This window comes from Streptomyces roseus (assembly GCF_001044425.1).
GTDB classification, from domain to species: Bacteria; Actinomycetota; Actinomycetes; order Streptomycetales; family Streptomycetaceae; genus Streptomyces; species Streptomyces roseus.
Window position 1 is genome coordinate 54,677 of record NZ_LFML01000060.1, and the last position, 45,911, is coordinate 100,587.

48 protein-coding genes (1 of these 48 cut by a window edge) are annotated in these 45,911 nt (G+C 72.8%); 18 read left to right on the top strand and 30 right to left on the bottom strand.

Going from position 1 to position 45,911, the window contains the following annotated elements:
• From ACS04_RS15790 to ACS04_RS15805, 4 genes are all read left to right on the top strand, one after another.
• Window positions 1-634 carry the 3' portion of a xanthine dehydrogenase small subunit gene (locus ACS04_RS15790; RefSeq protein WP_048477235.1) on the top strand. Its footprint begins 869 nt before the window's first position, so the window shows 634 of its 1,503 coding nt (coding positions 870-1,503); the start codon falls outside the window, past its left edge; the stop codon is at window positions 632-634.
• Complete coding sequence (gene xdhB / locus ACS04_RS15795; protein ID WP_048477236.1) at window positions 631-3,030, top strand: xanthine dehydrogenase molybdopterin binding subunit; 2,400 nt, start codon at window positions 631-633, stop codon at window positions 3,028-3,030. The genes ACS04_RS15790 and xdhB overlap by 4 nt, the downstream gene beginning before the upstream one ends.
• Before the next feature lies 1 nt (window position 3,031).
• Window positions 3,032-3,841, top strand: a complete 810-nt coding sequence (gene xdhC, locus ACS04_RS15800) for a xanthine dehydrogenase accessory protein XdhC (protein WP_107438617.1) — start codon at window positions 3,032-3,034, stop codon at window positions 3,839-3,841.
• A gap of 119 nt (window positions 3,842-3,960) precedes the next feature.
• Window positions 3,961-5,388: an amidase gene (locus tag ACS04_RS15805; RefSeq protein WP_048477279.1), complete on the top strand. Its 1,428-nt coding sequence runs from the start codon at window positions 3,961-3,963 to the stop codon at window positions 5,386-5,388.
• A 345-nt stretch (window positions 5,389-5,733) separates the two neighbouring features.
• On the opposite strand, the gene ACS04_RS15810 is transcribed toward ACS04_RS15805, so the two are convergent.
• Entirely contained in the window at window positions 5,734-6,822 is a 1,089-nt protein-coding gene (locus ACS04_RS15810) for a cobalamin B12-binding domain-containing protein (RefSeq protein WP_048477238.1), read from the bottom strand.
• On the bottom strand, window positions 6,819-8,465 hold the full coding sequence (locus ACS04_RS15815; protein WP_078864801.1) for a PP2C family protein-serine/threonine phosphatase: 1,647 nt from the start codon (window positions 8,463-8,465) through the stop codon (window positions 6,819-6,821). The genes ACS04_RS15810 and ACS04_RS15815 overlap by 4 nt, the downstream gene beginning before the upstream one ends.
• 248 nt (window positions 8,466-8,713) lie before the next feature.
• Here ACS04_RS15815 and ACS04_RS15820 point away from each other — a divergent pair, with 248 nt between their 5' ends.
• Window positions 8,714-9,061 carry an STAS domain-containing protein gene (locus ACS04_RS15820; protein ID WP_048477240.1) on the top strand — a complete coding sequence of 116 codons (348 nt, stop codon included), beginning with the start codon at window positions 8,714-8,716 and terminating at the stop codon, window positions 9,059-9,061.
• A complete protein-coding gene (locus tag ACS04_RS15825; protein WP_158977300.1) occupies window positions 9,058-9,483 on the top strand; it encodes an ATP-binding protein in 426 nt (141 codons plus the stop codon). Before ACS04_RS15820 ends, ACS04_RS15825 begins: the two co-directional genes overlap by 4 nt.
• Before the next feature lie 61 nt (window positions 9,484-9,544).
• Here the strand turns inward: ACS04_RS15825 and ACS04_RS15830 are convergent, their stop codons facing one another.
• The 7 genes from ACS04_RS15830 to ACS04_RS15860 all read right to left on the bottom strand — a co-directional run bounded on the left by ACS04_RS15830 (window position 9,545) and on the right by ACS04_RS15860 (window position 16,161).
• A complete protein-coding gene (locus ACS04_RS15830; RefSeq protein ID WP_053080789.1) occupies window positions 9,545-10,306 on the bottom strand; it encodes a restriction endonuclease in 762 nt (253 codons plus the stop codon).
• Window positions 10,307-10,413: 107 nt separating this feature from the next.
• Window positions 10,414-10,794 carry an STAS domain-containing protein gene (locus ACS04_RS15835; protein WP_048477242.1) on the bottom strand — a complete coding sequence of 127 codons (381 nt, stop codon included), beginning with the start codon at window positions 10,792-10,794 and terminating at the stop codon, window positions 10,414-10,416.
• A gap of 58 nt (window positions 10,795-10,852) precedes the next feature.
• The gene (locus ACS04_RS15840; RefSeq protein ID WP_048477281.1) at window positions 10,853-11,305 is read right to left on the bottom strand and encodes a response regulator; all 453 of its coding nucleotides are present in this window, start codon (window positions 11,303-11,305) and stop codon (window positions 10,853-10,855) included.
• A gap of 5 nt (window positions 11,306-11,310) precedes the next feature.
• Window positions 11,311-12,837 (bottom strand): sensor histidine kinase, encoded by a 1,527-nt coding sequence (locus ACS04_RS15845; RefSeq protein WP_048477282.1) that lies wholly within the window; start codon window positions 12,835-12,837, stop codon window positions 11,311-11,313.
• 104 nt (window positions 12,838-12,941) lie between these two features.
• The gene (locus ACS04_RS15850) at window positions 12,942-14,237 is read right to left on the bottom strand and encodes a PP2C family protein-serine/threonine phosphatase (protein WP_078864805.1); all 1,296 of its coding nucleotides are present in this window, start codon (window positions 14,235-14,237) and stop codon (window positions 12,942-12,944) included.
• Window positions 14,238-14,422: 185 nt separating this feature from the next.
• Complete coding sequence (locus tag ACS04_RS15855; protein WP_048477244.1) at window positions 14,423-14,944, bottom strand: MarR family winged helix-turn-helix transcriptional regulator; 522 nt, start codon at window positions 14,942-14,944, stop codon at window positions 14,423-14,425.
• Between the two features lie 35 nt (window positions 14,945-14,979).
• Window positions 14,980-16,161, bottom strand: coding sequence for a PP2C family protein-serine/threonine phosphatase (locus ACS04_RS15860; protein ID WP_048477245.1), 1,182 nt, complete (start codon window positions 16,159-16,161; stop codon window positions 14,980-14,982).
• A 99-nt stretch (window positions 16,162-16,260) separates the two neighbouring features.
• On the opposite strand from ACS04_RS15860, the gene ACS04_RS15865 reads away from it, so the two are divergent.
• The gene (locus tag ACS04_RS15865; RefSeq protein ID WP_048477246.1) at window positions 16,261-16,752 is read left to right on the top strand and encodes a MarR family winged helix-turn-helix transcriptional regulator; all 492 of its coding nucleotides are present in this window, start codon (window positions 16,261-16,263) and stop codon (window positions 16,750-16,752) included.
• Window positions 16,753-16,809: 57 nt separating this feature from the next.
• Here the strand turns inward: ACS04_RS15865 and ACS04_RS15870 are convergent, their stop codons facing one another.
• Window positions 16,810-17,385: a Dps family protein gene (locus tag ACS04_RS15870; protein ID WP_048477247.1), complete on the bottom strand. Its 576-nt coding sequence runs from the start codon at window positions 17,383-17,385 to the stop codon at window positions 16,810-16,812.
• A gap of 169 nt (window positions 17,386-17,554) precedes the next feature.
• Between ACS04_RS15870 and ACS04_RS15875 the strand changes: the two genes are divergently transcribed.
• Both ACS04_RS15875 and ACS04_RS15880 read left to right on the top strand, forming a co-directional pair.
• Window positions 17,555-17,902 carry a VOC family protein gene (locus tag ACS04_RS15875; RefSeq protein WP_048477248.1) on the top strand — a complete coding sequence of 116 codons (348 nt, stop codon included), beginning with the start codon at window positions 17,555-17,557 and terminating at the stop codon, window positions 17,900-17,902.
• Window positions 17,903-18,056: 154 nt separating this feature from the next.
• Window positions 18,057-19,052: a MerR family transcriptional regulator gene (locus tag ACS04_RS15880; RefSeq protein ID WP_245236412.1), complete on the top strand. Its 996-nt coding sequence runs from the start codon at window positions 18,057-18,059 to the stop codon at window positions 19,050-19,052.
• A 24-nt stretch (window positions 19,053-19,076) separates the two neighbouring features.
• On the opposite strand, the gene ACS04_RS15885 is transcribed toward ACS04_RS15880, so the two are convergent.
• From ACS04_RS15885 to ACS04_RS15910, 6 genes are all read right to left on the bottom strand, one after another.
• Window positions 19,077-19,832 (bottom strand): DUF1295 domain-containing protein, encoded by a 756-nt coding sequence (locus tag ACS04_RS15885; RefSeq protein ID WP_078864824.1) that lies wholly within the window; start codon window positions 19,830-19,832, stop codon window positions 19,077-19,079.
• Window positions 19,833-19,888: 56 nt separating this feature from the next.
• Complete coding sequence (locus tag ACS04_RS15890; RefSeq protein ID WP_078864822.1) at window positions 19,889-21,241, bottom strand: class I SAM-dependent methyltransferase; 1,353 nt, start codon at window positions 21,239-21,241, stop codon at window positions 19,889-19,891.
• A gap of 2 nt (window positions 21,242-21,243) precedes the next feature.
• Window positions 21,244-22,017, bottom strand: a complete 774-nt coding sequence (locus tag ACS04_RS15895; RefSeq protein ID WP_078864808.1) for a DUF1365 domain-containing protein — start codon at window positions 22,015-22,017, stop codon at window positions 21,244-21,246.
• Window positions 22,014-23,270 (bottom strand): NAD(P)/FAD-dependent oxidoreductase, encoded by a 1,257-nt coding sequence (locus ACS04_RS38895; protein WP_048477250.1) that lies wholly within the window; start codon window positions 23,268-23,270, stop codon window positions 22,014-22,016. Before ACS04_RS38895 ends, ACS04_RS15895 begins: the two co-directional genes overlap by 4 nt.
• Window positions 23,271-23,525: 255 nt before the next feature.
• Entirely contained in the window at window positions 23,526-24,803 is a 1,278-nt protein-coding gene (locus tag ACS04_RS15905) for an NAD(P)/FAD-dependent oxidoreductase (protein ID WP_048477251.1), read from the bottom strand.
• 151 nt (window positions 24,804-24,954) lie between these two features.
• Window positions 24,955-27,108 carry an MMPL family transporter gene (locus tag ACS04_RS15910; protein ID WP_158977303.1) on the bottom strand — a complete coding sequence of 718 codons (2,154 nt, stop codon included), beginning with the start codon at window positions 27,106-27,108 and terminating at the stop codon, window positions 24,955-24,957.
• Between the two features lie 139 nt (window positions 27,109-27,247).
• On the opposite strand from ACS04_RS15910, the gene ACS04_RS15915 reads away from it, so the two are divergent.
• On the top strand, window positions 27,248-27,802 hold the full coding sequence (locus tag ACS04_RS15915; RefSeq protein ID WP_053080791.1) for a MarR family winged helix-turn-helix transcriptional regulator: 555 nt from the start codon (window positions 27,248-27,250) through the stop codon (window positions 27,800-27,802).
• A gap of 9 nt (window positions 27,803-27,811) precedes the next feature.
• A complete protein-coding gene (locus ACS04_RS15920) occupies window positions 27,812-28,681 on the top strand; it encodes an MBL fold metallo-hydrolase (protein WP_048477252.1) in 870 nt (289 codons plus the stop codon).
• Between the two features lie 36 nt (window positions 28,682-28,717).
• Here the strand turns inward: ACS04_RS15920 and ACS04_RS15925 are convergent, their stop codons facing one another.
• Window positions 28,718-29,566: a helix-turn-helix transcriptional regulator gene (locus ACS04_RS15925; RefSeq protein ID WP_048477253.1), complete on the bottom strand. Its 849-nt coding sequence runs from the start codon at window positions 29,564-29,566 to the stop codon at window positions 28,718-28,720.
• 138 nt (window positions 29,567-29,704) lie between these two features.
• Here ACS04_RS15925 and ACS04_RS15930 point away from each other — a divergent pair, with 138 nt between their 5' ends.
• Entirely contained in the window at window positions 29,705-30,484 is a 780-nt protein-coding gene (locus tag ACS04_RS15930; RefSeq protein ID WP_048477254.1) for an NAD(P)H-dependent oxidoreductase, read from the top strand.
• A 118-nt stretch (window positions 30,485-30,602) separates the two neighbouring features.
• On the opposite strand, the gene ACS04_RS15935 is transcribed toward ACS04_RS15930, so the two are convergent.
• Window positions 30,603-31,568, bottom strand: coding sequence for an amidohydrolase family protein (locus ACS04_RS15935; RefSeq protein ID WP_048477255.1), 966 nt, complete (start codon window positions 31,566-31,568; stop codon window positions 30,603-30,605).
• A 235-nt stretch (window positions 31,569-31,803) separates the two neighbouring features.
• Between ACS04_RS15935 and ACS04_RS15940 the strand changes: the two genes are divergently transcribed.
• Window positions 31,804-32,916: a C40 family peptidase gene (locus ACS04_RS15940; RefSeq protein ID WP_053080792.1), complete on the top strand. Its 1,113-nt coding sequence runs from the start codon at window positions 31,804-31,806 to the stop codon at window positions 32,914-32,916.
• 57 nt (window positions 32,917-32,973) lie between these two features.
• Here the strand turns inward: ACS04_RS15940 and ACS04_RS15945 are convergent, their stop codons facing one another.
• From ACS04_RS15945 to ACS04_RS15985, 9 genes are all read right to left on the bottom strand, one after another.
• Window positions 32,974-33,228: an SRPBCC family protein gene (locus ACS04_RS15945; RefSeq protein WP_048477256.1), complete on the bottom strand. Its 255-nt coding sequence runs from the start codon at window positions 33,226-33,228 to the stop codon at window positions 32,974-32,976.
• Window positions 33,225-33,692 carry a MarR family winged helix-turn-helix transcriptional regulator gene (locus ACS04_RS15950; RefSeq protein WP_053080793.1) on the bottom strand — a complete coding sequence of 156 codons (468 nt, stop codon included), beginning with the start codon at window positions 33,690-33,692 and terminating at the stop codon, window positions 33,225-33,227. The genes ACS04_RS15945 and ACS04_RS15950 overlap by 4 nt, the downstream gene beginning before the upstream one ends.
• Window positions 33,693-33,755: 63 nt before the next feature.
• Window positions 33,756-35,033 (bottom strand): MFS transporter, encoded by a 1,278-nt coding sequence (locus tag ACS04_RS15955; RefSeq protein ID WP_048477257.1) that lies wholly within the window; start codon window positions 35,031-35,033, stop codon window positions 33,756-33,758.
• Window positions 35,034-35,213: 180 nt separating this feature from the next.
• On the bottom strand, window positions 35,214-36,113 hold the full coding sequence (locus ACS04_RS15960; RefSeq protein WP_048477258.1) for an NAD-dependent protein deacetylase: 900 nt from the start codon (window positions 36,111-36,113) through the stop codon (window positions 35,214-35,216).
• 117 nt (window positions 36,114-36,230) lie between these two features.
• Window positions 36,231-36,599, bottom strand: coding sequence for a hypothetical protein (locus ACS04_RS15965; protein ID WP_048477259.1), 369 nt, complete (start codon window positions 36,597-36,599; stop codon window positions 36,231-36,233).
• Window positions 36,600-36,791: 192 nt separating this feature from the next.
• Window positions 36,792-37,475, bottom strand: a complete 684-nt coding sequence (locus ACS04_RS15970) for a hypothetical protein (RefSeq protein ID WP_107438619.1) — start codon at window positions 37,473-37,475, stop codon at window positions 36,792-36,794.
• A 146-nt stretch (window positions 37,476-37,621) separates the two neighbouring features.
• A complete protein-coding gene (locus ACS04_RS15975) occupies window positions 37,622-38,215 on the bottom strand; it encodes a ribosome-inactivating family protein (protein WP_048477260.1) in 594 nt (197 codons plus the stop codon).
• A gap of 251 nt (window positions 38,216-38,466) precedes the next feature.
• Window positions 38,467-38,688 (bottom strand): DUF7489 domain-containing protein, encoded by a 222-nt coding sequence (locus ACS04_RS15980; protein ID WP_048477261.1) that lies wholly within the window; start codon window positions 38,686-38,688, stop codon window positions 38,467-38,469.
• A gap of 110 nt (window positions 38,689-38,798) precedes the next feature.
• Complete coding sequence (locus ACS04_RS15985) at window positions 38,799-39,647, bottom strand: MurR/RpiR family transcriptional regulator (RefSeq protein WP_048477262.1); 849 nt, start codon at window positions 39,645-39,647, stop codon at window positions 38,799-38,801.
• Between the two features lie 68 nt (window positions 39,648-39,715).
• Here ACS04_RS15985 and ACS04_RS15990 point away from each other — a divergent pair, with 68 nt between their 5' ends.
• A complete protein-coding gene (locus ACS04_RS15990) occupies window positions 39,716-40,573 on the top strand; it encodes a DMT family transporter (protein WP_048477263.1) in 858 nt (285 codons plus the stop codon).
• A gap of 51 nt (window positions 40,574-40,624) precedes the next feature.
• On the opposite strand, the gene ACS04_RS15995 is transcribed toward ACS04_RS15990, so the two are convergent.
• The gene (locus ACS04_RS15995; RefSeq protein WP_048477264.1) at window positions 40,625-41,272 is read right to left on the bottom strand and encodes a dihydrofolate reductase family protein; all 648 of its coding nucleotides are present in this window, start codon (window positions 41,270-41,272) and stop codon (window positions 40,625-40,627) included.
• 263 nt (window positions 41,273-41,535) lie between these two features.
• Between ACS04_RS15995 and ACS04_RS16000 the strand changes: the two genes are divergently transcribed.
• A complete protein-coding gene (locus ACS04_RS16000; RefSeq protein WP_048477265.1) occupies window positions 41,536-42,138 on the top strand; it encodes a TIGR03086 family metal-binding protein in 603 nt (200 codons plus the stop codon).
• A gap of 19 nt (window positions 42,139-42,157) precedes the next feature.
• On the opposite strand, the gene ACS04_RS16005 is transcribed toward ACS04_RS16000, so the two are convergent.
• Both ACS04_RS16005 and ACS04_RS40420 read right to left on the bottom strand, forming a co-directional pair.
• Complete coding sequence (locus tag ACS04_RS16005; protein WP_048477266.1) at window positions 42,158-42,718, bottom strand: winged helix-turn-helix domain-containing protein; 561 nt, start codon at window positions 42,716-42,718, stop codon at window positions 42,158-42,160.
• 246 nt (window positions 42,719-42,964) lie between these two features.
• Complete coding sequence (locus ACS04_RS40420) at window positions 42,965-43,048, bottom strand: putative leader peptide (RefSeq protein WP_382994621.1); 84 nt, start codon at window positions 43,046-43,048, stop codon at window positions 42,965-42,967.
• 340 nt (window positions 43,049-43,388) lie between these two features.
• On the opposite strand from ACS04_RS40420, the gene ACS04_RS16010 reads away from it, so the two are divergent.
• The 3 genes from ACS04_RS16010 to ACS04_RS40425 all read left to right on the top strand — a co-directional run bounded on the left by ACS04_RS16010 (window position 43,389) and on the right by ACS04_RS40425 (window position 45,424).
• On the top strand, window positions 43,389-44,588 hold the full coding sequence (locus ACS04_RS16010) for an acyl-CoA dehydrogenase family protein (RefSeq protein ID WP_048477267.1): 1,200 nt from the start codon (window positions 43,389-43,391) through the stop codon (window positions 44,586-44,588).
• Window positions 44,589-44,693: 105 nt separating this feature from the next.
• The gene (locus tag ACS04_RS16015) at window positions 44,694-45,152 is read left to right on the top strand and encodes an RrF2 family transcriptional regulator (RefSeq protein WP_048477268.1); all 459 of its coding nucleotides are present in this window, start codon (window positions 44,694-44,696) and stop codon (window positions 45,150-45,152) included.
• A gap of 200 nt (window positions 45,153-45,352) precedes the next feature.
• Entirely contained in the window at window positions 45,353-45,424 is a 72-nt protein-coding gene (locus tag ACS04_RS40425; protein ID WP_425337821.1) for a putative leader peptide, read from the top strand.
• Window positions 45,425-45,911 lie beyond the last annotated feature (487 nt).

Genomic DNA, 45,911 nt, shown 5'->3' on the forward strand with positions numbered 1-45,911 from the left:
GATCGAACGCCGCCTCGACGACAGCGTCCCGCTGCTCGCCGGCCTGTTCCCGCAGTTCGCGTCGCGGCTCATCCGCAACAGCGCCACCCTCGGCGGCAACCTCGGTACCGGCTCCCCCATCGGTGACAGCGCTCCCGCGCTGCTCGCGCTGGAGGCGTCGGTGGTGCTCGCCGCCGCCGACGGAGAGCGCGAGGTCCCCCTCTGCGACTACTTCACCGGGTACCGGCAGAGCGTACGGCGGCCCGGCGAGCTGATCCGCGCGGTACGCATTCCACTGCCGCTGTCGCCGGTCACCGCATTCCACAAGATCGCCAAGCGGCGCTTCGACGACATCTCCAGCGTGGCCGTCGCGTTCGCGCTCGACATCGAGGACGGCACCGTCCGCACGGCGCGCATCGGCCTGGGCGGAGTGTCCGCCACTCCGATCCGTGCCCTCGCCACCGAGAGGGCCCTGGAGGGCGAACCGTGGGCGGCGCGGACCGTCGAGGCCGCGGCCCGCGTGCTCCAGGCCGAGGGCACACCCATGGACGACCACCGCGCGAGCGCCGCGTACCGCTGCGCGATGCTCCGCCAAAGCCTGTTGAAGCTGTACGCACAGACCACCGAGCAGACCACCGAGGCCGTGCCGTCATGAGCCAATTGTCCCAGCGTCCCGAAAAGCCCGTCGTCGGTGTTCCGATGCCGCACGAGAGCGCCGCCCAGCACGTCACCGGCTCGGCGCTCTACACCGACGACCTGATCCACCGCACCAAGGACGTGCTGCACGCGTACCCGGTCCAGGTCATGAAGGCCCACGGCAGGATCATCGCGCTGCGCACCGAACCCGCCCTCGCCGTGCCCGGTGTGGTGCGCGTGCTCACCGCTGCCGACGTGCCCGGCGTCAACGACGCCGGCATGAAGCACGACGAACCGCTGTTTCCCGACGAGGTCATGTTCCACGGCCACGCCGTCGCCTGGGTGCTCGGCGAGACCCTGGAGGCGGCCCGGCTCGGCGCCGCCGCCGTCGAGGTGGAACTCGACGAACTGCCCTCCCTGATCACGCTCCAGGAGGCGATCGCGGCCGGCAGTTTCCACGGCGCCCGACCCGTGATGCTGGCCGGTGACGTCGAGGCCGGGTTCGCCGACTCCGCGCACGTGTTCACCGGCGAGTTCCAGTTCTCCGATCAGGAGCACTTCTACCTGGAGACGCATGCGGCCCTGGCCCTCGTCGACGAGGCGGAGCAGGTCTTCGTGCAGAGCAGCACCCAGCATCCTTCGGAGACCCAGGAAATCGTCGCGCACGTGCTCGGCCTGCACAGCCACGAAGTGACCGTCCAGTGCCTGCGGATGGGGGGCGGCTTCGGCGGCAAGGAGATGCAGCCGCACGGATTCGCGGCGGTCGCCGCGCTCGGTGCGAAACTGACCGGTCGGCCGGTCCGGGTGCGGCTCAACCGGACCCAAGACCTGACCATGTCCGGCAAGCGGCACGGGTTCCACGCCACGTGGAAGATCGGCTTCGACACCGAGGGCCGGATCCAGGCCCTGGACGCCACCTTGACCGCGGACGGCGGCTGGAGCCTGGACCTGTCCGAGCCGGTGGTGGCCCGCGCGCTGTGCCACATCGACAACACCTACTGGATCCCGCACGCGCGCGTCGCCGGCCGCATCGCCAAGACCAACAAGGTCTCCAACACCGCCTTCCGCGGTTTCGGCGGACCACAGGGCATGCTGGTGATCGAGGACATCATGGGCCGGTGCGCACCGCTACTCGGCCTTGATCCGATGGAGTTGCGGGAGCGCAACTTCTACCGGCCGGGCCAGTTCACACCGTACGGACAACAGGTCGGCCAGGCCGAACGGATCTCCGCCGTCTGGCAGCAGGTCAAGGACGGAGGCCGTCTCGCCGAGCGCCGGCGCGAGATCGAGGCCTTCAACGCCGCACACCCGAACACCAAGCGGGCCCTGGCGATCACCGGCGTCAAGTTCGGCATCTCGTTCAACCTGACCGCCTTCAACCAGGGCGGCGCGCTCGTACTGATCTACAAGGACGGCTCGGTCCTGATCAACCACGGCGGCACCGAGATGGGCCAGGGCCTGCACACCAAGATGCTGCAGGTGGCCGCGACCACGCTGGGCATCCCGCTGCGCAAGGTGCGCCTGGCCCCGACGCGCACCGACAAGGTGCCCAACACCTCGGCCACCGCCGCCAGTGCCGGGGCGGACCTCAACGGTGCGGCGGTGAAGAACGCCTGCGAGCAGTTGCGCGAGCGGCTGCTGGAGGTGGCCGGCACCCGACTGGGCGCGAGCGCCGCGGACGTGCGCATCGTCGAGGGTGTCGCGCGCGTCCTCGGCACCGAGGCGGAGCTGGCCTGGGACGACCTGGTGCGCACCGCGTACCTCCAGCGGGTCCAGCTGTCCGCGGCCGGCTTCTACCGGACCGAGGGCCTGCACTGGGACGCGAAGGCGTTCCGGGGTACGCCGTTCAAGTACTTCTCCCACGGCGCCGCCGCGGCCGAGGTGGAGGTGGACGGCTTCACCGGCGCGTACCGCATCCGGCGGGTGGACGTCGTGCACGATGTCGGCGACAGCCTCTCCCCGATGATCGACATCGGTCAGGTGGAGGGCGGTTTCGTACAGGGCGCGGGCTGGCTCACGCTGGAGGACATGCGCTGGGACGGCGGTGACGGGCCGGGCCGCGGCCGGCTGCTGACCCAGGCCGCGAGCACCTACAAGCTGCCGAGCTTCTCGGAGATGCCCGAGGAGTTCAACGTCACGCTGCTGGAGAACGCCACCGAGGAGGGCGCCGTCTACGGGTCCAAGGCGGTGGGTGAGCCTCCGTTGATGCTGGCGTTCTCGGTGCGGGAGGCGCTGCGGCAGGCCGCCGCGGCCTTCGGGCCGGCGGGAGTCAGCGTGGAACTCGCCTCACCCGCGACGCCGGAGGCGGTGTACTGGGCGATCGAAGCGGCCCGTGGCGGCGACGCGGGGGGCGGCGACGACGCCCGCGAGGGCGGCGAAGTTCGCGTCGACACGAGCGCTTTGAGCCATGCCTGACATGAGCTGGGTGGCCGCGGTCGCGCGGTTGCGGGCCCGCCGGGAGCCCGGCGCGCTCGTGACCGTCGCGACCGTGCGCGGCCACGCGCCCCGCAGGGCCGGCGCCAAACTCGTCGTGGGACGGTCCGCGACCTGGGGTTCGATCGGCGGCGGCAACATCGAGGCCGTGGCCATCGACCGGGCCCGGGAGGTGATCGCGGAGCCCGACCCACGACCGGAGATGATGGATTTCGCCCTCAACGACAAGGTCACCGGCCCGCACGGCGTGCAGTGCTGCGGCGGAACCGTCAGCGTGCTGCTCGAACCGCTTCCGGTGGTCCCGGCGGTGGCGATCTTCGGCGTCGGGCACGTCGGCTGGGCACTGGCACGCATCCTGGCCCGCCACGATCTCGATCTGCACCTGGTCGACAGCCGCCCCGAGCAGCTCGCGGACGAACGGCTCGCGGTACTCGCCGACGCGGTGGCGCAGGTCCACGTGCACCACACACCCCTGCTGCCGGAGGACGTGCTCGCGAAGCTGGCTCCCGGGACGCACGTCCTGATCATGACCCACGACCACGCCGAGGACGCCGCGCTGTGCGACGCCGCCTTGCGCACCGCCGGACTCGGCTCGATCGGATTGATCGGCTCGGCCGCCAAGGCGGCGCGGTTCCGGCATCGCCTGACCACCGAGGGCGGCCATGAGCCCGCCGCCATCGACCGGATCAAGACCCCGATCGGGATGACGGAGATCACCGGCAAGGAACCCGCCGCCATCGCCGTCAGCGTCGCGGCGGACCTGCTCCTGACCTTCGAACGTGACAGGCGCTGACCGCCGCCCGCCGCCCGCCGCGAAACCCTCGCGTGTTACCCGGCGGTAGGCCATGATGGCGGCGACCATCCACGAGGCCGGGGGCTGAGACAGCGGTGACGAGTTTCGACGAACAGGGCATGTCCGGCGGAGGGGCCGGAGCCGGCGGAGGGGGCGTCGTCCACGCCTTCACGGACGACGCCCTGGGAGAGCACGACGGCGTCGGCCTCGCCGCGGCGATCCGGCGGGGCGAGGTTTCCGCCGCCGAGGCCGCCCGGGCCGCCGTGGAGCGGGTGCGGGCGGTCGAGGCGCGGCTGGGCGCGGTCCAGACGTACGTCGATGCCCCGGCGCCCGCTGCCGCGTCGGACGGTGTCTTCGCCGGGGTGCCGACCTTCGTCAAGGACAACACCGACTACCTCGGCCTGCCCACCGGGCACGGCAGCGCGGCCTTCCGCCCGGGCGCGGCGCGGCGGCACGCGCCGTTCACCCGACAGTTCCTGAGCAGCGGGGTCACGGTGCTGGGGAAGACCCGGCTGCCCGAGTTCGGGTTCAGTCCGACCACCGAGTACGAGGGCGCCGAACCGGTCCGCAACCCCTGGCACACCGGCTACTCGGCGGGCGGTTCGTCGGGCGGCAGCGCGGCCCTGGTGGCGGCGGGAGCGGTGCCGATCGCACACGCCAACGACGGCGGCGGCTCGATCCGGATTCCGGCCGCCTGCTGCGGTCTGGTCGGCCTCAAACCGACCCGGGGCCGGGTCGTCGCGAACGCCCAGAGCCGTCAGCTGCCCCTCGACCTGGTCTGCGACGCGATCGTGAGCCGTTCCGTGCGGGACGCCGCCGCTTTCCTCGCCGCCGCCGAGCGGTACCGGCCCGGCCCCGGGCTGCCGCCCGTGGGCCTGGTCGAAGGCCCTTCGGGGCAACGGCTGCGCATCGGCTTCCTGCAGGACTCGCCGAACGGAGTCCGCTCCGATCCCGCGACGCGGGCGGCGATCGCGCAGACGGTGACCACGCTGGAGGGGCTCGGCCACAGCGTGGAGCCCGTGGATTTGGCCATCGATCCGAGTTTCACGGACGACTTCCTCGCGTACTGGGGGATGCTGTCCTTCCTCATCGGCGTCACGGGCCGCACCCTCGGCGCGGACTTCGACCGGCGCCGCATGGACGGCCTCAGCCGGGGACTGCGCGAGGAGTACCTGCGGAACTGGCGGCGCACCCCCGCGGTCGTGCGGAGGCTGAAGCGGACGAGGGAGGCGTACGCGGCCTCGTTCCGGGGGCTGGACCTCGTGCTGTCGCCGGTGCTCGCCCACACCACGCCGCCCGTCGGCCACCTCAGCCCGACCGTTCCCTACCCGACCCTGATCGAACGGATCCTCGCGTACGTGGCGTTCACACCGGTCGACAACGTGGTCGGCACGCCCTCGATCTCGGTGCCGTCGGCGAGCGCCACGGAGGGCGGGCTGCCCATCGGCATCATGTTCTCCGGCCGCCCCGGCGCGGAAGGGAAACTGCTGGAGGTCGCGTTCCAGCTGGAGGCCGACCGCCCGTTCCGGCGCATCCAGGACCTCTGACACCGCTGCGGACCACCGCGAACCGCAGCGGAGGTCGCGTACGTCGCGTACGCGCCGGAGCCGTCGGCCGGTCTTGGGGCCCCGACCAGCCGGGGGGGGAAGGCTGGCCGGGGCGGCCCTGCCCCAGCCGGGGGGGGGTGGCTGGGCAGGGCGTACGGGAGGCGGGATGCACGGACGACGGATCTCCTCCGCCGTCGGCACGTCCACCGCACCCCTGTCACGGTACTCCCCGCAGGTGCCATTACCCCGCCGCCGCACGCCCGGATGTGGACAAGACCGCCGCGACCGCCCGTGAGCCACCCGAACGCGCGCAACCCCGCAGGGTGGGGAAGGCCGCCATCGGTGTCAGGCAGGGGGGTGGGGCGCGGTCGGCGGAGTGCGGGTGAGGCGGTCGGCGCCGGCGCGGAGCATGGCGGCGGCCCGGGGGAAGTCCACGAGCCGGCGGCCCAGCAGCGTCAGGGCGGGCAGCAGGGAGACCGAAGGGACTCCGCGGGCGGCCAGGACCTCGGCGGTCCAGAGCAGGAAGCCGGTGAACAGCTCCTCGTCGTCGGTGTAGAGGGCGGCGGTGAGGAACTCCACGATGTGGGACACGTCTTCGGCGGTGCGTTCGCGCTGCGCGTCGGTGTAGTCGCGCACGGCGGGGTAGGCGTCCTCCAGTTCGGCCATGACCTCGCGCACCCAGCGGGGTCGGCTGCGGGCGACCAGGGTGTACTCCTGGTCCTTCAGGTGGGGGAGGTCGTCGATGACCTGGTGCGCGGGCGCGGGCCGGGGCAGCGGTCCGCGGGCCAGGTCGTCCGCGGCGGTGCGGGCGTCCGGGGCCCAGGCGTCCGCGCCCAGCAGGCGGGCGTAGCGCCCACCAGGCCCGAACGCGGCTCCGCCGACCATCACCGGGGTGCCGACGGCCTGGCAGGCGGTGATCGTGGCATGGGCGACCGGGAGGCGGGTGGGGATGGAGCTGGAGAGGGCCACCGCGTCGGGGCCGGTGCGGTGCAGGTGCGCGATGAGGTGCGGTGCGGGCACCTGGGCGCCGAGGTAGTCGACGTGCCAGCCTCGGATCCGCAGGACCTCGGCGAGCAGACGGGCCGGCAGGGCGTGCCATTCGCCGTCCACGCAGGCCACCGTGATCCGGCCCCGGGACGGCTGCGTCCGGGCCGCGGGGTGCAGGGCAAGCGCCGCCACGGCCCGGTCGTTGATGGCGGTCGCGGCGTGTTCCTGGGCGACGCTGACGCGGTTGGCGGCCCATTCCTCGCCCACCCGCCCCTGTACGGGGCCGATCACCTCCATCAGGACCGCCTCCGGGTCGAGCCCGTCGTCGAGCGCGCGCAGGACGGCGCGCACCGCGGCGGGTTCGTCGAGGGTCATGACGGCTTCCCACACGCGCTCGACCAGAGCGTCCGTACGGGTGAGGGGGCTCGCTGCGTGCTGCGATCTCATGCGGTGAACCTGCCCCGGGTGTGGCCGTCCACCGCGCTGAGGTGGTTGGTGCGCGGGGCGGAGATCACCACGATGGCCATATCGTCGTGCCGACCGCGCCCCACCCACCGAGCGGTGAGCATCTGCACGTGATCGACGACGGTCTGGGCCGGCAGGGCCGCGCACTCCTCCAGAGCCCGGCGCAACCGCTCCTCGCCGAACAGCTCCCCGCCCCGCGGGCCGCCGCGGGCCTCGCTGATCCCGTCGGTGTACAGGACGCACGCGTCGCCCGGCGCCAGGGTGACCGCAGCCGTCTCGGCGGTGAAATCGGGGAGCGCTCCGACCAGGGTGCCGTGCGTGGCGGCAGTCTCGATCCGGCCGTCGGAGCGCAGGACCAGCGGAGCGGGGTGGCCGGCGCTGGTCAGCCGCAGCCGTACGGAGCTTCCCTCGCGCGCCGCGGAGGCCAGCACCATCGTCGCGAACCGGGTGCTCTCGGAGTTCAGCAGGGCGGAGTTGAGCAGGCTGAGCAGCCGCTGGTGGTCGTCCGCCATGGGCAGCAGGGCATGGAGCGTGCTGCGGATCTTGCCGGTCATGACGGCGGCTTCCAGGCCCTTTCCGCACACGTCGCCGAGCACGACGAGGGAGGCGTCGCCCTCGTCGGCGGCGGGGTGGACGTCGTAGAAATCGCCGCCCACCCGCTCGTGCTCCTTCGAGGGTAGGTAGCCGCCCGCGTACTCCACCCCGGCCATCTGGTGCAGGGCGGGCGGCAGCAGCTCTCGCATCAGGGTCTCGGTGATCGACGCCTGCTCCGCGTACAGGCGTGCCGCCGACATCGCCGCGCCGGAGCGGGCGGCGAACAGCCGCGCGAAGACCTCCTCGCCTTCCGTGAAGGCGGTCGCGCCGGTGCGGCGCAGGAGGACCAGGGCGCCGGCCGGCTCACCGTGGCCGGGGAGCGGGGTCACGACGACGGACCCGACGGTGTCCAGCCCCTCCGGGACGAGCCAGGCGGGAGCGCGGGCGGAATCGATCCAGAGGGACGGAACGGGCGGGAACCCCTGGAGCGCCTCCGCGAGGCCCGGCACCTCCTCGGGATCGACGGCCAGGAGCGACGCGGACGGCGTACCGCCGCGGACACAGCTCACCACCGGCAGTTCCGAGCCGCGCGCGGGGGCGACCACCAGGGCCGCGTCCGCGAGGTGCTCCGCGGCCAGGTGCGCCGTGGCGTCCATGCAGCGGTCCAGGTTCAGGGAGGACAGCAGCAGATTGGACGAGCGGACCAGGAAGGCCGTGCGCTCCTCCGCCGTCCGCAGGGCCTCCCGGGCCAGCCGGTGGTCGGTGTCGTCGACCAGCCACCACACCACCGTGCCGTCGTCCCGGACGGTGGGGTGCGCCTCGTAGGACTCCCCGCCCACCTGCCCGAGCGCGGGCCCGTGCGCCCCGGAGGCCGGCCGGGCCGCGGGGACGGTGTCGGCCACCTGTCGGGCGTGCGCCGCCGCCAGCCAGGCGGGCACCACGTCGGCGAGGGCCGCACCCGGGCGGGCCCGCGGGAACACCCGCCGGGCCGCCTCGTTGACGAACACCAGGTGCGCGCGGGGATCGGCCGCGAGCACCGGGTACGGGGCCTCGTCCCACGGGAGGCCCGTCGTCGGTGGACTGGATGTCATCTGCGGGGAAGGAACCACACGTCGAAGGCCCGCTGTGCGAACCCCTCACCTCTTCGTCAAGACGGAAACATCGTTGCCCTGCGGCAACCATCCTCCATGGACCGCACCGGCCGCAACCGTGCCTGTCTCCGACGTACTGAGAAGCCGTCACCGCAGAGGGCGGCGCGGTACCGCTCGACAGGGCCCCGCCACCCCCTGCACGCCCACCCCCTTGTCCGCTGCGGCCCCGACTGTAGGAGGATGTCCTGGTGACCGGAGAAGAAGCGGTCGTCACGACGACCACCGACCGAGGCGTGGCAGTCGTCAGCCTGCACGGCGACGTCGACGAGGAACACGCACCCGCGCTGGCCCGCGCCCTGGCCGCCGCGACGGAGAACGGGGCCGTGCGGACGGTGGTCGACCTGTCCCGCACGCACTTCGCGGACTCCTCGGTGCTGCACGCCCTGCTGGACGCCCAACGGGCGCACCTGGCCGCGGGAGAGGTCCTCGTCCTCGCCGGGCCGCTGCAGACGGCGGTGCGCAGGCTGTTCGAAGTAACGGGAACCGCTTCCGCCTTCAGGATGGCGGACAGCCTGGAGGCGGCGTTGACATCATGAACACCTCATGGGATTCCGAGAACGCAGCGGTCCCCGGGCAGCGGCACGAGGGCGAACCGCGTACCGCCCGCCCGCCGGGCTCCGCGGCCGATGCCCGCGCCCGCGTGTCCGAGGTGCTGCTGCTCGCCGGGGTGAGCCTCGACAGCGTCACCGCGGCGGACGTCCTGCTGGTCACCTCGGAGCTCGTCAGCAACGCGATCCGCCACGGCGGCGGCGTCACCGCCTTCCGGGCCGACATCGCGGACGGCCTGCTGCGCCTGTCCATCGACGACGCCAGCCCCCTCCTTCCCGCCCAGCGCACGGGTACGGTCGAGCGCCCCGGCGGCTACGGATGGCCGCTCGTCCACCGCCTCGCGGAGCGAGTGGAGTGCCGTACGCACCCCGAGGGCAAGACGATCAGTACCGTCCTGCGCCTGGCCTGACTCCCCGGGCGGCCGGCGACGCCGGTGGCGGCGTCGCCGACTGCGTCGGTGGCCGCGTCGGTCACGACACCGCTGCCCGGGCCGGGTCGCAGGCGTCCGTCCCGGGGCCCCGGGCGCCGGTTTCCCACGGAGCGGGGGACTCCTGATCCGTCCACGCGGTCAGGGCGTCGCCGTCGACGCAGACGATCCCGCAGGTGGCCGCGTATTCGGCCGCGGGAGCCGTGAACGTACTGGTCGTGACGAGTACCGCGATGTCGGCCTCGTGAACGGCGAAGCAGGTGCCGCCGAAACGCTGGAGGTCCTGCGATCCGACACGGTTGTCCACCGCGTAGTGCTTGCACTGGAGCACCACCCGCAGCCCCTCCGCCGTCGTGGCGAGGACGTCGGCCCCGAGGTCGCCCGCCCCGCCGACCACTTCCACCGAGGTGCACCCGTCCCGGGCGCACAGGGCGGCCACCGTGTGCTCGAAGCCGTCCGCGTCCACCGCGGCATGGTCCAGGGCCTCCCCCCCGACTTCGGGGAGGGCTGCCGGCGGCGCCTGGTACGGGACGTTCGGCTCCGTTCCGGGCCGGGGGGTGCGGACGCGGACGCGGCGCCGGTTGGGTGCGATGCTCCACTTCGCCAGCGCGACGCCGAGCAGTGATACGCCCAGCGCGGCGATCGGAGCGATCGGCAGCCCGGACCCCGCCGCGTCCGCGGCCTTGAAAAACGCCGCCAGCCCGCCGATGCCGATGGCCAGCAGCCCGATCGCGAGCACCGCGTCGCGCGCCGCGGACCCCATGCCCCGTACGGAGCCGGGCACTTCCTCTTCCGGTGTGGCCATGCCACACCCCCCTCCCTTGGCGCGCCGGGGTCCCCGGACCTGGTCGGGCCCGGGACCCCGGCGGATGCCGAACTCTGTTCGACCTCGTATCGCCGGGATTCGGGGGATCAAACCGAGCGGCTCGGCCCTCGTGGCGGCAGGGCCATCGTGACCGCCCGGGCCACGTCGGGCGCGGCGGCGAACGCCACGTCGGCGCCCGTGATCTCCAGGAGCCGGGCCAGGCGGGCCGGTACGGTCCCGGCCAGGACCACCGGCCGTTCCAGGCCGGGTTGCAGCATGACGCTGAGCGCGGTCGAGTCGACGAACGTCACCCCGGCGACGTCCAGGACGTACCGGGCGACGCCGGGCGCCAGCGGGTCCATCGCGGTCCTCAGCGCGGCCACGTTGTCCATGTCGAACTCACCCGCCATCACCACGATGCGCGCGTCCCCCTCGGAACGCGTTTCGACGTGGCTGCGTGCTTCCGCGTCATACGTTTCCCTGCTCATGGCCGGCTTCTCCGCCTCTCTCGCCCGGTTTCGATGGTGCTCCGTCCGTGCCCGGTCCTCACCGGGCGCGGGGCAGTTTGACGACGGTGATGAAGAAGTCGTCGATCTGCTGGATCGCCCGGACGAACTGGTCGAGGTCGACCGGCTTCGTCACGTAGGCGTTCGCGTGGAGCTTGTAGCTGCGCAGGATGTCCTCCTCGGCCGCGGAGGTGGTGAGCACGACCACGGGGATGTGGCTCAGCTCCGGGTCCGTCTTGATCTGTTCGAGGACTTGACGGCCGTCGTACTTGGGCAGGTTGAGGTCGAGCAGGATCAGGTCGGGGCGGGGCGCGTCCTGGTGCTCACCGCGGCGGTAGAGGAAGTCGAGCGCCTCCAGACCGTCTCGGACCACGTGCAGCACGTTTCCGATCTTGTTGTCCTCGAAGGCCTCACGGGTCATCAGCTCGTCGCCCTCGTCGTCCTCGACCAGCAGGACTACGGCGGGGGCGGCCGGGGGCCGGTGGGCGGGGATGCTCGTCACAGGGTTCCTTCGGTAGGTGCCTGGGCAGGTACGGGGACCGGCGCGGCGGTGGCGACGGGGAGGGTGAAGACGATCCGGGTGCCCACCTCGTGGGCGGTGTCGATCCCGATGCGGCCGCCGGCGTGCTCGACGATCTTCTTGCAGAGCGCGAGACCGATGCCGGTTCCGCCGTAGGTCTCCCGGGCGTGCAGCCGCTGGAAGATGACGAACACCTTCTCGGCGAACTCCGCCGGTACGCCGATGCCGTTGTCCGTGACGGCGAAGGCGGCGAACCCCGGTTCCGTTCCGGGGTCCTCGACCAGCTCGACCTCCACGCGCGCGGGGCGGTCCGGCGAGCGGAACTTGACCGCGTTGCCCACCAGGTTCTGGAAGAGCATGGTCAGGAGCGTGGGATCGCCCACCACGTCCGGGAGCCGCTCGGGCCGGACGATCTCGGCGCCGCTCTCCTCGACGGCGGCGGCCAGGTTGCGCAGCGCCCTGTCCAGCGGGTCATCCAGCGGGACCGTTTCGCGCGCGTCCTGGACGCGGCCCACGCGGGAGAAGTCCAGCAGGTCGTTGATCAGCACCTGCATCCGCTTGGCACCGTCCACGGCGAAGGCGATGTACTGGGAGGCGCGGGCATCGAGCTGGTCCCCGTAGCGCTTCTCCAGCAGCTGGCAGAAGGAGGCCACCTTGCGCAGCGGTTCCTGGAGGTCGTGGGAAGCCACGTACGCGAACTGCTCCAGCTCGGCGTTGGAGCGGCGCAGCTCCACCGCCTGCGCGTCGAGTTCCGCGGCCGTCCGGTCGAGTCGCTCGGCATTGCGCCGGGACAGGTTCAGCTCCGCGACGGTCCGGTGCCGCATGGCCTCGACGGCGCTGGCCAGATCTCGCAGGTCGGAGGGACCGCGCAGCGGGATCTCCTCCTCGAAGGCCCCGTCCGCGACGCGGCGCGAGGCCGTCCGCACCTCGGCGAGCGGCCGTAGTACGCCCACGTGGAGGAGGACCGCGAGAGCGGCGGCGGCCAGCAGGAAGGCCACGACGATCGCGAGGAGGATGTGGTCGCGCTGCTTTCGCGCGTCACCGAAGGTGGTGCGGGCCTCGGCCTGGATGCGGTCCAGGCGCTCCTGCTGGGCCGTAATCCGTCGGCGGACCTCGTCGAAGCGGTCCTTTCCGGTTTGGAGCGAGGGCGGGGCGGCGCCGGTGTCCACGGAGGCGAGGGCGGGGTTCGCGAACTGCTCGCGCCAGACGCGGGCGGCGTCCTCCACGGCCGCGAGGTCCTCGCGTACGCCGGAGTCGTCGTCGAGGAGCGTCGACAGGTGCTCGGAGGCCGTCCGCTGGTTCACCAGGCCCCGCTTGTACGGTTCCAGGAGCTCGGGCTCCTTGGCCAGAAGGTAGCCGCGGATCCCGGTCTCCTGGTCGAGCAGGGAGCTCTCCAGCCGCAGCGCGTCCCGCTGTGCGGGCAGGATCCCGTCGACGAGCCGGTTGCCGGCCGTGGTGGTGCGCGAGAGGAGGACCGCGCCGAGGGCGCCCGTACCGACGATCATGAGGGCCAGCACGACGAGCACGGTGGTCAGCCAGGCCTGCAGGCTCGGCCCGCGGCGGTCCGGGGCCCGTCCTGCGGGCCCTGGCGTCGGTTCTGCGGGAGAGGTCACGTGGATGCGTTCCATTCGAGGTGCAGTACGGCGACGTCGTCGGCCAGGCCGCCCCAGTCCGCGGCGAGGCCCTGCGCCGCCTGGATGAGGGTGTCGACGAAGGTTTCGGCGGGCAGGTGGGTGTGGCGCCGGGCAAGGTCGAGGAGGCCGGCTTCGTCGAGGCGGTCGGAGCCGGGCCCGATGCGGCCTTCGATCAGGCCGTCCGTGAAAAGCATCACGGCGCCGCCCGCCTCCACCGGGACGTCGGTGACGGGCCAGCCGGGGCCCCAGCCGGGAATGATCCCCAGCGCCGGGCCGCCGGGGACGGTGCACAGTTCCACGCCGGCCGGGGAGCGGACCAGGAAGCCCGGGTGGCCGGCGCGCTGCACGGAGACGGCGTCGGCGCCGGGCGGGCGGGTGAGGGAGACGAGTGTGGCGAAGATCTCCGGGCCGGAGCGCTCCGCCAGCAGGATCCGCTCCAGCAGACCGAGCAGTTCGGCGCCGCGGGCGCCGGCCATGACGAAGGACCGCCAGGCCACGCGCAGGCACACCCCGAGCGCCGCCTCGCTCGGGCCGTGGCCCGAGACGTCGCCGACGACGGCGTGCGTCGCTCCGTCGGGGGTCTGGACGACGTCGTAGAAGTCCCCGCCGAGCAGTGTCTGGGCGCGACCGGGGTGGTAGCGGGCGCAGACGGAGACGGTGTCGACAGGAGCATCGAGCAGCAGGGGCGTGGGCAACAGGCCCCGTTCGAGGCGTGCGTTCTCCTCGGCGCGGAGTCTGCCCGCTTCCAGGGCGACGGCCGCCAGTTCGGTGCGCTTGCGCTGGATCGCGTACCGGATGGCCCGGATGAAGACGTCGGGCTCCAGACGGCCCTTGATCAGGTAGTCCTGGGCCCCCGCCGCGACGGCGGTCAGCCCGGCCCGTTCCTCCGACAGTCCGGTCAGGACGACGACGGCGACCTCGGCGGAGACCGCGAGGACCTTCGTCAGGCCTTCCAGGCCCTGGGCGTCGGGCAGGTGCAGGTCGAGCAGGACGCACTCGGGCGCCTCGGCCCGCATCAGGCGCAGGGCCTCGGCGAGGGACGAGGCCCGGCCGAGGCGGACGTCTATCCCGCTGTCCTCCACGAGTTCCCCGACGAGGACGGCGTCGCCCTCGTCGTCTTCGATGAGCAGCACGTACGGCGGCACACCGTCCCACAGCGCCAGGGAGTCTTCCGCCTCCACGGAAGAGGCCGGCCGGGGCGGGTTCACCGCCTGCTGCGGTGGCGTGCCGGCGGCGGGGTGCGGTGGCCCCAGCCCAAGAGTGCTCGCCATGGCGTCGCGTCTGTCCCTTCTCACCGCAGGAAGCGGACGTCAGCGTTGGAAGCGGACGCCCGCCGGACGCCCGGTAGCGCCGTACAAGCGTAGAATGATCATTGCCGTGAGGCAATGTTTTACGAACTCAATGATTATGCCCTCCTTGGCAAGGGCGCGGGGACCCGCCCCGGGGACCGCTCGCCTCAGGGGGTGTCCGCGACCCGCGCCGAGTCCCGGGGCCCGCCGGGCGGCGGGCCGGCGGGCCGGCCCACAGGGAACAGGGCCGCGGCCGCCTCCCGGAAGGCTGCCACGCCCGTCACCAGGGCGTCCACCGCCTCCGGTGCCATCCGGGCGAGCACCGCCGACACCGCACGCGCACGGATGGCCCGGTGCTCGCCCACCACGGCGCGGCCCCGGGGCGTCAGGCGCAGCTCCACCTCGCGCCGGCTGCTCGGGTGCGGCGAGCGGGTCAGCAGCCCCATGGCCTCCATCCGGTCGCAGAGCCGGGTGACCGACGGCGGGCTCGAGCCGAGCACGGCGCCCAGGGCGCGCAGGTTGATGCCCTCGGCGCCCTCGACGGCGAGCAGCGCCCGAAGCTGGGAGGGGGAGACGGCCGCGGACGCTCCGTCCTGGCCCCGGGCTTGCAGGAGCGCGAGGAGCTCCGCCGCGGCGCCGAGCGCCGCGGCAGGATCCTCGGGCGCGCTGGCCGGGCCGGGTCGGGGCATTCCCCCACTGTGCCACCCTCCCGCCGGGGCCGCTGCTACGGCTCGCCCTGCTCCGTACCGGCCCGGCCGTGCCAGTCGAGACAGACGACCAGGGCGTCGTCGGCCGCCTCGACGCCGCCGCGGTGCCCGTCGAGCCGCTCCAGGAGCGCGCGGGGCACCTGTGAGGGCGGCAGCAGCCGGGTGTCCAGGACGGCCCGGCTCAGCGCGTTCAGGCTGTAGGGCTCCCCGGCCGGGGACATGACGTCGTACACGCCGTCGCTGAGGAAGAACAGCCGGTCTCCCGGCAGTACCCGCAAGCGCTGGCAGGTGTAGATGGTGTCCTCGAACATGCCGAGCGGAAGCTGCGCTTCGAGCGGGACCTGCTCCACCGCTCCCCCGCGCAGGCGCCACAGGCGCGGCGATCCGGCGTCGATGACCTCGACCTCGCCCGTCGCCAGGGCGAAGCGGAGCAGCAGCATCGGCAGGTGCAGACTTCCCCGGTACTGGCCGTAAAGGGCCTGGTCGGCCAGGGCGGCCTGGTCTTCGAGGCCGAGTCCGGCCCGCCGGGCGTTGCGCAGGGCGCCGACGGCGAGACTGGTGAGCAGGGCCGCGTCGATGCCCTCGCCCATGCCGTTGTTCACGGTCAGGGTCAGGTGGTCCGCGGAAGCCGACCAGTCGAAACAGTCGCCGTAGATGGCGTAGGCGGGCTCCAGCTGGGCGCCGAGTTCGTACTCGGTCCGGGAGCACGAGCGTCCGGGAAGCAGCTGCCACTGCATCTCGGCGGCCAGGGTGAGCCGTTTGGTCCGCCGTGCCTGCAGGAAGACGTCGGTGTCACGGTCGGCGACGAGGATCTCGTGGGCCAGCGCGGCCGCCACGTCCTGGAGCGGGCCGAGGAGTGCGGACTCGTACGCGCCCTGCGCGTAGTGGACGCTCAGGACCCCCAGCCGGTCGCCGCGCACGCTCACCGGCAGGTGGACGGCGACTCCGTCGCCCTGGTCGGCGACGTGGGGCTGCTGCGAGCCGAAGGCCCGCCCCTGCGGGCCGTCGAGCGCCGAGACGGACTCGGCGGTGAAGGGCTGCGCCGTGACGGGCTGGAGCCGTGCCGAGGCGTAGTCCGCCATCAGGAGTTCGGCGCTCCGCGCCCCGTGTTCGCGGGTCAGGACGTGACGGACGGTTGCGAACAGCTCGTGCGGGGCCGCGTCCCTCAGCTCGCGCTCCACTGTGTCGCCTCCTGCCACCGGACCGCCACCTGCCTCTCTCCAGCTGTAAAGATGGGGGACCACGAAGCCGCCGGTTCGGTGGGACAGCCGGCCCGTAAGCCCGGTAGGGAGTGTCACATGAGTCAGCGTCCGATCGGCTCTCCCAGGCCCGCCGAACCGGCGGTGGCGGAAATGAGCGAGCTGATCGAGTTGCTGGAGGTGGTCTGGGAGCGGAGCCGCGACACGGTCAGCGCCCCGCCCGTCTCGTCCGCCCAGGCCAGGGTGCTGTTCCTGGTGGACGGCAACGGTGAGATGAACCTGCGCGAGCTGGGCAGGCTGCTGGAGGCGGCCCCGCCGTCCGTCACCCGCTTGTGCGACCGCCTCCAAGCCGTCGGGTTCCTCGAACGGCACCCCGGGTCCGACGACCGGCGCGAGGTGCTGCTGCGGCTGACGCCCGGCGGGCGGGCGTACCTCGAACGGCTGCGCGCGAGCCGGCAGGAGGCCCTGGCGAGGGCGATGGCCGCGATGTCGCCGGCCTCCCGCACTGCTCTGGCAGCGGGTCTGGTCGGTTTCTGCTCGGCGGTGACGACCCCTCTCAGGCTCCCGTCGCAGCCTCCCCGGACCGCCTGACGCGCCTGACCCGAACCGTTGCCGGCTCCGGGTCAGGCGGAGCGGACGCGCGCGGGCTCAGGCGGTCTCCGGCTCGCCGGATGCCCGGCCGGCCGCCTCCCGCAGGGTGTGGGCTCCCTCGGTGCTGAGGCGGCCGCCGCCGGACTCCAGGTGGGCCCGTACGAACCACTGGAACTGCTCCAGGCGTGCCAGCTGGCCGATGAGCATGTCCTGGGTGACCAGGTCCAGGTCGTCCGTGGCCTTCATCGCCCGCCGGTGGTCCTCGATCAGCCCCGTGTAGACCAGGTCGAGGGCGCCCAGGTGGGCCACGGCGTCGGCCCGCCCCACGTCGTAGTCGTCCCAGGTCCGCGCGGCGACGATGGCGCCCGGTGTACCGACCGGTACGCCGCCGAGCGCCGCGATGCGCTCCGCGGTGGTGTCGGCCATCTCCCGGACCGCGTCCACCTGCGGATCGAGCATCTCGTGGACGGCGATGAAGTGGGGACCGACGACGTTCCAGTGCACGTGCTTGAGGGTCAGGTGCAGATCGTTCAGCGCGTGCAGCCGCTCTTGCAGGAGGTCCACGACCTTCCGCGCGTCCCCGGCCTCGATGCCGGGCACGGTGTACGGGGCGGCCTGCTGCTTTGCGTTCATGGTTCGTCTCCCGATCACGAGTGGATCTTGTCTTGTCCCCTCGCATGCCCCGACCGGCGACGGTCATGTGCCGATTGTCCCCGCTGTCCTACCGCCGTGATCTACTCGGTAGGCGAGGGCGGTGACCATGGCCGCGTGACCGTCCCATTCCTTCGCACCGGAGTCGTCGATGACCGTTCGCCGTGTCGTGCCCAACATCCAGTCCGAGGCTGCGCAGGACAGCCGGGAGTTCTACGGCCGCCTGGGTTTCGAGGAGGTCATGAATCACGGCTGGATCATGACGCTCGCCTCGCCGGCCAGTCCCGCGGCCCAGATCAGCTTCATGACCCGTGACGAGACCGCCCCGGTCATCCCCGACATGAGCGTCGAGGTGGACGACGTGGACGCGGCCTACGCGGCCATGCGGGACGGCGGAGCCGAGATCGTCCATCCCCTGACGGACGAGGAATGGGGCGTGCGGCGGTTCTTCGTCCGCGACCCCAACGGCCGGGTCGTCAACGTACTGGCCCACCGCTGACGCCCCCGACCGGCCCCGCCTGCATCCGGCGGGACGGTGGGCTCCGAAGTAGGGGTGAGAGGCGGATGTGCCGAGAGGAGCGTGGACATGGGTGGGCCGGGCGCGGCGGATGCCGTGGGCGATCGTGGCCGGTGTCGGCAGGGAGGTCCGTGCCGTGTCTGATTCGCCGTACCGCCTGACGACCGGAGCCGTGGCCCGGCGCCTCGGCGTGTCACCCACCACGCTGCGGTCCTGGGACCGCAGGTACGGCATCGGACCCTCGGTCCGCGAGGGCGGCCGGCACCGGCGCTGGGCGCCCGAGGACATCGCGATGCTGGAGGAGATGTGCCGGCTCACCACGTCCGGCGTACCACCGGCGGAGGCGGCCGGCGCCGCCCTCTCCCGGGCCGGACGGCCTCCGGACGCGAGTTCGGCGCCCGCGCCCGCCGAACCGGCGCCGCAGCCCGCGGACAGTGTGCGGCGAGGCCGCTCCCCGGGTTCGGGCAACGGCCTGCCGCTCGGTGAGGTCAGGTACGAATTCAGGGGCCTGGCCCGCGCGGCCGTCCGGCTGGACGGCCCGACCATGGACAGACTCCTCACGGAGCTGGTGGCCGCCCACGGGCTGGTGACCGGCTGGGAGGAGGTCATGGCGCCGACCCTCCACGCCGTCGGTCGCAAGTGGGAGTCCACGGACGAACGCTACGTCGAGGTGGAGCACCTGCTCTCCTGGCACATCTCCACGGCCCTCAGACGCATCGCCTCCTCCCCGGCGACGTCCTCCGAGGCGGCGCCGGTGCTGCTGTCCTGCGTTCCCGGCGAGCAGCACACGCTTCCCCTGGAAGCGCTCGCGGCGGGCCTCGCCGAGCGCGGGCTGCCGATGCGCATGCTGGGCGCGGACGTGCCGGCGGGGGCCCTGAACGCCGCCGTACGGCGCATGGGACCGTCCGCCGTGGTGTTGTGGTCCCAGTCGCGCCACACCGCCAGCCCCGCGCTGGCCCGCATGGTCGCCAACACCGGGTTCGGGATCAAGGGAGCCCGGACCCGCCCGCTGGTGGTGCTGGCCGGGCCCGGCTGGGCCAACCGCCCCGCGGCTCCGGGCATGCTCTGCCCGGCCGGTCTGCGAGAGGCACTGGACGTCATCGGCCGGCACTGCCGTACCTCTACCTCCTAGAGGGTGTCCGACGCCCGGTGGCGGTCACCGGGTCCCCCGCGCCACTGGGGTGGCGCGCGGGGGACGGGGCAGGAATCCGCTGGTACGGGCCTTGTACTCGGCGTAGCCGGGGCGGTCGGCCATGTGGGCTTCCAGGAGCCGTTTGCCGCTCCCCCAGACGAGCAGCCCCGTCATGGCCAGCGGTGAGACGAGGGTGAGGGCCGCCGTCTGCCAGGTCGCGCACGCCGTCAGGTACAGACCCCACCAGACGAGGAAGTCGCCGAAGTAGTTCGGGTGCCTGGTCCAGGCCCACAGGCCCCGGTCCATGATCCGGCCCCGGTTGGCGGGGTCGGACTTGAAGCGGGCGAGCTGGCGGTCGCCCACCGCCTCGAAGCCCAGGCCGGCCGCCCACAGTACGAGGCCGAGCACCAGGAGGGCGTCGGGGCCCTCGGGCAGGTAGGCGGCGGCCTGCACGGGCAGCGAGACGATCCAGACGAGGGCCCCCTGGAGGAGGTAGACCTTGCGCAGTGCGTACCAGGCGGGGCTGCCGGGTGCGCGTGCGAGCATCTTGGCGTAGCGGGGGTCTTCGCCGTGGCCGCGGGCGCGGCGTGCGATGTGCAGCGCGAGCCGCAGCCCCCAGACGCAGGTGGCCGCCACGACGAGGAACCTGCGCAGGTCGTCCCCGTAACCCGCGGACAGGGGCAAGGTGACGAGGGCGACGGCGGCGAACGCGACGCCCCAGGCGATGTCCACGATCCGGTGGACCCCGACGCGGAACGAGATCGCGAAGAAGGCGAGCATTACGGCGAGGGCCGCACCGGCCGAGGCTGCGAGGTTGACCGCCAGCGCGCTCCAGTTCACCGCTGCCTCCCGGAAACGGGCCCGTCTGCCACCAGGCGGATCTGGCGCACGTCGAGGTAGTGCGAGCGGAAGCCCGCCTCGGAGTACGCCAGGTACAGCTCCCACATGCGCTGGAACACCCGGTCGAAGCCGAGCGCGGTGACGGCCTCGGACTGGCGCAGGAACTCCTCCCGCCACAGCCGCAGGGTTTCCGCGTAGTGGTCGCCGTACCCGGTGTCCTCGGTGATGCGCAGGCCCGCGGCGGCGCTCTCCCGGGTGATGGCCTCCCGCGAGGGGATGAGCCCGCCGGGGAACACGTACTTGCTGATCCAGGTGTGCGTGCGGGCCGTGTTGAGCATGCCCGCGTGCGGCATGGTGATGGCCTGCAGCGCCACGCTGCCGCCGGGTGCGACCAGTCGGCGCAGCGCCGCGAAGTACACGGGCCAGTACTCGGCGCCGACCGCCTCGATCATCTCGACGCTGACGACCGCGTCGAAGCTGCCCCGGACCTGCCGGTAGTCGCACAGCTCGACGGTGACCCGGTCGCCCAGTCCCGCGGCGGCGATCCGCCGTACGGCGAGGTCGCGCTGCTCGGCGGAGAGGGTCACGGTCAGGACCTCGGCGCCTCGGGCCGCGGCGCGCAGGGCGAGTTCGCCCCAGCCCGTGCCGATCTCCAGCAGGCGGGTGCCGGGGCCGACGCGGGCGAGGTCGAGGAGCCGGTCGATCTTGCGGTGCTGGGCGGCGGTGAGGTCGCCGGGCGCGGCGGGCAGCGCGCGGAAGACGGCCGAGGAGTAGGTCAGGCTCGGATCGAGGAACAGGGCGAACAGATCGTTCGACAGGTCGTAATGACGGCTGACGTTGTCGCGGGCCCCGTCCGGGGTGTTGCGTTCGAGGGCGGGACGCCGGTGGACCCAGGCGCCCCGGAGCCGGCGCAGGGGCGCGGGGACGAGGGCGTCCACGCGGGCGGCCAGGATCGTGAGCGCGGCGACGAGGTCGTCGGCATCCCACTCGCCGGCCATGTACGACTCGCCGAAGCCGATGAGGCCGTCCGCTCCGATCCGGCGGTGGAAGGCGGCCGGATCGTGCAGGTGCAGGGTCGGGGCCCCGGGACGGCCGTCGTCGTACGGGGACGTCCCGGCGGGCCGTCGGCCCTCCTGCCGTATCCGCAACGGGGTCTTGGCCAGGGCGTTCTCGACGATCCGCCGGGCGAGCGCGGTCCGAAGGGCCGAGGATCGGGGAAGGCGGGCGACATCGGGCCAGCGTGCCGGATCGACGGGCGCGGGGCACCCGTCGGCGCCTGCGCCCGGGCCCGCGCCTGCGGGCGTGCCGTCGCTGGTCGTGCACGCGGTTCGGATCGACGGCGGCGAGATGGTCACAGCATGCCCTCACAAGTGGGATGAACGGGTCGGGGACGGACGGGAAGCCCCTTGAGATAGAGACGTACGCCGTGCCAGCGGATGCCGAGGGTGACGGCGAGCGTCGACCACGGGTGGCTGAGCGCCGCGGCCAGCAGGCCCGCCGCGTCGGCCGGGCGGCGGCGGCCGCGGACCGTGGCGGTCAGGGGACGGCTGCCGTCCTCGTGCCGCAACTGGATGCTGAGGCCGAGCCGTTCGGCCGGCAGCGGCAGGCGCATCCGGTAGGAGCCCTCGACGTCGAAGAAGGGGGACACGTAGAAGGTCTTGGCGGCGTCGGCCCTGTCCTTCGCGTCGGGCCTCAGCAGGTAGCAGTGGCGGCCGCCGTACGTGTTGTGCACCTCGGCGACCACGCACACCTGGCGCCCGGCGCGGTCGTGGCACCAGTACACGGTCAGCGGGTTGAACACGTGGTTGAAGACCCTGGCGTGGGCGAGCATCAGGACGCGTCCGTCGGCGTCCGTCACCCCCTGCCGCGCCAGGAAGGCGTCCAGTCCGGCCCGGATGCTGGGAGCCCGGCCGCCGAAGTGGTCGCGGGCGTCGAAGCGGGCGAGGGGGCGCAGGAACCGGGGCAGGCGCGGCAGGTCGTCGATGTCGACCAGCCACAGATAGGTGCGCCGGCGCAGGGAGTGGCGCAGCGGCGCGGTGCGGACGTGCGCGACCTCGCAGGCGTAGATCGAGGGGATCGCGGTCGCGGTGATCGCGGGCGACGGGATCGCGGGCGCGGGGGTCACCAGTTCACCCCCAGGGTCCGGGCCGCTTCGACGCCGGAGCGGCAGCCGTCCTCGTGGAACCCCCAGCCGTGGTAGGCACCGGCGAAGGCCGTCACCGAGGTGGCAAGGCCGGGCAGTTCGCGCTGCGCGGCGACGGAGTCGCGCGTGTAGACGGGGTGTTCGTAGGCAGTGCGGGCGATGACCGTGCCCTCGTCGACGCGGCCGTCCTCGTTCAGGGTGACGATGTGCGGCTCGTCCCCCGCGAGCCTCTGCAGGCGGTTCATGTCGTAGCTGACCTGCACCGTCCCGGGGCGGGAGCGGCACGACGGCAGCCAGTAGTTCCATCCTGCGCGGGCGTGCGGCTGAGTGGGCAGCACCGAGGTGTCCCGGTGCAGGACGGTGGGGTTCCGGGAGTACGTGAACGCCCCGAGGACCCTGCGTTCGTCGGGCGTGGCGTCCGCGAGGATGCGCAGGGCCTGATCGGGGTGGACGGCGATGACGACGGCGGCGTGGTCGGTGGCCTCGCCGTCGTCGGTCGTCACGCGGACGTGGTCCGTACCGCGCTCGACCGCGCGGACGGGGGTGTTCGTCCGCACGGAGAACAGCGCCTTGGCGACCTTCTCCACGTAGACGCAGGAGCCTCCGGTCACCGTCTTCCACTGCGGGGAGCCGGTGACGGACAGCAGACCGTGGTTCTCCAGGAACCGGAACAGGTAGGCCGCCGGGTACTCCAGCGCCGTGTCCGGCGGACAGGACCAGACCGCGGAGACGAGGGGCAGCGCGAAGTGCCCGGTGAAGTACTCGGTGAATCCGCCGCGTTGCAGGAAGGAGCCGAGGGTGGCCGTCTCGTCGCCGGAGGCGAGGAGACGGCGGGCGGCCCGGTGGAAGCGCGGCACCTCGGCGATCATCCGCAGGTACCTGCCGCGCCGGAGGTTGTCGCCACCGAGCAGACCGGACGGGCCACGCGCGCCCGCGTACTGGAGGCCGCAGCCGTCGCAGCGGACGGACATGCTCATCTCGGCGTCCTGCGTGGCCACGCCCAACTCCCGGAACAGCCGCAGGAGATGCGGGTACGTGCGCTCGTTGTGGACGATGAACCCGGTGTCCACGCCGACGGTGCCGCCCCCGCGGGCCGGCAGGTGACGGGTGTGGGCGTGGCCCCCGAGCCGGTCGTCCGCCTCGTACAGAACCACGTCACGCCCGCGCGAGAGCACGTACGCGGCCGACAGGCCTGCGACACCCGCCCCCACCACGGCGATGCTGCGCCCACTCATGGTCTCCCTCTCGTGCTTGACGGAACCCGCGCAACTCGCGCGACCCGCGCACTCAGTGCGCCCCTCGGATTCCGATTCGGAGCGGACGCCCTCCCGGATGGGTCGGGCCGCTCGCTTCCGGCCGTCCGAGCCTGCGCCGGGGCGAGCCCTCGCCTCAACTCGCACCGGTTCTGCATCGAATCATGGGGTGCGGTCGTGCCTGCGGGCACGCCGGGGCGTGACGGCTCAGCGGGGTGACGATCGGGAGGCGGGTGGTCAGGCGCCGGGGCGGGGCTGCGTACGCGTACGCGCGCGCAGGTCGCTCAGGACCTCGCGGGCGGCGCGGGCGCCGGAGGCCATGGCGCCCTGCAGTGAGCCCGTCGCGCGGTGGTCACCGCAGACGTAGCGGCCCGGGGAGAAGCGGGTGCTCCGTGAGAGCGGCCAGGGCGGGGTCATGGCGGGGAGGGCGTCGCGGACCGTGACCCGGTGAACGGCTTCCCAGCCCCCGGTGTCGGCGCCGTACACGTGGCCGAGGGCCACGCGCACGGCCGCCTCCTCCGCCGGCCCGGGCGCACCGAGGACGGAGGTGGACACCAGCGCCCGCCCGTCGCCGGAGTAGCCGGGATGGAGTTCGGTGAGCACGCAGGTGTTCAGGAAGCGCCGACTGCCGTCGATCACCAGGGTGGGCTCGGCCAGCGGCGAACGCTCGGCGGCGTGGTACAGGGTGGTGACGGTTCGAGCCCGCGGTACGGACAGGCCCGGGAGCAGCCGTGCGGCGGCGCTCTGCCCGGTGGCGACGACGACCGCGGCGGCCGCGAGGTCGGTGCCGTCCGCCAGGAGGACGCCTTCCGGCGTCAGGGAGGCGACCGAGGTGGCCGTGCGCAGCACCGAGCCGGGTAGGGCTGCGGCGAGCTGGGCGGGGACGGCGCCGATGCCGTCCGCGGGGAGGCAGAGGGTGCCGCGCAACATCGTGCGCCATACGAGGTGGAAGAAGCGGGCGGAGGTCTCCAGTTCGTCCTCCAGGAAGACCCCGGACAGGAAGGGCCGGAAGAAGGTCTCCACGAAGGCGGGCGAGAAGCCGGCCTCGGCCAGTGCGGTGAGCGTGGTGCCGTCCCGCCGGCTCCCGCGCAGACGCGCGGCGGGGGCCAGCATGTCGCGGGCCGACATCACTCCCAGCGCCGCGAGGTCGCGGGCCGTGGCCAGGCGGCCCGGCAGGAGGTCGCGGCTGTCCCGGAGCCGGCGGGTGGGGTCGGTGAACCGGCGCAGACCGTCGCCGGTGTGCACCAGCACTCCCGGCGTGAACGGCCGCAGCCTCAGGGCCCGCAGGTCAATGCGGCGTTTGACCTGCGGGTAGGCGGTGTTGAACACCTGGAACCCCCGGTCCGTCGTGAAACCGCGCACCCGGTCCGTCGCCACCCTGCCACCGGGGGCGTCCGACGCCTCCAGCAGCCGCACCCGTACTCCGGCTGCGACGAGGTCCGCCGCGCAGGCCAGTCCGGCGACGCCCGCGCCGACGACCACCACCTCCGCGTCGCTGCCGTCGGGCTTCCGCATGGCCTTGTCACTCCTTGCCGGACGGGGTGGTTCGCGGGCTGTCCACGCTACGCCAGTCCCCTCTCGGCGCCGGGCACGGCGCGCCCACCGGGCCGATGGTCCGGCGGGCGGCCATGACCCGGCGCGGTCACGGCCGCCGAACCCGCCGCCGTCACGGGGCGGCGGCCCCGGTACCGGTGCGCTGCGGCGCCGTCTTGTCGGGACGAGCCGTTTCGGGGTGGCCGGGCCACCAGAAGCGGCGCCCGGTGAGGAGGACGAGGGCCGGGACGAGGACGGTGCGTACGAGGAGCGTGTCGAGGAGGACGCCGATGCCGACGATCACACCGATCTGGGTGAGGGTGATGAGGGGCAGGACGCCGAGGACGGCGAAGACGGCGGCGAGGAGGATGCCGGCGCTGGTGATGACGCCGCCGGTCGAGGCGAGGGCCCGCAGGACGGCCTTGCGGGTGTCGTGGCCCGCGAGGGTGTCCTCCCTGGTGCGGGCGATGAGGAAGATGTTGTAGTCCACTCCGAGCGCGACCAGGAACAGGAACGACAGGAGCGCGACGTTGGTGTCGAGGGCCGGGAAGTCGTAGACGGTGCGGAAGAGGATCCAGCCGGCTCCGAGGGCGGCGAAGTAGGAGGTGATGACGGTCGCGACGAGCAGCAGCGGGGCGACGAGTGCCCGCAGCAGGGCGACCAGGACGAGGAAGACGATGGCCAGCACGAGCGGGACGACGACCCTGGTGTCGCGGGCGTTGGCCTGTGCGGTGTCGTAGGCCTCGGCGCTCTCGCCTCCCACGAGGGCGTCGGCTCCGGGCACGGCGGCGACGGTGTCGCGCAGCCGCTCGATGGCCCGGTCGGAGGCGTCGGTGCCGGGCGCCGCGGTCAGGACGACGTCCGCCCGCGCGTAGCGGGCGGTCGCGGGGCCGGCGGTGACGGAGGCGACTCCGGGGACCCGGCGGGCGGCGTCGGCCACCAGGTCGCGGGTGCCGGGTGAGGAGACGAGGGTGAGGGGGGCCGCGGCCCCGGCGGGTTGGACGGCCGCGAGGGTGCGCTGCCCGAGGACGGCTTCGGGGGTCTTGCGGAAGGAGTCGTCCTGGGCGAGTCCGGTGCGCAGGGCGAGCGTGCCGGCGGCGAGGGCGAGGAGTACGGCGGTCCCGGCGACGGCCACCTGTGCGGGCCGTTTGGCGACTCCCTGTCCGATACGGGCCCACAGGCCGCCGCGGTCGGCGGTGACGGGGTCTCCGGTCCTGGGGACCAGGGGCCAGAAGAGCCATCGTCCCGGCAGGACGAGGGCTGCGGGCAGCACGACGAGGCCGAAGAGCATGGCGGTCAGGATGCCGACCGCGCCGGCGAAGCCCAGGCCCCGGTTTCCGGTGAGCTGGGCCGTCAGCAGGGTGAGCAGGCTGAGGACCACGGTGGTGCCGCTGGCCAGGACCGCGGGCGCCGTCCCGCGCCAGGCCCGGGCCATGGCGGTGAAGCGGTCGTCGGTCAGGTGGAGTTCGTCGCGGTAGCGGGAGACCAGCAGCAGGGCGTAGTTGGTGCCCGCTCCGAAGACCAGGACGGAGAGGATGCCCGCCGCGGAGGCGTCGACCTCGACGCCGGCGTGGGGGGCGAGGACGCCGACCAGGATGCCTGCCACCCGGTCGCCTGCGCCCACGACGAGGAGGGGTACGAGCCACAGGACGGGGCTGCGGTACGTGACCAGGAGGAGCAGGGCGACCACCGAGGCGGTGGCGAAGAGCAGGGTTCCGTCGGCTCCTTCGAACACCTTGGCGATGTCGGCGCGGAAGGCCGGTCCGCCGGTGACCTGTGCCTGGAGAGGGGCGGCGAGCCCGTCGGAGGCGGTCTTGCGGACCCGGTCGACGGCCGCGGAGTTCTCGCCGTCACCCGCGCCCGTGGGCAGCACGACGGCGACGGTGGCGACCTTTCCGTCCACCCATTGCGGCCGGGCCGCCTGCGGGACGAGTCCCAACGCCCCGAGCCGTGCGGAGCGTTCGATGATCAGTCGCTGCTGGGCTTCGCCGAGCGGAGCGCCGTCCTTGTTGCTGTAGACCACGATCGCGGGGGCGGCCGCGCCCTGGGGGAAGGACTTGAGGGCCTCTGCCACCCTGGCCGACTGCGCGGAGGCCGGCAGTGACGTTCCGGTGGCCTGGGTGGTCGTGGCGTCGCCGGGGCCGAGGGTGAAGGCCGCCGCCAGCCCGAGCACGGTCAGCAGCAGGACGAGCCAGGCGGTGCGGCGAGGATGCCTGGGCCCGCCGGGGGCACCCGCCGTGGCGGCGGGAGCGGGTCGTGGGGGACGGCCGGTCTGCGTACGGGACACGGAACGCACTCTTTTCGTTAAGTAGCTTAGCGATTTCCACCGTGGCAGAATCCTGGCCATGGCGCAACACCTCCCTGAGACCACAGGGGCATCCCACTCCTCCGGGGGACACCCGCCGACGCGACCGGGAGGCGCGCCGGTGGGCGATGAGCTCTCCGAGGCCCTGCGGGAGGTCCTGACCCTCACCCAACTGGCACGGGGCGTACTGGCCGAACGCCTCGCGATGCCGCTGACCAACGTCGAGGCGGTGGAGCACGTGGTGATGGCGAGGGCCGCCGGAGAGCCGATCGGCCCCGTGGAGCTGTCGCGCCGGCTCGGGGTCACCAGCGCCGCCGGCACCCAGTCGGTCAACCGCCTGGTCGCCGAGGGTCACCTCACCCGCGATCCGCACCCCCGCGACCGGCGCCGCCAGGTCCTCGACGTCACCGACAGCGGCCTCGAACACGTGATGGGCGAACTCGCCCCGCTCCTGTCGCTCATCCAGGATGCCGGGCGCGACCTCGACGAAGACGAACGAGCCGCCGCCTCCCGCTACCTGCACAAGGTGGCGGAGGCCTACCGCTCCTACCTGGCTCCCCGGGAGGGGCTGCGGGGCCGGCGATCAGACAGGACCGGTGAGCGGGCTCCGGCCGACGCGGGAGGACCGACGGGGCGGACCGGTAGGCCCGCTCCCCCGCCCGATGCCGAAGGGTAGGTTGGACGGGTGATCGATTTTCTCAGGGGTGCCCCGGTGTCCGGCAGTCTCGACGTCGCCTGGCACGCGGGCTGGCCCTCGCCGAAGCACGACCCGGCCCCGGAGATCCAGGTCCACGCCTACTCCGAACACACCGTGCTGCTGCGCCAGAACAAATCCGTGCACTACGAAGCCCCGTTCCTCTTCCTCCTCTTCGGCAACGACCGGGCGCTGCTCCTCGACACGGGTGCGAGCGCCGACCCGGCCCACTTCCCCCTGCGGGACACGGTCGACCGGCTCGTGTCGGAGTGGCTGGAGCGCCATCCGCGGCCCGGGTACTCGCTGCTGATCGCCCACACCCACGGACACGGCGACCACACCGCGGCGGATCCCCAGTTCGCGGACCGGCCCCTCACCACGGTCGTCGGACCAGGACTGGCCGAGGTCACGGCGGCGTTCGAGCTCACCGACTGGCCGCACCGCACCGGCACGCTGGACCTGGGCGGCCGCGTCCTCGACGTGATCCCCGGCCCCGGCCACCAGCGGGCCGCGGTGGTCTTCCACGACCGCCACACGGGTCTCCTGCTGACCGGCGACTCCCTCTATCCCGGGCGGCTCTACATCGAGGACCGGGCCGCCTATTCGGCCACCGTGGACCGCCTGCTGGACTTCTGCGCCACCCGGCCCGTCCGCCATGTCCTCGGCTGTCACATCGAGATGACCACGACGGCCGACGAGGACTACCCCCGCGGCACCACGTACCAGCCGGACGAACCGCCGCTCCAGCTCACCCCGGCGCACCTGCACACCCTGCGCCGGGCCCTCGACGAGACGGCGGACCGCCACGGCAGCCACCCCTACGGGGAGTTCGTCCTCGTGTACCGGGACGCACGGCCTTGACCGGCTCCCGGCGGCGGCCGGCCCCGGGCCCGGCCGCTACGCGCGGATGCGGGCGTCGGCTTCGGACGGGCCGGCGCCGCCGTCCGCTCCCAGGCCCGCGAGCAGGCGCAGCCCGTCCTCGGCGGGGCTGCCCGGGGTCGCCGACAGCACCACGAGCTCCATGCCCGACTCGTCCGGCAGGGCGAAGTTCTCGTGGTGCAGTTCCAGTCGCCCGATCAGCGGGTGCCGGTAGGCCTTGGGGCCATGGGTGCGAGCGCGTACGTCCGCGCGGGCCCAGAGGAGGCGGAAGCGCTCGCTTCCCATCGCCAGTTCGCCGATGAGCGAGGCGAGGCGGGGGTCGTCGGGGTACTTCCCGGCGGCCAGGCGCAGGTGTCCGACCACGTCGAGCGTGCACCTCTCCCATTCCGCGTAGAGGCCGCGCTCCGCCTCCTCCAGGAAGAGGTGCCGGGCGGTGTTCAGGCCCGGGATCAGCCGGCCGTAGAGCAGCCCGGCGAGCCGGTTGCCCGCGAGCACGTCCATGCGGTGATCCATGATCAGCGCGGGTGCGCCGGCGACCAGGCCGAGGACGCGCAGCAGCTCCGGCCGGACGCGCCCGCCCGGCGCCTTCGCCCGGCGGCGGCACTGCCGGGCGAGCCGGTCCAGGTGCCCACGTTCGGTCTCGTCGAGGCCGAGGACGCGGGCGAGCGCGTCCAGGACCTGCTCGGAGGGCTGGGTCGCGCGCCCCTGCTCCAGGCGTACGTAGTAGTCGACGCTGACGCCTGACAGGTGCGCGACCTCTTCGCGGCGCAGCCCCTCGACCCGGCGGCGGCTGTCGACGGGGATGCCGACGGCCGCCGGATCGACCCGGGACCGCCGTGTCCGCAGGTAGCCCGCAAGATCGTCCATGTCCCCAGTATGGGGTCGGCGGCGCCCGCGAAGGTGGCCCTGCCAGTACCAGGAACTCCCGTCCTACGGCGGGGCCGTCCCTGAACGCGGGGCTCCGCAGGGCCCAGGATCGAAGGCATCCGATCCGAAGGAGTTCCCATGAAGACGCTGATCGTCTACGCCCACCCCGAGCCGGACTCGCTCAACGGTTCGCTGAAGGACCTGGCGGTGTCCACGCTGGAGAAGGCCGGGCACGAGGTGCGGGTGAGCGACTTGTACGCGATGGGCTGGAAGGCGGTCGTGGACGCCCCGGACTACGGCCCCCACGCATCGAGTCCGCTCCAGGTCGCCCGGGACTCGGGCCGGGCCTTCGACGCCGGGACGCTCACCCCGGACGTCCTCGCCGAGCAGGCGAAGCTGCTGTGGGCCGACACGATCGTCTTCCAGTTCCCGTTGTGGTGGTACACGATGCCCGCGATCCTCAAGGGCTGGGTCGACCGGGTCTTCACCTACCGCTTCGCCTACGGCGTCGGCGAGCACAGCGACACGCGGTACGGCGAACGCTTCGGCGAAGGCACCCTCGCCGGAAGGAGGGCGCTGCTGTCGGTGACCGTCGGCGGCCCCGAACCGCATTACGGCGCCCGCGGGATCAACGGCCCCATCGACGACCTGCTGTTCCCGATCCACCACGGCATCCTCTACTACCCGGGCATCGAGGTACTGCCCCCGTTCGTGCTGTACGGTGCGGACCGCTTGACCGGGGCCGGCTATCCGGACGTCGCCGCAGCCTGGGAACAGCGCCTGCTGACGCTGGAGTCGACCGAGCCGATCGCGTTCCGGCGGCAGAACTTCGGCGACTACGAGATCCCCTCGCTGCACCTGAAGCGGGGACTGGAGCCCGCGGGCCGCACGGGCTTCGCGCTGCACGTACGCGGCTGACCCGCGGGACGGGCCCGCCGGGGGCGCGCCCATCAGGGGCGCGCCCGCCGGGAGCGACGACCGCATGGCACGGTCAGGCCGTCACCGACCGGCGCGGCCTGCGACACCGGACGGGTTCTCAGGCGGTGAGCCGGGCGGCCAGGGCGGGCAGGAGGCGCAGGGCGTTGGTGCGGCCGATCTCGGCGCGCTCGGCATCCGTCCAGCCGTCGAACTCGGCGAAGCCGTTGGTGTTCTCGGTGGTGTGGGCGGCGGGCATGAAGGGGTAGTCGCTGCCGTAGAGGATGTGGTCCGTGCCCGTGAGGCGGCTCAGGGCGGGGAGCGCGAAGTCGTTGGCGGACATCGCGATGTCGTAGTGGAGACGGCCGAGGGTCCCGATGACGTCCTTGGGGGCACGGCCCTCGAGGTAGGCGCCGATGGTGGTGCCGTAGGTGAGGCGGCGGGCCAGGAACGGGAGGGTGCCGCCGGCGTGCGAGAGGATCATCTTCAGGTCGGGCAGGCGGTCGAGGACGCCGTTGAAGAGCAGGCTGGCCGCGGTGCGGGTCGTCTCGAAGGTGAACTCGTAGAGGGAGACCGGCAGGTCGAAGGTGGCCAGGTCGCGGCTGGGCGGGGCGGCCGGGTGGACGTGGACGGCCGCCCCGCGCTCGGCGACCTCCGCGAAGAGGGGCTCGAACTCGGGGTCGCCGAGGTAGCGGTGGCCGTACGAGGTCAGGACGCCGACGCCGTCGAGGCCGAGCACGTCGAGCGCGTAGCGGAGCTCCTCGCGTGCTGCTGTCACGTCGGGCAGGGGCAGGATCGCGAAGGCGCCGAAGCGGGTGGGGTGCTCGCGGACCAGCTCGGCGAAGTACTCGTTGACGCGGCGGGCCAGCTTCGAGGCGTCCGGGCCGTCGAGGAAGGTGACACCGGGGGCGGTGACGGACAGGACCGCGGCGGCGATGCCGTGGGCGTCCATGACCTCCAGGCTCTGCTCGGGGGTCCACGTCGGGTAGTCCACGCCGGGGATGGCCTTCCGGTCGCCGAGGGCGTCGGCGTAGAAGGGCGGAATGGCGTGGTGGTGGACGTCGATCAGACCGGTGGGTGCGGACATGCGGAGGCTCCTGGCGTGAGGACGGGTACCGGCGAAGCCTTCGCCGTTCGCGGGCTTCGCGTGGACCATAAGGCCGCGCGGGGCGGCCGCTCCCGGGGCGGGGCCTTCGCCTGTCAACTCCGCGGCGGCGCGCTCGGAACCGGCGGCCGCAGGCGACCTCCGCGTACGCTCGGTCAGATCTCGGCGGCCGGCCCGTCGGGGTTCACGGCCCCGTCGCCCTGGACAGGATCGACGCATGTATTCCGTGAAGACCGTCCTGACGGCCGCCGCCGCGATGCTCCTGGCCCTCGCCACTCCGGCCGCCGCAGTCCCCGCGGCCCCCACCGCCGCCATCCTCCCCTCCTCGTCCTCCGCCGGCCGCCCCTGCCGGGGTGCCCCGACCTGTTACGTCGATGTGACGGTCGCTCAGGTCTGGGTGAGCCCCGAGCAGGTCCGACCCGTGGACGCTCCGGCGACCACCGATCCCGTCGACATCCGGGGCTGGCTGGCCGGCATGTCCCTCGACGAACGGCGTGACGTGGCCGGGGAGACGCAGGCCCTCCACGGCACCCGCGTGACCGTCGACCGCACCCTGTGGCAGGGAGGTCTGCTCTGGGACCACGTATGGGTGGACGGGCAGCCCACTCCCAGGGACGAGGCGGGGCGGGGCGCCTACCCCGGCTGGATTCCCGACCGGCAACTCACCTCGGAGCACCGGCGCGCGCCCGGCGGTACGCACGAGGAGCGCGTTGCCCGCCCCACGGCCAGGGGTTACGCCACCGCCCAGGCCGCGCGGGCGGGCGGCGAATCCGGGCAGGCGGGCGAGTACTCGTACAACACCGCCTTCCCGGTGAAGTCCGGTCCGCTGCCCGGAGTCGTCACCGCCTTCTCCCCCAGTGGCGGCCGGCTGTTCTTCCGGGCCGGCGACCTGGCGAGGGTGCCGGCCGCACCGAGCGGCGCGGACGTCGTCGCCGCGGCACGCGCCTTCCTCGGGCTGCCGTACCTGTGGTCGGGAACCTCCGGATTCGGCTACGACTGCTCCGGTCTCACCGGCCAGGTGTACTCCGCCCTCGGCGTGACGATCCCCCGGGACGCCCAGCCGCAGTTCGACGCGGGTGGCGGGCAGGTTCCCGCCGGCTCGGCAGCGGGGGTGCGGATCACCGGTACGCAGGACCTCAGGCCCGGCGACATCGTCGCCTTCCGCCCCGCCAGCGGCACCGCGGTCACCCACGTCGGCATCTACACGGAGACGAGGAACGGCGAACCCATGATGATCAACTCGCCTCGTACCGGGGACCCGGTCCGGGAGGAGCCCATCGGTTCCACCGGGCGCGTCTACGTGGGCGCCACCCGGTTCCTGACCCGCTGACGCGGCGTTCCCGCAGAGCCGGTCGCGATGTGATCACACGTGCGACCACACGTGTGGTCACGCGCCGGTTTCCAGGACCTTCTTCAACATCCCCAGCTCGGCATTGCCACGGATGCGCAGCCTGGCCTGTCCCTGGGGCGTGGTCATCAGCCACCAGCCCTCCTCGGGCGCGGGTTCGATCGCCTGGATGCCGACCACGGCCCAGGCGGGCCAGTTGGCGGCGTCGGAGAGGTGGGCGAAGGCTTCGGCGGCCGGCCGGCCAAGGGTGACGGTCTTGGTCACCGACCGGGCGGGGGTGTCGGAGTTGCTCATGAGGGAACCTTCGGGGTGTCGGGGGAATCCGGGTGGACCTCGTCGACCAGGCGTTTCACCCATTCCTCCAGCTGCTGTCGCCGGTCGGGGCCGAGGGCGGAGAAGAAGTGGGCGTCGTTGGCGTCCGCGATCTCCGCGAGCCGGGGGACGAGATCACGCCCGGTGGGGGTGAGGGTCAGGCGCAGGCTGCGACGGGACGCGGGATCCGGTTCGCGCGTCATCAGCCCCTTGGCGACCAGGCGGTCGACCAGGCGCGAGACGGCTCCGGCGTCCACGTTGACGTACCGGCCCACCTCCCGGGTGGTCACGGCGTCGCCTCGGTAGACGGTGATCAGGACCGCCCACTGGGCGACCGTCACGTCATGGGAGGCGAGCTGCCGCTCGAACCGACCGTGCACCTCGTCGGAGAGGCGCCGGATCCAGTAGCCGAGGTGGTCGCGCAGACCGCTGGAAGTTGCTGTCACCCCTCCACCATTGATGACTAGGCAATCGTTGTCAAAGCATCAATCGACGGCTTTGGGCGCCTTCTACGCCTGCTCCACCTCACGGTCCTCGGCCACCGCCGCCGACCGGCTTCCCGGCGTGAGCCGGTTGACGCGGTGTACGTCCGGGACGCAGAGGTTGAGCACGGTCACGAGGACGACCACGCCGGCGCAGGCCAGGAGCGTTCCCTGGCTGCTCCACGAGTCGGCCGCGAAGGCGGTGACGAGGTAGCCGAGAGGGATGGCGAGGCGCTCGCCGACGCCGTTGAACGCACTCATGCGGCCCTGCTCCGCGGCGGGCACGTGCTGTTGGAAGGCGGTGTTCCAGGCAACGACCGCGATGTCGAGTCCGACGCCCGCCAGCAAGGCGGCCACGAGGACGACGGGCAGGGGCATGCTCCAGGCCATGGCGGTCAGGGGGAGCGCGAGGGCACCCCCCGTGGCCACCGCGACCGCGAGCAGCCGGTACGCCTTCCAGCGGAGGCACACGAGGGTTCCCGCCAGCAGCCCGCAGGCGAAGGCCGCCTGGATCAGACCCCAGTCGCGCGCTCCCGCGTACTGCCGCGCGGCCACGAGGGGGCCGAGAAGCTGGAAGCCCGCCAGCCACGCGGCGACGAGAACCGTGCCGGCGGCCGTGTAGGTCCACAGCCAGGTTCGGGACCAGAATCCCGTCCAGCCCGCCCGCAGATCGGCCAGGATGCCGCCGGGCGCAGGGGCCGGAGCCTCCAGGCGCAAGCCGAGGAGCAGGGCGGCCGCGATCACGAACGTGCACGCGTCCCAGGCCAGTGCCCACGCCGCGCCGCTCGCGGCGACGACGAATCCGCCGACGACCGGCCCCAGCACCCTCACCGCGTTGCCCGGGAGCCTGAGCAACGCGTTGGCCTGCTGCAAGTGCTCCTCGGGAACGATCTGCGCGACGGCGCCCTGCGCGGCCGGCACGATGAACGACGCCGCCGTTCCCGAGACGAAGCCGCACGCCGCGATGGACGTGGTCGTCGCGTGTCCGGTGGCGACGGTGACGGCCAGCACACCCTGCGCACCGGCGGCCAGCAGGTTGCCGAGGAACAGGAGCAGGCTGCGGGACAGGCGGTCGGCGAAGAGGCCGCCTACGAGCAGGAACACGATCGTGGGGACGGTGGTCGTGGCGAGGACCAAACCGAGGGATCCGGCTCCGCCGCCCTGCTCGATGACGGAGTACGCCAGCGCGAGGGGGGCCATCGCGGCCCCTGTCGCCGAGATGAGGGTGGCCGCGGCAAACCGCTGGAAGGCCCCGGTCCGCCACGGTGCGTCGGCGTCCCGCGATGGCTCCGCGACGGTCTTCATGATCTCCCCCAGTGCTCGGCGCAGCGAGCACTCTAGTGCAGCGCTCCGACGCGCCGGGCGGGGCGTCATGCACCTCGGTACGGGAGCGACCGCCCCTGCCGGCCGAGGACTTGGGCCCGATGCGGGTCGACGGGGCGCGGCTGCGCACGGCCCGGAACCACCCGGCCCGGCCGGGCCGTCTCAGGTTGCCGCCCGGTCGCCGACGGGGATGTCCAGCCGGTCGGCCAGGGCGGTGAGGGTCGGGCCCAAGGGGAGCGCGACCCGGGTGAGAGCGTGCTCGTCGCCGCGGGTGGGGTCGTGGTTGACGATCAGTACGGGCTTTCCGGCGCGGGCCGCCTGCCGGACGAACCGGAGCCCCGACATCACGGTGAGCGAGGATCCCAGGACCAGGAGCGAGCGTGCTCCATCGACCATTTCACGGCAGCGCACGACCCGCGCAGGCGGCACGGACTCGCCGAAGAACACCACGTCCGGCTTGAGGACGCCGGCGCACCGCGCGCACGGCACCACGCGGAAATCGCCGACCTGCGCGTCGGTGAGGTCGGCGTCACCGTCCGGGTTCAGTCCGGCGGCGACGGGCTCGAATCCGGGATTGGCCTCCGCGAGCCCGCGGGCGACGGCGCGGCGGGAGGCGAAGGTGCCGCAGGAAAGGCAGACGACTCGCTCCAGACTCCCGTGGAGTTCCACCACGCCTTCGCTGCCTGCGGCCTGGTGCAGCCCGTCCACGTTCTGGGTGATCACACCCGAGAGCAGGCCCCGGCGCTCGAACGCCGCCACGGCGCGGTGACCGGCATTGGGCCGGGCCCGGCCGAACGTACGCCAGCCGAGGTGGCTGCGCGCCCAGTACCGGCGTCGCGCCCGGTCGCTGCCGGTGAATTCCTGGTACGTCATGGGGGTGTGCCGACTCAGGCTCCCGCCCTTGCCCCGGTAGTCGGGGATGCCCGACTCGGTGGACAGGCCCGCCCCGCTGAGCACCAGCACGCCGCCGTCGCGCAGCGCCTCGGCGACCGGCTCCGGATCGGTGGTGCCGGGCCGCAGGCCCACGGGAGGCGTCCAGCTCAGGGTGGGGCGCATGCGCATACCCGCAAGCGTACGCAACCGCCGGCGCGTCGGCCCCGGCCCGCGCGCCGGGGCGGTCTGCCGCGGGGCCCCCGAGGCCGCGCCGGGGGTGGGCACGCGTGGATCCGGAGGGCGCTTCTAGTCGGCGTCGTCGTCGTACGTTCCCGCTTCCACCTCCAGGGCGAGTTCCTGGAGCACCTCGATCGAGGTGATGTCCGTGCGGCCGGCGTCGTGGGCCATGGCGAGGCTGGTGAAGGCCAGGCTGAAGCCCGCGACCATGGTGTGGAGGGCCGGGCCGAGGGCCGACGCGACGAGACGGGCGACCTGCTGGGGGGAGGCGTCGGCGGGGACGCTGATCGAGGGCAGCATCTCGTTGAGCAGCTGGGTGACGACCCCGGCTTCCGTTTCCGGGGTGTCGTCGCCCTCCCCGGCCTCGGCTGCCCGGCGGATCTCCTGGGACTCGGTGAGGATGCCGATGACTCGCTTGAGAACCTCTGCGCGTTCCATCGTCGGAGCGTAACCGGCGCCGGCCGTGGCGGGGGCTGAACCGGGTGACGCCGTCGCGGGACGGGTCCGCGAGAACGCACCGTGCCCTCGGTCGGCCGAGGACAGGGTGCGCTCGCGTTCCGGTCGCCAGGTGCCGGGCCCGGGCCGCCGGGGCCCGGTGCCCTGTCCGTGCTGCCGACGCCTTCCGTCAGGTCAGTCGACGCGCTCGATGCGCGCCCGGCGGATCAGGTTCTTGCCCGGCTCCCGCACCTTGTCGAAAGCCGAGTTGTTCAACAGCACGCAACTACCCGACGGCCCGTTCACCGCCACCGTCGTCGACTGACCGTTGTCCAGGTTCGTCACCTTCAACTTCGTCCCCACCGGAAACGTCCCACTACTCGCCGCCGGCGCACCCCCCTCCCCCGACAAGGTCACCGTCGACCCCTTGCACACCACTTCACCGGTGGCCGGCGGCACCTTCACACCGTTCGCACCGGCCGCCCCCGTCGCACCGGCCGCTGCGCCACCGCCACCCACGCGCTCGATGCGCGCCCGGCGGATCAGGTTCTTGCCCGGCTCCCGCACCTTGTCGAAAGCCGAGTTGTTCAACAGCACGCAACTACCCGACGGCCCGTTCACCGCCACCGTCGTCGACTGACCGTTGTCCAGGTTCGTCACCTTCAACTTCGTCCCCACCGGAAACGTCCCACTACTCGCCGCCGGCGCACCCCCCTCCCCCGACAAGGTCACCGTCGACCCCTTGCACACGATGTCGGGGGCGGCCGCGTTGCCGGTCGCCATGGTCGTGACCACTGCGCCCGTCACCAGGGCTCCCGTGACGACGGAGAGCACGAGCTTCTTCTTGAGACTCACGGTCCGCTTTCGGGACATTGACACTCCTCGATCGATGGATGGCGCCTCCCCTTCCTGCTCAAGGGCCCAGGCGGCGGGTACGGGACGAAGACGGCGTTGGCGGCGGGGCCCCGCCCCGTCCTGGGCTCCGATGAACCGGTTCTCCGCAGGCAGAGCCCGCTCGACGGCGTTCAGGCCGGTGCCGCGTCCGACAGTCGTCCTCCGGTCATCCAGATGCGCGACATCGCATCGGCCAGGGCGGGATATCGGGCGGCCTCGCAGATCATTTCCGACAGCACGAGAAGGCCGTGCGCGGTGCACTGCGGATCGCGGTTCCGGTGCAGCCAGGTCACCGCGTTGCCCAGTTGCCGACGTCCCAGCGAGATCCCCAGACGCCTCACCGCGGCAGCCGTCTCCAGGTCGGAGCGAGCTCCGCCGAACGGCAGTACCTCACTTCGGCGGATGCCGGGTGGCGCAATGGAGTCCCGCACGTGCCGGACGGACGCTTCCCTCGGAGCCTGGCCGTTCTCCAGGGTGTTGCGGAATCCGACCATGCGCATTCCGGCGTTCTCCAGGCGGAGCTCGATGTAGAGGTCCATGGACAAACCCCGGAGCTGCATGTGCAAGGGCAGGTACGCCAATTCCCCCGGCCTTCTCGAAGCCCCGCCGAAGAATCCCTGAGCATCCTCCGCCCTCGACCGGATGGTCGAGGTCAGGAGCTGGTACTCGTCAGCTGATGCGTGCGCCGGGGAAAACGACACGGGTTTCAGCATAGTCGGCCGCATCAGGGGAGATCCTCGGAACTCCCCCTGCCCTGAATTGATCTGACCGCCATCGGTTCGATCCCGCTGTGTTCACGCATACGCAGCCACCGCCTTCGGCATTCTCCCCATCGCAGGGTTTCGGATCGGTCCGATCCTTTGTAGCCGCCCCGGTGACAGCCGGGCGCATACTTGTTCCCCGATGCTAAGAAATAGGCGCCCGGGTCCGAAGGGCCGCCGAAGGCGGGTGAGGGCGTGAAGGCGGATGAGGGCGGCTAGCCCTTTACGGGGTCCTCGCCGGGGCGCTTGACGATGCGGTCACCGACTGCGATCGACTTCCAGAGGGTGCGGCCGATCCGGGCCTTGACCGTTTCGCCTTGGGCGAGGCGGATCTCGGCGAAGTGGTACATGTTCGAGCCGTCGAGCATGCCCCTGGACAGGTTGACCACGACGCCCTCGAAGGAGTCGTCACGTCCGATTTCGTGTGAGTTCGACATGTCGTGAAGCCTAAGGAGAACGCCGGGACCTCCGGTAGGGCCGCCCATCCCCTCTCGGGCCGTACAAATGTCATGCCGGAGCCGCGACGGCGGCCCACCGGTGACCGACGTCAGTACGCATGGTCGACGGTGACGTCCGCCGACAGTCGCAGCGCCGCCTCGGCCGGCGCTCCGCGCAGTCCCAGCAGGGTGAGCGTGAGGGCATCGATCACGGTGAGGTGGGCCAGCCTGCTGGCGACGGTTTCGAGTCCGAACACCAGGTCCTGGCCGCCCGCGACCAGGGTGCGGTCGGCGGTCTCGCTCAGCGGCGAGCGGGCGTAGCTCGTCAGGGCGACGACACAGGCTCCGGCCCGCCGCGCGCCCCGCGCGGCGTCCACCGTGCTGCGCGTCGCGCCCGTATGGCTGATCGCCAGGCAGGCGTCGGCGGAGGTCAGCTGCGAGGCGGCCAACTGCGCCGTCAGCGGGTCCGCCGGAGCGTCTACCGCGCAGCCCAGGGCGCGCAGCCGGTAGGCGGTGTCCAGCGCCACCGCGCCGGACAGTCCCGCGCCGACGACCAGTACCCGGGTCGCCGTGTCGAACAGTGCGGCAGCCGCTTGCAGTTGCTCCGGGGTCACCGTCGCCGCCACCCCGTCCAGCGCCTCCCGGGCGGCACGGATCGTGTCGGCCAGGGCCCGGGCGGCCGGGTCCCGGTCCCGGGAGGGCTCCTGGGCGGGGGTCTGCCGGGCGGCGGCGATCTTCAGCTCCTGGTACCCGCGGAACCCCAGCCGCTGGCAGGCCCGTACGACCGTGGACGGCGCGGTGCCGGCCAGCGCCGCGACGTCGCTGACGCTGAGGTGCACCAGCTCCGCACCTTTGTCCAGGACGACCTGCGCCACCCTCGCCTCGGTGTCGCGCAGCTCGGACAGGCGTGCCCGGACGTAGGCGGCGAGCCCATCCCTCGTCGCGGAATCAAATTCCATGGAGTTAACCTACCAAGGAAATCCATTCCATAGACCCGGGAGCGAACGTGCCAGCAAACCTGCCGTCCATGACGGGGGCGGCCGCCGTGCCGGCCGTCGTCCTCGCCTCGGCGGTGCTGCACGCCACCTGGAACGGCCTCACCCACGGTCTGCGCGACAAGCTGGCCGGCTTCACCCTCATCAGCCTCGCCTCCGCCGGGTGCGGAGCCGTGCTGGTCTGCCTCGCCCCGCTGCCCGACCCCCGGGCCTGGCCGTACCTCGCCTGCTCCGCCGCACTGCAGGTCGCGTACCAACTCCTGCTGCTGCGCTCCTACCAGCTGGGCGACTTCGGCCAGATGTACCCGACCGCCCGGGGCACCTCGCCCGTCGTGGTGGCCGTGGTCTCCGCCACCTTCCTCGGCCACTCCCTGCCCGTGGGCCAGGCCGTGGGCATCGGGGTGGTCTCGTGCGGGCTGGCCGCTCTCGCCTTCGCCGACGGGATCCCGGGCCGCGCCCAACTCCCCGCGCTGGCCGCCGCGGTCGGCACCGGCATGATGATCGCCTCCTACACCCTCGTCGACGGCAGCGGCGTCCGCGTCTCGGGCAGCGTCCTCGGCTACATCGCCTGGCTCTTCCTCTGCCAGGGACTGGTCCTCCCGGTGATCGCATGGGCCCGCCGGGGCCCCGACCTGCTCGCCGCCCTCCGGCCGCTGTACGGCCGCGGCCTGGCCGGCGGACTGCTCTCGCTCCTGGCGTACGGGCTCGTCGTCTGGGCACAGTCCCGCGGCGACCTCGCCACCATCGCCGCCCTGCGGGAGACCAGCATCGTCTTCGGCGCCCTGATCGGCGCGGTCGTGTTCCGCGAACGCCTCGGCCACCGCCGCATCGCCGCGAGTGCCGCCGTCCTGGCCGGCATCGCCGTACTCCAGTTCACCGGCGGCGCCTAATGCATGCGGCGCCGCCGGCGGGGAAATGCGTCCGGGGTGCGGGGAGGCCGGTCAGGCGCCGCTTCCGACGCCTCGATCGGGAGCGCTCATGTCCCCCGTCGCGGGCGTGCCGTCGGCGAGCCCGTAGCGGAGGAAGACGGTTCCCTTCGGTCCGGCCGCCGGAGGTTCGAGGAGGGTGACGTTGGTGGGTACCGTGCCGCCGTCGAACACCTTCTTGCCCACGCCGAGCAGGATCGGGTGCACCCAGAGGTCGAGGCGGTCGAAGAGCTTCTCGCGCAGGAGGCTCTGCACCAGGTTCAGACTGCCGACGACCTTCACGTTCTCGTGCCGGTCGCGGATCTCCCGCACCGCGGCGGCGAGGTCCGGGCCGAGTTGCGTGGACCCGGCCCACGAGAGGTCGGGCTTGCCGCGCGAGGCCACGTACTTCGGGACGCTGTTGAAGAGCGTGGCGATGTCGCCGTCCTCGCCGCCGCCCTTCTGGTGGGGCCAGTAGGCGGCGAAGATGTCGTAGGTTCGCCGGCCGAGCAGGAGGGCGTCGGTGCCCTCGTACGCGGCGCCGACCTGCGCCCCGCTGACCTCGTCGAGCAGGGGCGCCTGCCATCCGCCGAACGGGAATCCCGCCGGGTCCTCCTCGGGGCCGCCGGGCGCCTGCCCGACGAGGTCGAGGGTCGCGAACATCTCGATGTGGATGAGGCCCATGGCTTCCTCCGGTGAGTCGGTTGTCTCCGTCAAGAGATAGACCGGCGGAAGCCCGCGAACTCATCGACACGACGAAATCCGGTGCCGACGGGCATCCGGGCCCTGCCGGAGGACATCCGGGCCCTGCCGGAGGGGGGGCAGATCCGCTGCGGGAGGCGCTCGGTCGGGACCACACGGCCGCCCACCAGTGCCCGCGCGGCGATGAGCCCGGGCCTCGTCGCCGGTCTACCCTTCAGGCGCAGTACCCCGGAGGGAGCGACACCATGCCCGACACGACGACCATCGATCTCGGACCGCAGGCCCGGCTCGTGGCCCGGCTCGCGAGCGGCGTCCCCGACGCGGCGCTGGCCGACCCGACGCCGTGCCCCCAGTACAGGGTCCGCGAGCTGCTGGCCCACCTCGCGGGCCTCGCCGTCGCCTTCCGCGACGCCGCCCGCAAGGACCTGGGCCCCACGACGGACACGCCACCGGGCACCGGCGCGCCCTCCCTGCCCGCCGACTGGCGTGAGGAACTGCCCCGGGTCCTGACCGAGCTGGCCGAGGCCTGGAGGGAACCGGCCGCCCGGACCGGCATGACCCGTGCCGGGGGCGTGGACCTGCCCGGCGAGATCGCGCTGGCGGTGGCCGCCGACGAACTGGTCGTCCACGGCTGGGACCTGGCCAGGGCCACCGGTCAGGGGTACGCGCCCGACGACGCGGCGCTACGCGTCGCTCACGCCTTCCTGCGGCAGGCCGCCGAGGCTGGGGACCGCGGCGGGGGCGCCTTCGGAACCGTCGTGCCCGTACCGGAGGACGCCCCGCTCATCGACCGGACGATCGGGCTCAGCGGACGCGATCCCCGCTGGACGGCTGCGCCGCCTCCCTGACGCGACGGCCGGAGGCGCTCTACCGGTGGTCGGGAACGTACTTGTAGCCGACGCGGCGCACGGTGGAGATGCGGTCCCGGTGGGCGGGGCCGAGCTTGCGGCGCAGCCGGGCCACGTGGACGTCGACCGTACGGCCGTCGCCGATGTGCCCGTAACCCCAGATGCCCGTGATGAGGGAATCACGCGTGTGCACCGTGTACGGGTGGGCCACGAAGTGGGCCAGGAGGTCGAACTCCAGGTACGTGAGGTCCAGTTCGTGCCCGTCGACCTCGGCCAGCCGGCGCGCCCGGTCCACCCGGATCGCGTCGTCGAGCGCGCCGGTGTCGGCCTGCGGAGCCCGCCCCGGCTCGGGAGCCTGGGGCAGCCCGAGCCCGAGGGGATGAATCTCCGGGCGGATGCCGTGCGCCTGCATCAGCGCGACGGGGTCCACGTCCGCCGGCAGGAAGACGAGGTACCCGACGCGGCCGCCATCGGCCCCGCCGCCAGGAGCGGCCGGGGCTGCGAGCGTACGGTCACCGACCAGCTGGAGGCGGGGAGCGGGGGAACGGCGGACGGCGGGTGCGGGGATTGCGGTGGTCATGTGAGCCCCTTCGGCTGCGCGGAGTGAGATACGGATGCCGGGTGTTCGGGCACGACAGGGCAGGGCGGTTCCGTTGACCGGGTCGACCGGGAGGGTCGGCGTGACGCATGCCGGAGCGACCCTCACGATCAGGACCTGGACCTGGAACTGGACCTGGAGGGCCGGGGTCACGGGACGGGCGTGACGCACGGAGGAAGCGGCGCCGGAACATCGGCGCGCATCGGGGAAATGCCCTGACGAAAAGCCCTAGAAGGGGCGGCAGGCGGCGCTGGCGACGCGACGGAGGTCAACGTGCCTGCGGCGTACGAGCAACGGCTGCGACGGGGACATGGGCACATCCTGAGGTGCGCGGCGGATGCCCGTCAACACTTCCCTACTCGTTGCGTAGGAAATGGCCGGACGAACCGCATGGGGCGGCCCTGCCGCGAGAAAAGGAACGATGTCCAACTCCCCTGCTCAAAGCGGGCCTTGATGGTGGAACGGGCCTCGATCCCACCCCGTCGAGACTGATCGACCGCGTCTCTCATACCGAGATCGTACTGTCCATCATGCGGTCACACCCTTGTCGGGAAGGTCGCTTCGGGCGAGTATCTCTATCAATCCGATGGGAAAGGTGGGGATGTGCTCGCCCTGCCCGGCCGCCACCCAACTACGCTCCGGAGTAGCCGACATGACCACCCCCAGCCTCGCCGGCCGCCCCTCCACCGATGCGCGGCACCGCGCGCTCCTGCGCACCGCCCGCGATGTGGCGGACGACCTCGCGGCGGACGCCATCGCCCGGGACCAGGCCGGCAAGCCGCCGACCGACGAGACGGCCCGGCTCCGCGAGGCCGGCCTGCCGGCGGCCCTCACCCCGCCCGGACCCGACCGCGGCGCGGACTGGCGTACCGGTTGCGCCGTGATCCGGGAGATCGCCGCGGCGGACAGCTCCGTCGGCGACCTGCTCGCCCGTCACTACGTACACGCCTGGAGCGGGCGCTTCTACGCGGACCACGAGCTCGCCACCGCCCTCGAAGAGCAGTCGGTGCGCGAGGGCTGGCTATGGACCGGGGCCGTCCGCACCCCCGCGCCCGGCGGCGACACCGAGGGACCGGACCTCACGCTGCGGCCGCGCCCCGCCGGCCAGGTGCTGAACGGACACCGGTACGTGGACACGGCGGTGGACGCGGCCGACCAGATCGTGGTGGACGCCGTCTGCGCCGCGACCGGCGAGGTCCTGGTCGTACTGGTACCGGCCGGCGCGCGGGGCCTGATCGTCGAACCCTCCCACGACCGCCTCGGACAGCGGGTCGCCGGCGCGGGCCGGGTCGTCCTGGACCGGGTCGCCATCACGCCGGAGCAGGTACTGGGCCGCCGGCCGCACGACGAGGAGTCGACCCCACCCGTCACCGCACTCGCCGAACCGGCGCTGCGGCTCGCCCTGTGTCACGTCGGCCTGGGCATCGCCGAGGGCGCCCTCACCGAGGCGCGCGACCTCAGCATGGGCGGCCGCGCACACCGCCTGCCCGGGGAGGACCCGGACCTCTTCCTGACGTACGGGGAACTCGCCTCGGCCGCCCAGACGGCCAACGCCGTGGTCGACCGGGCGACGGAGGTCATGGCGCAGGCCCTCGCCACGGGCGCACACCTCGACGCCGACGTACCGGCGGGCGTCGCGGCCCTGGTCGCCACGGCCGAGGCCGTGATGTCGAAGGCCGCCCTGCACATCACCGCGCGGGTGCTGGAACTGGCCGACGCTCCCGGCCTGGACCGCTTCTGGCGCAACGCCCGGGTCCTGACGGCACACCGCCCGGTGGCGCACCGCCTGCGCTCCATCGGCGAGCACTACCTCAACGGTTCCCAGCGCGCGGTGGCGGCGGCCTACCGCTGACCGGCGCCCCGCAGGCCCGCCGGCCCGCAGGCGCACTGCCGAGCAGCCGCCCGGCCCCTGTGGTCGGCGGCGGCCGGAGCAGTACAGATGCCGGATAATGGCCCCATGCGGATCTCAGCCAGGGCGGACTACGCGGTACGTGCCGCACTGCAGCTTGCCGCGTCGCAGGACGACGGGCCGGTGAAGGCCGAAGCCATCGCCGCGGCCCAGGACATCCCGCACAAGTTCCTCGAGGGCATCCTGAACGACATGCGCCGGGGCGGTCTCGTACTCAGCCAGCGCGGCGGCAACGGCGGCTACCGCCTGGCCAAGCCGGCCGGGTCCATCACGATCGCGGACGTCATCCGCGTCGTGGACGGACCGCTCGTCTCGGTGCGCGGGGTCCGCCCCCCGGACCTGTCCTACACCGGACCCGCCCGGTCGCTGCTTCCGCTGTGGATCGCCCTGCGGGCCAATGTGCGCGAGATCCTCGACGGTGTGACGCTCGCCGACGTCGCGGCCTCGGAGCTGCCCTCCGGCGTCTCGGCCCTGGCCGATCCCCCCGGGGCCTGGACCAATCCCTGATCCCTGCTCCCGGATTTCTGCTCCACCATCTTCACCTCCCCCTTCCCACCTGCGATTTCTCGCATGGTGAGATCGTGGCGTCCACGATGCGGTCAGCCTCTTGGGCCCGCTGCCCGGCTCTGCCAATATGCCTACCAACCAGGTGGGAAAACTAGGAATCGAAGGAGGTGGCCGTGCGAGAACTGCACCACGCAGACCGGGTGCCGCCTCTGACCTCCCGTCGGCACATCGACCTCGTACGTACGTCCAGCGCCATCTGTCAGTCCGGCTGACGCCCTGCGCCGGGCGCGTTCCCCACGTACCCCCGGGTCGACCGGAGCCGCCCACCGGGCCGGCCGCACCGGCCGCGCGCTTTCGAGCGCGGGTGTCAGGCGTACGACCGCGGCGCCCGTATCCGCGGTGTCCGCATCCCGCCCACTCCTCAGCCACGACCGAGCTGCCGCCGGCAAGGCCGGAGGCGGGTGCCGTGCGCGCCGATGACCTCGGCTCGCCCCGACGTACCCCTCACCCCGCACTTCCGTACCCCCTGCACCCCTGCACTTCCCCAGTTCCGTACCTCGGTACGTCCGTGAACACCGTCCCGTGAAAGGACACCTCCGTGTCTGCCGCAAGACCGCTCACCATCCTGCGCGCCATCGCCGTCACCGCGACGCTCCCCCTGCTGCTCACCGCCTGCGGTTACGGTTCCGAGGCGAAGAAGGACGACGCCAAGAAGGCGAACGTCGCGGCCGACGGCGCCAAGAAGCTGTCGGCGCCCGA

What these genes read in the sequence shown, in the direction of transcription:
- ACS04_RS15990 (WP_048477263.1), top strand. Translation starts at nt 39,716, where the DNA reads ATGACGGGGGCGGCCGCCGTGCCGGCCGTCGTCCTCGCCTCGGCGGTG.
- xdhB (WP_048477236.1), top strand. Translation starts at nt 631, where the DNA reads ATGAGCCAATTGTCCCAGCGTCCCGAAAAGCCCGTCGTCGGTGTTCCG.
- ACS04_RS15850 (WP_078864805.1), bottom strand. Translation starts at nt 14,237, where the DNA reads ATGGCGAGCACTCTTGGGCTGGGGCCACCGCACCCCGCCGCCGGCACG.
- ACS04_RS15830 (WP_053080789.1), bottom strand. Translation starts at nt 10,306, where the DNA reads ATGGCCACACCGGAAGAGGAAGTGCCCGGCTCCGTACGGGGCATGGGG.
- ACS04_RS15935 (WP_048477255.1), bottom strand. Translation starts at nt 31,568, where the DNA reads ATGTCCGCACCCACCGGTCTGATCGACGTCCACCACCACGCCATTCCG.
- ACS04_RS38895 (WP_048477250.1), bottom strand. Translation starts at nt 23,270, where the DNA reads ATGAGTGGGCGCAGCATCGCCGTGGTGGGGGCGGGTGTCGCAGGCCTG.
- ACS04_RS15810 (WP_048477238.1), bottom strand. Translation starts at nt 6,822, where the DNA reads ATGAGATCGCAGCACGCAGCGAGCCCCCTCACCCGTACGGACGCTCTG.
- ACS04_RS16010 (WP_048477267.1), top strand. Translation starts at nt 43,389, where the DNA reads ATGACCACCCCCAGCCTCGCCGGCCGCCCCTCCACCGATGCGCGGCAC.
- ACS04_RS15845 (WP_048477282.1), bottom strand. Translation starts at nt 12,837, where the DNA reads ATGATCGTCGGTACGGGCGCCCTCGGCGCGGTCCTCCTCTCGCGCACC.
- ACS04_RS15940 (WP_053080792.1), top strand. Translation starts at nt 31,804, where the DNA reads ATGTATTCCGTGAAGACCGTCCTGACGGCCGCCGCCGCGATGCTCCTG.
- ACS04_RS15885 (WP_078864824.1), bottom strand. Translation starts at nt 19,832, where the DNA reads ATGCTCGCCTTCTTCGCGATCTCGTTCCGCGTCGGGGTCCACCGGATC.
- ACS04_RS15980 (WP_048477261.1), bottom strand. Translation starts at nt 38,688, where the DNA reads ATGTCGAACTCACACGAAATCGGACGTGACGACTCCTTCGAGGGCGTC.
- ACS04_RS15905 (WP_048477251.1), bottom strand. Translation starts at nt 24,803, where the DNA reads ATGCGGAAGCCCGACGGCAGCGACGCGGAGGTGGTGGTCGTCGGCGCG.
- ACS04_RS16000 (WP_048477265.1), top strand. Translation starts at nt 41,536, where the DNA reads ATGCCCGACACGACGACCATCGATCTCGGACCGCAGGCCCGGCTCGTG.
- xdhC (WP_107438617.1), top strand. Translation starts at nt 3,032, where the DNA reads ATGAGCTGGGTGGCCGCGGTCGCGCGGTTGCGGGCCCGCCGGGAGCCC.
- ACS04_RS15835 (WP_048477242.1), bottom strand. Translation starts at nt 10,794, where the DNA reads ATGAGCAGGGAAACGTATGACGCGGAAGCACGCAGCCACGTCGAAACG.
- ACS04_RS15855 (WP_048477244.1), bottom strand. Translation starts at nt 14,944, where the DNA reads ATGCCCCGACCCGGCCCGGCCAGCGCGCCCGAGGATCCTGCCGCGGCG.
- ACS04_RS15870 (WP_048477247.1), bottom strand. Translation starts at nt 17,385, where the DNA reads ATGAACGCAAAGCAGCAGGCCGCCCCGTACACCGTGCCCGGCATCGAG.
- ACS04_RS15865 (WP_048477246.1), top strand. Translation starts at nt 16,261, where the DNA reads ATGAGTCAGCGTCCGATCGGCTCTCCCAGGCCCGCCGAACCGGCGGTG.
- ACS04_RS15945 (WP_048477256.1), bottom strand. Translation starts at nt 33,228, where the DNA reads ATGAGCAACTCCGACACCCCCGCCCGGTCGGTGACCAAGACCGTCACC.
- ACS04_RS15960 (WP_048477258.1), bottom strand. Translation starts at nt 36,113, where the DNA reads ATGCGCATGCGCCCCACCCTGAGCTGGACGCCTCCCGTGGGCCTGCGG.
- ACS04_RS15955 (WP_048477257.1), bottom strand. Translation starts at nt 35,033, where the DNA reads ATGAAGACCGTCGCGGAGCCATCGCGGGACGCCGACGCACCGTGGCGG.
- ACS04_RS16015 (WP_048477268.1), top strand. Translation starts at nt 44,694, where the DNA reads ATGCGGATCTCAGCCAGGGCGGACTACGCGGTACGTGCCGCACTGCAG.
- ACS04_RS15805 (WP_048477279.1), top strand. Translation starts at nt 3,961, where the DNA reads ATGTCCGGCGGAGGGGCCGGAGCCGGCGGAGGGGGCGTCGTCCACGCC.
- ACS04_RS15965 (WP_048477259.1), bottom strand. Translation starts at nt 36,599, where the DNA reads ATGGAACGCGCAGAGGTTCTCAAGCGAGTCATCGGCATCCTCACCGAG.
- ACS04_RS15985 (WP_048477262.1), bottom strand. Translation starts at nt 39,647, where the DNA reads ATGGAATTTGATTCCGCGACGAGGGATGGGCTCGCCGCCTACGTCCGG.
- ACS04_RS15875 (WP_048477248.1), top strand. Translation starts at nt 17,555, where the DNA reads ATGACCGTTCGCCGTGTCGTGCCCAACATCCAGTCCGAGGCTGCGCAG.
- ACS04_RS40420 (WP_382994621.1), bottom strand. Translation starts at nt 43,048, where the DNA reads ATGTCCCCGTCGCAGCCGTTGCTCGTACGCCGCAGGCACGTTGACCTC.
- ACS04_RS15995 (WP_048477264.1), bottom strand. Translation starts at nt 41,272, where the DNA reads ATGGGCCTCATCCACATCGAGATGTTCGCGACCCTCGACCTCGTCGGG.
- ACS04_RS16005 (WP_048477266.1), bottom strand. Translation starts at nt 42,718, where the DNA reads ATGACCACCGCAATCCCCGCACCCGCCGTCCGCCGTTCCCCCGCTCCC.
- ACS04_RS15815 (WP_078864801.1), bottom strand. Translation starts at nt 8,465, where the DNA reads ATGACATCCAGTCCACCGACGACGGGCCTCCCGTGGGACGAGGCCCCG.
- ACS04_RS15975 (WP_048477260.1), bottom strand. Translation starts at nt 38,215, where the DNA reads ATGCGGCCGACTATGCTGAAACCCGTGTCGTTTTCCCCGGCGCACGCA.
- ACS04_RS15825 (WP_158977300.1), top strand. Translation starts at nt 9,058, where the DNA reads ATGAACACCTCATGGGATTCCGAGAACGCAGCGGTCCCCGGGCAGCGG.
- ACS04_RS15930 (WP_048477254.1), top strand. Translation starts at nt 29,705, where the DNA reads ATGAAGACGCTGATCGTCTACGCCCACCCCGAGCCGGACTCGCTCAAC.
- ACS04_RS15925 (WP_048477253.1), bottom strand. Translation starts at nt 29,566, where the DNA reads ATGGACGATCTTGCGGGCTACCTGCGGACACGGCGGTCCCGGGTCGAT.